Origin of the sequence: Sphingomonas sp., assembly GCF_035998645.1 — a bacterium.
Taxonomy (GTDB): domain Bacteria; phylum Pseudomonadota; class Alphaproteobacteria; order Sphingomonadales; family Sphingomonadaceae; genus Sphingomonas.
In genome coordinates this window covers 736,608-794,278 of sequence record NZ_DASYHL010000005.1, presented here as the reverse complement: position 1 = coordinate 794,278, position 57,671 = coordinate 736,608, and the positions used below count along the sequence as shown (strand labels likewise).

At 63.8% G+C, this 57,671-nt stretch carries 49 protein-coding genes, 1 tRNA gene and 1 pseudogene (2 of these 51 cut by a window edge); 31 read left to right on the top strand and 20 right to left on the bottom strand.

Going from position 1 to position 57,671, the window contains the following annotated elements:
• The 6 genes from VGN66_RS17465 to VGN66_RS17440 form a co-directional block, all read left to right on the top strand.
• A protein-coding gene (locus VGN66_RS17465) for a TonB-dependent receptor (RefSeq protein WP_327520051.1) crosses the window boundary here: on the top strand, positions 1–2,483 show its 3' portion. It extends 505 nt beyond the left edge of the window; 2,483 of the gene's 2,988 nt are visible here — the last part of the coding sequence; its start codon lies off the left edge, out of view; it ends in the stop codon at positions 2,481–2,483.
• 13 nt (positions 2,484–2,496) lie between these two features.
• Positions 2,497–5,694, top strand: coding sequence for an amidohydrolase family protein (locus VGN66_RS17460; RefSeq protein WP_327520050.1), 3,198 nt, complete (start codon positions 2,497–2,499; stop codon positions 5,692–5,694).
• Positions 5,695–5,721: 27 nt separating this feature from the next.
• Positions 5,722–7,251: an amidase gene (locus tag VGN66_RS17455; protein ID WP_327520049.1), complete on the top strand. Its 1,530-nt coding sequence runs from the start codon at positions 5,722–5,724 to the stop codon at positions 7,249–7,251.
• 435 nt (positions 7,252–7,686) lie between these two features.
• Complete coding sequence (locus VGN66_RS17450) at positions 7,687–7,959, top strand: hypothetical protein (protein WP_327520048.1); 273 nt, start codon at positions 7,687–7,689, stop codon at positions 7,957–7,959.
• 3 nt (positions 7,960–7,962) lie between these two features.
• Positions 7,963–8,733, top strand: coding sequence for a histidine phosphatase family protein (locus VGN66_RS17445; RefSeq protein WP_327520047.1), 771 nt, complete (start codon positions 7,963–7,965; stop codon positions 8,731–8,733).
• Positions 8,730–9,593, top strand: coding sequence for an NAD(P)H-hydrate dehydratase (locus tag VGN66_RS17440; RefSeq protein ID WP_327520046.1), 864 nt, complete (start codon positions 8,730–8,732; stop codon positions 9,591–9,593). Before VGN66_RS17445 ends, VGN66_RS17440 begins: the two co-directional genes overlap by 4 nt.
• A gap of 22 nt (positions 9,594–9,615) precedes the next feature.
• Here VGN66_RS17440 and VGN66_RS17435 read toward each other — a convergent pair whose 3' ends face one another.
• The 5 genes from VGN66_RS17435 to VGN66_RS17415 form a co-directional block, all read right to left on the bottom strand.
• Positions 9,616–10,302: an MgtC/SapB family protein gene (locus tag VGN66_RS17435; RefSeq protein WP_327520045.1), complete on the bottom strand. Its 687-nt coding sequence runs from the start codon at positions 10,300–10,302 to the stop codon at positions 9,616–9,618.
• A 151-nt stretch (positions 10,303–10,453) separates the two neighbouring features.
• Positions 10,454–11,644, bottom strand: coding sequence for a chromate efflux transporter (gene chrA, locus VGN66_RS17430; RefSeq protein WP_327520044.1), 1,191 nt, complete (start codon positions 11,642–11,644; stop codon positions 10,454–10,456).
• Between the two features lie 353 nt (positions 11,645–11,997).
• The gene (locus tag VGN66_RS17425; protein ID WP_327520043.1) at positions 11,998–13,542 is read right to left on the bottom strand and encodes a radical SAM protein; all 1,545 of its coding nucleotides are present in this window, start codon (positions 13,540–13,542) and stop codon (positions 11,998–12,000) included.
• A gap of 9 nt (positions 13,543–13,551) precedes the next feature.
• The gene (locus VGN66_RS17420; RefSeq protein ID WP_327520042.1) at positions 13,552–15,216 is read right to left on the bottom strand and encodes a fatty acyl-AMP ligase; all 1,665 of its coding nucleotides are present in this window, start codon (positions 15,214–15,216) and stop codon (positions 13,552–13,554) included.
• A complete protein-coding gene (locus VGN66_RS17415; RefSeq protein ID WP_327520041.1) occupies positions 15,213–15,455 on the bottom strand; it encodes an acyl carrier protein in 243 nt (80 codons plus the stop codon). The genes VGN66_RS17420 and VGN66_RS17415 overlap by 4 nt, the downstream gene beginning before the upstream one ends.
• A gap of 432 nt (positions 15,456–15,887) precedes the next feature.
• Here VGN66_RS17415 and VGN66_RS17410 point away from each other — a divergent pair, with 432 nt between their 5' ends.
• Together VGN66_RS17410 and VGN66_RS17405 are read left to right on the top strand one after the other, a co-directional pair.
• A complete protein-coding gene (locus tag VGN66_RS17410; RefSeq protein WP_327520040.1) occupies positions 15,888–16,799 on the top strand; it encodes a hypothetical protein in 912 nt (303 codons plus the stop codon).
• 361 nt (positions 16,800–17,160) lie between these two features.
• Positions 17,161–19,005, top strand: a complete 1,845-nt coding sequence (locus VGN66_RS17405; protein WP_327520039.1) for an asparagine synthetase B family protein — start codon at positions 17,161–17,163, stop codon at positions 19,003–19,005.
• 29 nt (positions 19,006–19,034) lie between these two features.
• On the opposite strand, the gene VGN66_RS17400 is transcribed toward VGN66_RS17405, so the two are convergent.
• The 3 genes from VGN66_RS17400 to VGN66_RS17390 form a co-directional block, all read right to left on the bottom strand.
• On the bottom strand, positions 19,035–19,937 hold the full coding sequence (locus VGN66_RS17400) for a hypothetical protein (RefSeq protein WP_327520038.1): 903 nt from the start codon (positions 19,935–19,937) through the stop codon (positions 19,035–19,037).
• Between the two features lie 42 nt (positions 19,938–19,979).
• Positions 19,980–20,300 carry a PqqD family peptide modification chaperone gene (locus VGN66_RS17395; protein ID WP_327520037.1) on the bottom strand — a complete coding sequence of 107 codons (321 nt, stop codon included), beginning with the start codon at positions 20,298–20,300 and terminating at the stop codon, positions 19,980–19,982.
• A gap of 329 nt (positions 20,301–20,629) precedes the next feature.
• Positions 20,630–23,476 (bottom strand): MHYT domain-containing protein, encoded by a 2,847-nt coding sequence (locus VGN66_RS17390; RefSeq protein WP_327520036.1) that lies wholly within the window; start codon positions 23,474–23,476, stop codon positions 20,630–20,632.
• A gap of 452 nt (positions 23,477–23,928) precedes the next feature.
• Here VGN66_RS17390 and VGN66_RS17385 point away from each other — a divergent pair, with 452 nt between their 5' ends.
• From VGN66_RS17385 to VGN66_RS17360, 6 genes are all read left to right on the top strand, one after another.
• Positions 23,929–25,092, top strand: a complete 1,164-nt coding sequence (locus tag VGN66_RS17385) for a PHB depolymerase family esterase (protein ID WP_327520035.1) — start codon at positions 23,929–23,931, stop codon at positions 25,090–25,092.
• Between the two features lie 352 nt (positions 25,093–25,444).
• Positions 25,445–28,573: a TRCF domain-containing protein gene (locus VGN66_RS17380; protein WP_414713228.1), complete on the top strand. Its 3,129-nt coding sequence runs from the start codon at positions 25,445–25,447 to the stop codon at positions 28,571–28,573.
• Positions 28,574–29,013: 440 nt separating this feature from the next.
• Positions 29,014–31,197 (top strand): hypothetical protein, encoded by a 2,184-nt coding sequence (locus VGN66_RS17375; protein ID WP_327520033.1) that lies wholly within the window; start codon positions 29,014–29,016, stop codon positions 31,195–31,197.
• Positions 31,198–31,351: 154 nt separating this feature from the next.
• Positions 31,352–32,098: an SDR family oxidoreductase gene (locus VGN66_RS17370; protein ID WP_327520032.1), complete on the top strand. Its 747-nt coding sequence runs from the start codon at positions 31,352–31,354 to the stop codon at positions 32,096–32,098.
• Between the two features lie 130 nt (positions 32,099–32,228).
• Positions 32,229–32,387 (top strand): hypothetical protein, encoded by a 159-nt coding sequence (locus VGN66_RS17365; protein ID WP_327520031.1) that lies wholly within the window; start codon positions 32,229–32,231, stop codon positions 32,385–32,387.
• A 133-nt stretch (positions 32,388–32,520) separates the two neighbouring features.
• Positions 32,521–33,315 carry a Crp/Fnr family transcriptional regulator gene (locus VGN66_RS17360; protein ID WP_327520030.1) on the top strand — a complete coding sequence of 265 codons (795 nt, stop codon included), beginning with the start codon at positions 32,521–32,523 and terminating at the stop codon, positions 33,313–33,315.
• Here the strand turns inward: VGN66_RS17360 and VGN66_RS17355 are convergent.
• The 5 genes from VGN66_RS17355 to VGN66_RS17335 form a co-directional block, all read right to left on the bottom strand.
• Entirely contained in the window at positions 33,306–33,944 is a 639-nt protein-coding gene (locus VGN66_RS17355) for an isochorismatase family cysteine hydrolase (protein ID WP_327520029.1), read from the bottom strand. The genes VGN66_RS17360 and VGN66_RS17355 overlap by 10 nt on opposite strands.
• Positions 33,941–35,056 (bottom strand): glycosidase, encoded by a 1,116-nt coding sequence (locus VGN66_RS17350; RefSeq protein ID WP_327520028.1) that lies wholly within the window; start codon positions 35,054–35,056, stop codon positions 33,941–33,943. Before VGN66_RS17350 ends, VGN66_RS17355 begins: the two co-directional genes overlap by 4 nt.
• Positions 35,053–35,832, bottom strand: a complete 780-nt coding sequence (locus tag VGN66_RS17345) for an SDR family oxidoreductase (RefSeq protein ID WP_327520027.1) — start codon at positions 35,830–35,832, stop codon at positions 35,053–35,055. The genes VGN66_RS17350 and VGN66_RS17345 overlap by 4 nt, the downstream gene beginning before the upstream one ends.
• Positions 35,833–36,107: 275 nt before the next feature.
• The gene (locus tag VGN66_RS17340; protein ID WP_327520026.1) at positions 36,108–36,257 is read right to left on the bottom strand and encodes a hypothetical protein; all 150 of its coding nucleotides are present in this window, start codon (positions 36,255–36,257) and stop codon (positions 36,108–36,110) included.
• Positions 36,254–36,442 (bottom strand): DUF3606 domain-containing protein, encoded by a 189-nt coding sequence (locus tag VGN66_RS17335; protein WP_327520025.1) that lies wholly within the window; start codon positions 36,440–36,442, stop codon positions 36,254–36,256. Before VGN66_RS17335 ends, VGN66_RS17340 begins: the two co-directional genes overlap by 4 nt.
• Before the next feature lie 339 nt (positions 36,443–36,781).
• On the opposite strand from VGN66_RS17335, the gene VGN66_RS17330 reads away from it, so the two are divergent.
• Positions 36,782–36,970, top strand: coding sequence for a hypothetical protein (locus VGN66_RS17330; RefSeq protein WP_327520024.1), 189 nt, complete (start codon positions 36,782–36,784; stop codon positions 36,968–36,970).
• A gap of 531 nt (positions 36,971–37,501) precedes the next feature.
• Here the strand turns inward: VGN66_RS17330 and VGN66_RS17325 are convergent.
• Positions 37,502–37,798 carry a plasmid stabilization protein gene (locus tag VGN66_RS17325; RefSeq protein ID WP_327520296.1) on the bottom strand — a complete coding sequence of 99 codons (297 nt, stop codon included), beginning with the start codon at positions 37,796–37,798 and terminating at the stop codon, positions 37,502–37,504.
• 379 nt (positions 37,799–38,177) lie between these two features.
• Between VGN66_RS17325 and VGN66_RS17320 the strand changes: the two genes are divergently transcribed.
• The 15 genes and pseudogenes from VGN66_RS17320 (at position 38,178) to VGN66_RS17255 (ending at position 51,708) form a co-directional block, all read left to right on the top strand.
• Positions 38,178–38,378, top strand: a complete 201-nt coding sequence (locus tag VGN66_RS17320) for a hypothetical protein (RefSeq protein WP_327520023.1) — start codon at positions 38,178–38,180, stop codon at positions 38,376–38,378.
• A 166-nt stretch (positions 38,379–38,544) separates the two neighbouring features.
• Positions 38,545–40,566: a conjugal transfer protein TraG gene (locus tag VGN66_RS17315; protein ID WP_327520022.1), complete on the top strand. Its 2,022-nt coding sequence runs from the start codon at positions 38,545–38,547 to the stop codon at positions 40,564–40,566.
• 2 nt (positions 40,567–40,568) lie between these two features.
• On the top strand, positions 40,569–40,970 hold the full coding sequence (locus VGN66_RS17310; protein ID WP_327520021.1) for a CopG family transcriptional regulator: 402 nt from the start codon (positions 40,569–40,571) through the stop codon (positions 40,968–40,970).
• Positions 40,967–41,953 carry a P-type conjugative transfer ATPase TrbB gene (trbB, locus tag VGN66_RS17305; protein WP_327520020.1) on the top strand — a complete coding sequence of 329 codons (987 nt, stop codon included), beginning with the start codon at positions 40,967–40,969 and terminating at the stop codon, positions 41,951–41,953. The genes VGN66_RS17310 and trbB overlap by 4 nt, the downstream gene beginning before the upstream one ends.
• A gap of 3 nt (positions 41,954–41,956) precedes the next feature.
• Positions 41,957–42,292 (top strand): TrbC/VirB2 family protein, encoded by a 336-nt coding sequence (locus tag VGN66_RS17300; RefSeq protein ID WP_327520019.1) that lies wholly within the window; start codon positions 41,957–41,959, stop codon positions 42,290–42,292.
• Positions 42,289–42,561, top strand: a complete 273-nt coding sequence (locus VGN66_RS17295) for a VirB3 family type IV secretion system protein (protein WP_327520018.1) — start codon at positions 42,289–42,291, stop codon at positions 42,559–42,561. Before VGN66_RS17300 ends, VGN66_RS17295 begins: the two co-directional genes overlap by 4 nt.
• The gene (trbE, locus tag VGN66_RS17290; RefSeq protein ID WP_327520017.1) at positions 42,555–44,993 is read left to right on the top strand and encodes a conjugal transfer protein TrbE; all 2,439 of its coding nucleotides are present in this window, start codon (positions 42,555–42,557) and stop codon (positions 44,991–44,993) included. The genes VGN66_RS17295 and trbE overlap by 7 nt, the downstream gene beginning before the upstream one ends.
• 4 nt (positions 44,994–44,997) lie before the next feature.
• The gene (gene trbJ / locus VGN66_RS17285) at positions 44,998–45,750 is read left to right on the top strand and encodes a P-type conjugative transfer protein TrbJ (RefSeq protein ID WP_327520016.1); all 753 of its coding nucleotides are present in this window, start codon (positions 44,998–45,000) and stop codon (positions 45,748–45,750) included.
• A 115-nt stretch (positions 45,751–45,865) separates the two neighbouring features.
• The gene (gene trbL / locus VGN66_RS17280) at positions 45,866–47,170 is read left to right on the top strand and encodes a P-type conjugative transfer protein TrbL (protein WP_327520015.1); all 1,305 of its coding nucleotides are present in this window, start codon (positions 45,866–45,868) and stop codon (positions 47,168–47,170) included.
• Positions 47,170–47,988: a conjugal transfer protein TrbF gene (gene trbF, locus VGN66_RS17275; RefSeq protein WP_327520014.1), complete on the top strand. Its 819-nt coding sequence runs from the start codon at positions 47,170–47,172 to the stop codon at positions 47,986–47,988. Before trbL ends, trbF begins: the two co-directional genes overlap by 1 nt.
• Positions 47,985–48,947 carry a P-type conjugative transfer protein TrbG gene (gene trbG / locus VGN66_RS17270; RefSeq protein ID WP_327520013.1) on the top strand — a complete coding sequence of 321 codons (963 nt, stop codon included), beginning with the start codon at positions 47,985–47,987 and terminating at the stop codon, positions 48,945–48,947. Before trbF ends, trbG begins: the two co-directional genes overlap by 4 nt.
• Positions 48,944–50,161 carry a TrbI/VirB10 family protein gene (locus VGN66_RS17265; protein ID WP_327520012.1) on the top strand — a complete coding sequence of 406 codons (1,218 nt, stop codon included), beginning with the start codon at positions 48,944–48,946 and terminating at the stop codon, positions 50,159–50,161. The genes trbG and VGN66_RS17265 overlap by 4 nt, the downstream gene beginning before the upstream one ends.
• A gap of 2 nt (positions 50,162–50,163) precedes the next feature.
• Complete coding sequence (locus VGN66_RS17260; RefSeq protein ID WP_414713220.1) at positions 50,164–50,394, top strand: DUF2274 domain-containing protein; 231 nt, start codon at positions 50,164–50,166, stop codon at positions 50,392–50,394.
• 7 nt (positions 50,395–50,401) lie between these two features.
• Positions 50,402–50,542 (top strand): annotated as a pseudogene (locus VGN66_RS18745) (helix-turn-helix domain-containing protein); the annotation flags it as partial.
• 68 nt (positions 50,543–50,610) lie between these two features.
• Entirely contained in the window at positions 50,611–51,708 is a 1,098-nt protein-coding gene (locus VGN66_RS17255; RefSeq protein ID WP_327520010.1) for a site-specific integrase, read from the top strand.
• Positions 51,709–51,719: 11 nt separating this feature from the next.
• On the opposite strand, the gene VGN66_RS17250 is transcribed toward VGN66_RS17255, so the two are convergent.
• The 6 genes from VGN66_RS17250 to VGN66_RS17225 form a co-directional block, all read right to left on the bottom strand.
• Positions 51,720–51,795 (bottom strand) — tRNA-Lys (locus VGN66_RS17250).
• Positions 51,796–51,903: 108 nt separating this feature from the next.
• The gene (rodA, locus tag VGN66_RS17245) at positions 51,904–53,031 is read right to left on the bottom strand and encodes a rod shape-determining protein RodA (protein ID WP_327520009.1); all 1,128 of its coding nucleotides are present in this window, start codon (positions 53,029–53,031) and stop codon (positions 51,904–51,906) included.
• On the bottom strand, positions 53,028–55,064 hold the full coding sequence (mrdA, locus tag VGN66_RS17240; protein WP_327520008.1) for a penicillin-binding protein 2: 2,037 nt from the start codon (positions 55,062–55,064) through the stop codon (positions 53,028–53,030). Before mrdA ends, rodA begins: the two co-directional genes overlap by 4 nt.
• The gene (mreD, locus tag VGN66_RS17235) at positions 55,061–55,573 is read right to left on the bottom strand and encodes a rod shape-determining protein MreD (RefSeq protein WP_224920837.1); all 513 of its coding nucleotides are present in this window, start codon (positions 55,571–55,573) and stop codon (positions 55,061–55,063) included. The genes mrdA and mreD overlap by 4 nt, the downstream gene beginning before the upstream one ends.
• Complete coding sequence (mreC, locus tag VGN66_RS17230; protein WP_327520007.1) at positions 55,570–56,451, bottom strand: rod shape-determining protein MreC; 882 nt, start codon at positions 56,449–56,451, stop codon at positions 55,570–55,572. Before mreC ends, mreD begins: the two co-directional genes overlap by 4 nt.
• 13 nt (positions 56,452–56,464) lie before the next feature.
• The gene (locus VGN66_RS17225; protein ID WP_327520006.1) at positions 56,465–57,508 is read right to left on the bottom strand and encodes a rod shape-determining protein; all 1,044 of its coding nucleotides are present in this window, start codon (positions 57,506–57,508) and stop codon (positions 56,465–56,467) included.
• Positions 57,509–57,652: 144 nt separating this feature from the next.
• Between VGN66_RS17225 and mutL the strand changes: the two genes are divergently transcribed.
• Positions 57,653–57,671, top strand: the 5' portion of a protein-coding gene (mutL, locus tag VGN66_RS17220) for a DNA mismatch repair endonuclease MutL (protein WP_327520005.1). The gene runs 1,784 nt beyond the window's last position; the window shows 19 of its 1,803 coding nt (coding positions 1–19); the start codon lies at positions 57,653–57,655; the stop codon falls past the right edge of the window.

The window sequence follows — 57,671 nt, the reverse complement described above, 5'->3', positions numbered from 1 at the left end:
TCGCAAGCCGCGCCAATGTCGGTGCAGCGCTTGCGGACTTGCCCCAGTTCAAGGCGGGGCAGTCGCCCCAGACCTCCGGCACCAACGCCCAGGCCGGGCGCATGCCGGTGGACTTGCGCGGCTTGGGCGCGGCGCGCACGCTGGTCCTGCTCGACGGGCGCCGGTTCGCGAGCGATAACGATCTCAGCACCATTCCCTCGGTGCTGGTGAAGGATGTCGACATCGTCACCGGCGGCGCATCGGCCGCCTGGGGTTCGGGCGCGGTCGCCGGCGTGGTCAATGTCCTGCTCGACCATGACTTCAAGGGTGTGAAGCTGGGCGCGGAAGCCGGCATCTCCACCTATGGCGATGCGGGACAGCGTCGGCTGGAAGCCGCGTTCGGGACCGAATTCGACGGCGGTCGCGGTCACTTCATGGTCGGTGGCGAATATCTCGAAAACGACGGGCTGATGACCAAGACGGCGCGCGAGAATACCGGCCGCTGGGTGCTGCTGACCCAAAATGGCGTTTCCACGCTGACGCCCAATGTCGGCTACGCCAACGCCTTCATCGGCGGGATCATCACGTCGGGCGTGCTCAAGGACAGGGGGTTCAATCCCGACGGCAGCCTGCGCACACCCTCGCTCGGTACCGCCATCGGCGCCAACATGATCGGCGGTGAATCGCCCTCGGACGACGATTACAGCCCGCTCGCCACGCCGCAGAAGCGGATCGCCGCGCTCGCCAATGTCTCTTACGAGGTTTTCGACAATGCAAAGCTGACGGTCGAGGGGCGCTATTCGCGCTATTGGGGCAATTACACGTGGTTTGGTGACCATAACCGCGGCAACATCACGATCCAGCGGGACAACGCATTCCTGCGTCCAGAAATTCGCGCGCAACTCGATGCGGCCGGCCAGACGAGCTTCACGATGGGCCGGTATAATTCTGACCTGTCGTACACCTCGATCGACGTCGCACGTGAGGCGTATCAGGGCACGGTCGCGCTCGATGGCAGCTTCGGCGGTGGCACATGGCGCTATGGCGCTTATTACAGCTATGGCGAATACCGCAACGACATCGACACGCCCGGTTTTCGCAAGACGGTTGAATTTGCCAATGCGGTCGACTCGGTGATCGGGCCGGGCGGAACGCCCGTCTGCCGGATCGCGCTGACCAATCCCGCCATCAGTTGCGTGCCGCTGAACCTGTTCGGCGAAGGCGCACCCTCGGCGGCGGCCATCGCCTATGTCACGGGTACGCCGAGCCTGCGTTCCACCACGCGGTTGCACACATTCGGCGCCGATTTGCGCGGCGAGCCGGTCGAGCTGCCCGCGGGGCCGGTGTCGATCGCCGTGGGCGTGGAGGGCCGCTGGGAATCGATCGAGTCGGTCGCCGGTGTACTGGACCGTCAGCGCGTATTCGCGACATTCCAGTTCGGTGACCTTTCCGGAAAGGACTCGGTCAAGGAAGCGTTCGGCGAGGTCGTGATCCCGATCCTCAAGGGCGTGCCCTTGCTCAACAAGCTCGAGTTCAACGGCGCCGCGCGCTATTCCGACTATCGCAACAGCGGCGGCATCTGGGCGTGGAAGCTGGGTGCCACGAACGAGTTCCTGCCCGGCGTGGTCGGCCGCGTGACGCGCTCGCGCGATATTCGGGCGCCCGGTCTGAGCGACCTCTACACCACCCGGACGCAAAGCTATGTCGGCGTGGTCGATGTCAATCCGGTGACCGGCGTCAGCCAGAGCGTGACCGCGCAGGTCATTGGTGGCGGAAACGCTAATCTGCTGCCTGAGGCGGCTGATACCTGGACGGCGGGCATTACCACCTCGCCGCTGCGCGGCTTGACCGCGTCGCTCGATTACTTCGACATCACGATCAATGGCGTGATCGCATCGGTGGGGGCGCAGGACGTGATCAATCGTTGCCGTGCCGGAAACGAGGATCTGTGCGGGCGCATCAGTCGCGATGCCGGCGGGAATCTGATCGAGGTGCGGGCGGTCCCGGCCAATCTTCAGCAATACCAGACAAACGGCGTCGACGGCGAGATCGCCTACACCACCACGCTCGGCGGCGACCCGTCCAAAAGGCTCAGCTTCCGGCTCGTCGGCACGTGGGTCAACAGCCTCACGATCGACGACGGCATCACCACGGTCGAATATGTGAAGAACACCAGCTACGCGTTCGTGACCGGCATGCCCGACTGGCGGATCAACGGTAGCATCGGCTATTCCCACAATGGCTTCAACGCGGTGGTGCGCGGCCGCTATATTGCTCCGGGCTATTACAACCGGAACCAGAACATCACGAACAACCGGGTTCCAGCCTATGCCTATGTCGATCTGCAGTTGAGCCAGACGATCGCGGCTGGCGGGCGTGAGCTGGACATCTACGCCAACGTGTCGAACCTGCTCGACAAGGATCCGCCGATCGCCTCGCTGTTCTCGCCCTTCTACGATACGATCGGCCGGTTCGTGACGGTCGGCGCGCGTATCCGGCTGTAAGGGGACCATAGCGATGAAGCGCCGTTCGTGCATTCACGCGGCCATCGCCGGGATGGCGGCGGCCGCCGCCCCGGGCATCGCCCAGGGTCAGCCGGTCGAGCGGCTGCAGTTCGAAGCACGCGAGGCGACATGGATGGCGCCCGATGTGTCGCCCGACGGGAACACGATCCTGTTCGACCTGCTCGGCGACATCTATGCGCTCGACGCCGCCGGCGGTGCGGCGCGGCCGCTGCTGACAGGCGATGCGCTCGAGACCCAGCCGGTGTTCTCACCCGATGGCCGGCAGATCGCCTATATTTCCGACAAATCGGGGGCGGCCAATCTGTGGGTGGCGAATGCCGACGGGAGCAATGCGCGCAGATTGTCGAGCGACACCGATCCGGCGATCTATTCCTCGCCGGGCTGGTCGCCGGACGGGCGCTTCATCTATGTCTCGCGCACGGTCCACAATATCCTGGCGTTCGAACTCTTTGCCTATAGCGCGCAGGGCGGATCGGGAATCAAGGTCACGCAAGCGCGACCGACTGGAACCGAGGGCCATGCGGACCGCATCAATACGTTGGGCGCGGTGGCGTCGCCCGAGGGAGCCTATCTCTATTACGCGCGCAAGACCGGCGGGTTGTGGTCGGACAAAGTGCTGCCGCATTGGGAGATCGTGCGGCGCACGCTCGCCACCGGCGTCGAGGACCGCATCATCACCTCGCCTGGCGCGGCGATGCGGCCTGCCTTGTCGCATGACGGCAAGCAGATCGTTTATGCCAGTCGCTCGGGCGCGCAGACCGGGTTGCGCATTCGCGACCTCGCGACCGGAGCGGATCGCTGGCTGAGCTTTCCGGTCGATCCGGACAGCCAGATGGGCGGTTATTATAACGACCTCGTGCCGCGCGTCGTATTTCTGCCGGGCGACAAGGAAGTTCTGACAGCGATCGACGGCAGATTGACGCGCATCCGGGTCGCCGATGGGGTGCGAACAGCAGTGCCGTTCACGGCGCCTGTCGATCTCGCGGTGCGCGCGAATACGCGGGTCGAGGTGCCGGACGAGACCGGGCCGGTGCGGGTGCGGGTGATCCAGGCCCCGCGTCTGTCGCCGGACGGCCGGTTGATCGCGTTTGGCGCGCTCGGCACGCTCTACATACAAGATCGCGCAGGCGGGATGCCGCGCGCGGTTGCGGGCGTCGAGGGTATGGCCTTCCAGCCAGCCTGGTCGCCCGACGGCCGGACTTTGGTGTATGTAACCTGGAGCGGCGAGGGCGCTGGCGGCGGTGCGCTATGGGCAATTCCCGCATCAGGGGGCAGGCCGCGGCGGCTGTTGCAGGCTCCGGCCTATTACAGCGAGCCGAGCGTATCGCCCGATGGGAGGTCGGTCGCGGTGCTGCGCGCAACCAGTATCGAGCGGCTGCAATCCGCGTCCGACCTTCAGGCCAGTCGGCCAACCGACATCGTGCTGCTCCCGATGGCGGGCGGCGAGGGGAGGGTGGTCGCCAGCAAATCGGGCATCAAGGCGCTGTCGTTCGATGCGAAGGGCGACTGGCTGCGCTACATGAGCGGGCCGTCGGTCGAGGCGGTGGCGGTGCAAAGCGGCGCGCTGCGACGCGTGTTCGACCTGCGCGTGCCCAACTCCAATCGCTATTTCAATGATAACCAGACCCCGCCCGAAGATATCCGACTAAGCCCGGACGGGACGCGGATGCTGGTCAAGGCGGCGTCGCAAGCCTGGCTGCTGGAGGTGCCGCCATCCATTTCGGCTGATCCGCAGGCGCTGGAGCTGTCGCGGCCAGCCGTGTTCGGCGTGCGGTTGACCGATATCGGCGCCGACTATCTCGATTGGTCCCGCGATGGGCAGACCGTGATGTGGTCGCTCGGCGCGAGCGTTCGGACGATCGATCTCGCGCAGGCGACGCGCCTCTCCAAAGGGGTTGCCGAGGCGCAGGCAGCGAACATCGAGGCGGTGGTCGAACTGCCGCGCGATACGCCCAAGGGGACGATCGTGTTGCGCGGCGGCACGGCGATTACGATGCGCGGCGACGAGGTGATCGCCGGCGCCGACGTGGTGATCACCGACAATCGCATTGCTGCGATCGGGAGGACCGGCACCGTCACCGTGCCTGCGGGCGCCACGATCCTCGACGTGACCGGTAAATACCTGACGCCCGGCTTCGTCGATACGCATGCGCATTGGTTCGAACTGCCGCGCCAGGTGCTCGAAGTGAACCATTGGAGTCTGCTCGCCAATCTCGCTTATGGCGTGACCAGCGGGCTGGACGTGCAGCCGTTCACGGTCGATGTGTTCGGCTATCAGGACATGATCGACGCCGGGATCATGGTGGGACCGCGCGCCTTCTCGACCGGCCCGGGCATCTTCGTGAACAGCGAGATCAACTCGGCAGCTGAGGCCCAAGCCGTGTTGACGCGCTATCGCGACTATTATCGCACGCGCAATCTGAAGGCGTATCTCGTCGGCAATCGGGCGCAGCGCAAGCTGGTGGTCGAGGCATCGGGCAAGATGGGCATGATGGCGACGACCGAGGGCGCCAGCGACTTCAACCTCAATCTGACCCACGCGATCGATGGCATGGCAGGCAATGAGCATAATCTGCCGCTCACGCCGCTGCGCGAGGATGTCGTGAAGCTCTATGCGTCCTCGCGCATCGGATATTCGCCGACCTTCGGCGTGCTCTATGGCGGATTTGCGCCCTATGACGACCAGGTGATCGCGAGCGCGATCGACCAGGATGCCAAGCTTGCGCGTTTCGTTCCGCCAGGCATCATCGAGGGCAAGATGCGCAACCGCGTGTGGACGCCGCCCATCGATCGGTCCTTCGCATCGTTTGCCGCTGACGCGTTGCGCATCCGCAAGGCCGGCGGGCTGATCGGAATCGGCAGCCACGCGGTCATCCAGGGCCTTGGCTATCACTACGAGATGCGCTCCTATGCGCAGGGCGGCGCGACCCCGCATGAAGTGCTCCGCGCCGCGACGCTCGAGAGCGCCGAGGTGATCGGTCGCAAGGCGCAGATCGGCAGCCTCGAGCCCGGCAAATATGCCGACATCCTGATCCTGAGCGCCAATCCGCTGGAGTCGATCGAGAATGCGGCGGCGATCGACAAAGTGGTCAAGAACGGTCGCCTCTATGACGCAGCAACGCTCACCGAAGTGTGGCCGCGAAAGAAGGCGATTCCCGATCGCTGGTTCACCAAGGCACGGCGCAACTGAACGCGCGAGGATAGACGAGAGATGAAGATGACCCGGCGTACGCTTTTATCCGCCGCTCCGGCAGCAACAATTGCCAGCCAGCTATCGGCCCGCCACGCCGGTGCAGCCGGAACCCGGAGCGACATCCTTGGCATGACCGCCGTCGATCTGGCGGCTGCGATCCGGCGGCGCGACGTGTCGAGTCGCGAGGTGATGACCGCGCATCTGGCTCGTGTCGACGCGCTCAACCCCCGCTTCAACGCCATTGTCTCGCGCGTCGATCGCGACCAATTGCTGCGTGAGGCAGCAGCGCAGGACGAGGAGGCCGCGAAGGGCGCGTTTCGCGGTCCACTGCATGGCTTTCCGCATGCCGTGAAGGACACGGCGCCAGCGAAAGGGATCGCGCACACGCAGGGCTCGCCTCTGCTGCGCGACAATATCGCAGCCGCGGACTCGCTGGTGGTCGGACGGATGCGCGCGGCAGGAGCGATCTTCACGGGCAAGACCAACGTGCCGGAATTTGCACTTGGCTCGCACAGCTTCAACCCGGTGTTCGGCGTGACACGGAACGCCTACGATCCGAGCAGGTCAGCGGGGGGCAGTTCAGGCGGCGCCGCGGTCGCGCTGGCGCTGTGCATGGTCCCGCTCGCCGACGGCAGTGATTTCGGCGGATCGCTGCGCAATCCGGCGGCGTGGAACAACGTCTTCGGCTTCCGTCCATCATTTGGGCGCGTGCCGTCGGCGCCTTCAAGCGACGTGTTTGGCCAGACCTTTGCGACTTCGGGGCCGATGGCACGGACGGTGCGCGACACTGCGCTGTTGTTGTCGGTTCAAGCCGGAGCGGATCCGCGCGCGCCCTTCTCCCTCAGGGACGATCCGGCGATCTTCGCGACATCGCTCGAGCGCGAATGGAAGGGCAAGCGGATCGGTTGGCTCGGCGACCTGCAGGGTGCCTTGCCGATGGAGGCGGGAGTGCTTGAAACGTGCGAGAAGGCGCTCGCGGCGTTCCGGGCAATCGGGATGCGGGTCGACGCGGCGAAGCTGGACGAACCCGCTGATGCGATGTGGCGGACCGCAGTGACATTGCGCTACGGCTCAGTCGGGCCGGATCTGATTTCCTTTGCCGAACGGCCCGAGCAGCGCGCGCAAATGAAACCGGAAGCGCTTTGGGAGGTCGAAGGATATCGCAAGCTGACCGCGATCCAGATCACGCAGGCGCAGATAGGGCGCACGCGCATCTTTGAGGCGTTCCGAAAGGCGTTTGCGACGTTCGATTTCCTCATCCTTCCCACCGCGCAGGTGTTTCCGTTCAAGGCCGACCAGCGCTGGCCGACTGAGATCGCCGGACGGAAAATGGACAGCTATCATCGCTGGATGGAAGTCACGTTGCCTGTAACGATGGCCGGATTGCCCGCGCTGTCGGTGCCGGCGGGTTTTGGGGGGCGCGACCAGTTACCGATCGGGATGCAGATCATTGGACCGGCACAGGCTGATCTGGCCGTTCTGCAGATCGGCCATGCCTATGAGCTTGCCTCACCCTGGATCAAGCGCGCCTTGCCGATGGAACCCGGGACATAATATGCTTTGCGATCAACGCCCTTAACCTTTGCAGGTGCGTCGCCTCAGGTCAGCATGGCCCGTTGATCCAAATCCCGCTTTTTTGCTCAAAACGCGCTTTGCGGTAGACGTATCTTGAACTGTCGCTCTGGTTTTGGGCGCGACCGGTGCAACGATCCAAATTGGTGGCCTTGGTACGGCATTTCGGCGTGCCTGACGACACCTCGGGACAGGAAATTAGTCGCTCAGAAAGAGGCTCGGTCTAGGCCCCGCACAAGGCTGGTACGACCCGTGCTAGCGGCTGGTGCGCACGAATTTGACAGTCGCCTCACGACCAACCGACGCAGAAGCACCAACGATTGAAGTCGCACCGTTCAGGCTCGGGAAGTCTTTGGTCGCATCGATTGCGAATCTCGCGCGTTGTTCCAACCGCAATAGACGCAGTGGAGAGCGACCATGGACGACACCCATACTAAAACTCAGTCCAGTCCCAATCAATCGACCGAACCCGGCGAGAAGGGCCTCGCGCCGAACAGCGAGACGCAGACGCAGCCCAGCCCCAATATCTCGACTGAGAACCAAAAGGAGGGAGATGCGCGTAGCCCAAGCGACACGCTCGATCGGGGCCAGCAGACCGAAGGCGGCCAGCCACCCGAAGATGTCGAGGATCGTCCAATAGTCGGATCGGTCACGCCTGACGATTACCCCAAAGATCAACCGGACCATTAAGCGATGAGCGCCAGCCGGTGGCCGTCGCGGTTGTGGCTGATCCGTCATGGGCAGAGTGCGGGCAATGTCGCGCGCGACGCTGCGACTGCGGATGGGCTGCATCGCATTCCCCTCGACGTTCGAGATGTCGATGTGCCGCTTTCATCGCTCGGGGAAGATCAGTCGCGCGCGCTGGGTGCGTGGTTCGCACGTGGCCAAGGCGGTGGCGTGCCCGACGTCATTCTATCCAGCCCCTATTTGCGCGCGCTCGATACAGCGCGGCTTTTCCGGGACGCGGGTGGTGCCGCGTCCGATGAAGCAATCTGCTCCGATGAACGCCTGCGCGAAAAGGAGTTCGGTATTCTCGACGGGTTGACCGTGGCGGGCATTCACGCCGAAGCTCCACAACAGGCTGAGTTTCGCCGGCTGCTGGGGAAATTCTATCATCGGCCACCAGGCGGCGAAAGCTGGTGCGATGTCATTTTCCGCCTGCGCGCGCTGTTGGATACCGTTTCGCTTCACCACGGTGGGCGTAACGTGATGATCGTAGGCCACCAAGTCGTTGTTCTATGCCTGCGCTATATCCTCGAGAACTTGAGCGAAGCGGATATTCTGGCGATCGACCAGGCTGGCGATGTCGCGAACTGCTCGGTAACCGAATATGCCTATGATCCGACCAGCGGAAAAGACGGCGGATTGACGTTGGTGCGATACAATGTGACCGCACCAGTCGAGGATTCTGCCGCTGCGCGGGTGACCCGAGCACCTGACGCGATGGTCGGCGCCCGGGGATGATCGCGCTCGATACCGCATGGGGCACGGCCCATCCGCTACCACCGCCGCAAGAGGGCACCGACAAGAATGAACGTGGTCGCGTACTGACGGTTGGTGGTTCGACCACCGTGCCAGGTGCGTTGTTGCTCACCGGTGAAGCGGCCCTTCGGGCAGGCGCCGGCAAGATCCAACTGGCGACGGTGTCCACCGCCGCTCTAGGATTGGGTCTGCGCTTTCCCGAGGCTGCGGTGTATGCGCTCGCGATCAACGCCGACGGCGAGTTGGCGGCAGGAAACGCGCGAGAGATCGTTCACTGGATGACGTTGAACGACGCGCTGGTGCTTGGGCCCGGCACCAGCCAGAAAGCTGATGGCGCTGACCTTATTGCCGAGATCGCACGATCAGGCGCCAAGATGCCGCTATTGCTCGATGCTGCGATGCTGCATTTCCTTCCCCGGGTGGTCGAAGAGATCGTGGCCTATAGCGGTCCAAAGATACTGACCCCGCATCCGGGCGAGATGGCCACATTGATGAATTGCGCGCCGGAGGATATTTGCTGCGAACTGACAGAGGCAGCCGCAGCGCGGTTCAACGCCACTGTGGTACTAAAATCGTCATGCACCTGGATCGCGACACCGGGGCAGCCCAGCGTGCTGTACGATCAAGGCAGTCCGGGCCTCGCCACTGCGGGCTCGGGCGATGTTCTAGCCGGCATCATTGGTGGTCTGCTCGCGCGACAGGTGCCAGCGCACGAAGCCGCGGCGTGGGGCGTATGGGTTCATGGCGAAGCCGGACGCAAACTCGCCGAGGAAGTTGGCGTGCTCGGTTTCCTCGCGCGCGAAATTCTTCCACTTGTGCCTTCGTTGCTGCGATACGAGTAGCGCCGCGCGCCAGCCCTGACCTTCACTCGTTATCAGGCAAATAGTCGAACCCGGTCACGTCAGGATGTTGGCGCACCAGGCTTGAGAAGTTTTCAATCTGGTGATCGCGGGTGGTGCTCAAGGTTGCTCCGAATTCAAGCGTCTCCCCGTCCATCCGCAGGTTAGTGGTCGCCAACTGGAAGCCAGCTTCCTGCAATTGTGCCTGGAAGTAGTCATCGGACAACATTGCGTCGCGTCGGTACCGGATCTTAATCCGGACATAGCGCCTTTGCGGCAGGAATTTCTCTGACACCGTAACGGCAGACAGGACGACTAGGGTCGCAACCGTTCCGGCAGCGGCTAGGCTGTAGAAGCCGACCCCGAAGAGCATACCCAATGTCGCGGTGGTCCACAGCGAAGCCGCAGTAGTCAGCCCTCTGACGTTTAGCCCCTCCCGGAAGATGACCCCGCCGCATAGAAAGCCGATGCCCGTCAGGACACCATGCGCCATGCGGACGGGGTCAATGCGGATGACGTCTGAGGGGGTGTCGCTCAGCCACTGTACCTGATGGACTGCTGCCAGCATCAGCAATGCCGAGGACAGACTGACCAATATGTGGGTACGAAAACCCGCCGGGCTGGCGCGATACTCGCGCTCCGCACCAATAATCGCGCCAGCAATAATCGCGCCAGCAATGGGCATTGCCAAGTCCAAATCTAGCAGGTTCATCCATGCCCTCCGTCCACACGATCAGCGTCGCGGCATATCACAATCATCAGCCCCAACATGGCGACAAGGCATGAGGCAATCGGCCAGCCTGCAGTCGGCGCAATACCAAGGTGACCGTGCTTTCCAGCCTGTCGATGTTCATTCTGCTCACTCACGGCATAAGCAGCAGGCCGATCAACGCTCCCGATACGACGGTCGCTGGCGCGACCCAACTGCCCTTGGCACGCCACACAACGAGTAGTGCGCCACCGAACAGGATCGCCGACAAAGCGGGATTGGTGATGCGGCCAGCGGTCGCCATACCAAGTTCGATGCAGGTGGCGGCGATCACGCCGACGACTGCGGCAGCGACGCCTGCGAGCAGTTTGTGCAGCGCCGGATTTTCGACCAGCGCTTCCAGGCGCTCGAACAGAATCAGCGAGAATGCAAAGGCGGGCAGGAACATCCCCGCGGTGATCGCCAGCGCCCCGCCTAGGCCGCCGGCCACATAGCCGGCAAAGGTCGCGAAGATCACGAGTGGGGCGGGCATCACGCCCGCCAGCGCAACCCCGTCGAGGAAGGTCGCGTCGCTGATCCAGCCGCGTCCTACGGTATCCGTCCGGACATAGGGAATTGCGGTATAAGCTCCGCCAAAGGTCAGCAGCCCGCCTTTGAGACCTGCGATAAGCAGGGCTGTGAGCGTTACCGGGTCCCGCGGCAGATCGGCGGGACCGACAGCGGACAGGTCGAGGTATCGAGTGCCAATCGCGGTCAGGATCGCAACGACGACCACGCCCCAGGCGGCCACCGGACGGTGCGACAGCGCGTAGGTCAACCCGGCGGCCACCAGCGGAATCCAGAAGGGAACTCCGATAAGAGTCGCGAGCAGGCTAGCGAGCGTGATCGCGCCAAGCAGCCAGGTTTCGAGGATGTGCCCCCCAATCCTGACGACCGCGCGTAAAATGACTGCGAGCACCACGACCTGAACGCCTAACAATGCGCCCGACAGGCCGGCATTGCCGGCAATCCAATTCACATAGAGCCAGCCAGCCGCCAGCATCAGCAAGAGGCCGGGCAGCATGAAACCCAGCCCCGCGAGCAGGCCGCCGATGCGTCCGCGTGCGATCATGCCGAGATGGACGCACAGCTCATGCGCCTCGGGGCCGGGGAGCACCTGCAGCACAGCGAGAAGCCGGTTGAACCGCGCGGAGCCGATCCAGCGTTCCTGTTCGACCAGCGCCTGTCGCAGCATCGCAATTTGCGCGACCGGACCGCCAAAGGCGAGCGCACCGAACCTCAGAAACTTGAAGAACAGTGCGGAGAGACTGAGTTGCGGCGGGCCAACGCCATCTGATCCGGTCACGCGCGGTCGCTCCGCGCAGAATTGGTCGTCTGTGCACGCCCGTTACCGCTTGCATCACGGCACCATGGATAAAGCGTGTCACCCATCAGCATGCCTGCCTGACGCTGTTGGAGATCGTCCCTGGAGAGCCAGAACAGTCGCAGCGAGGGCGCGAGGAGACCAGCGGCATCGGCCGGGATATCGGTTCGTGCCAGATCGGCGGCGTGAACGATCTTCGCCAGTTAGAGAAGCGCTTCGAGAGCCCTCAGGCCGAACGTATCGACTACAGCGTCGAAGGCGCACTTGATTCGCGAAACGAAACTGGCTCACACCGCGACGCTGGAGACCGATCTGAACGCCCACATCAGACAAGCTCATGCGTCAACCGGTGCGGGGAGTATGGCAGGTGTCGCGAGCTGGCCGCGATCCATGTCCAGATAGAATCGCGACTGAGCGTAGTGGCTCAGAAAGTATAGAATACTTGGGAGGGCTCCGGGCTTCTGCGCTCCGGCTTTCAGCACGGTTCGAGCCATCAGTTCTTCTGCTTCGCCAAGGGACGAAATATATCGCAGTATCTTGGGAAGCATGTGGCTTCGTGGGTCTCGCGCGCGTGCAGTGCGACGTGGCACGGACAAGTGACTAGCTGGGAACTTCGCCAAAAAGTTCATGATTCGCTGCTCGAAGGCTTTTGGTTCGAAGCAGTATCGCGCGAGTTCGACAGTGCGGGCGACGAGATCCTCCCGCGGCATGAGCGCCGGAACGATATTGGTCGCAAACGGACCCTGAATCGCACTTGTCCAGATCGGCCCGTCGATTCGCCCCTCGCGTTCAAGGCGGCGATAGAGATCGGTCCCCTGCGGCGCGGTCAGCACGCCGACCGCGACTTCCGGCAAAGGCGAATCCTGCAGGAATTGCCGCATCTCCTCGAACGTATCGACACTATCATGGTCGAAACCGAGGATAATGCCGGCGTGCACCCCGATGCCATGTCCGACGATCGCGTCGATTGCCTGGTGCATCGGTTGGATGAGGTTCTGGCGCTTTCCCGCTTCGCGCAAGCTCGCTTCGTTGATCGTCTCAACACCCATGAAGAACATCTTGAAACCCGCTTCGCGGCATAGATCGAGCATCTCGGTGTCGCGCGCGATATCCAGCGACGCCTGCGTGATGAACGACACACGCTCGTCGCCGCGCGCGGCGTTCCACGCGGCCAGTTCCAGCAAGACAGCCCGCGCCCAGCTACGATGAACGGTGAAATTATCATCGACGATGAAGATGCTGCGAAAGCCGACCGCATGGAGCTGATCGAGTTCGCGAAGAATCTGATCAATGTCCTTATGACGCTGCTTGCGGCCCTGATACTGAATTACGTCACAAAATTCGCAGTTGAACGGGCATCCGCGCGTGGTCTGCAACGCTCCGGACTGCGCGCGATCAACCGGATACAAGTCCCAGCGCGGAAGCGGCGACTTGCGAATATCCGCAAATCCCCCGCTATATTGATCTCGCCAGCGTCCCGCAGCGAGGTCGGCAAACAGTTCGTCGGCGATCTCCTCGAGCTCGCCGGTGACCAGAATGTCTGCATGGGGGCGCATGTCCTGAGGGCTGAGTGAGGCGAAGGGGCCGCCAATCAGGACCGTTCGACCGCGCGCCCTGAACCCTTTCGCCAGCGCGATCATGCGCCCCCGCTGCGACACCTTGCCCGTGATCGCGACGAAATCGACCTCCGCGTCCAGATCGACCGGCGAGATCGCCTCGTCCGTCAGGCGAATCTCCCAGCCCTCGGGGACAAAACCAGCCAGCGTCGCCGTGGTCAGGTCGGCCACGGACACATAGCCGCCGTCCGCCTCGTCCAGGACCTCGAACCCGTAATAGCTGGCATGCTCGGCTGCAGGATTGATGATGTAAATTGACGGCATGGTCTCAACTCACGCTTGCACTGACTTCTCGCCGTCCGTGTGCAGACGGGTTTGGTAGCTCAGTAGGGGTTCGAGGTGTCCAGCCAGGTACTCGGCGCGCGATGCGGTTCTGCGCACCTTGCCACTGGTGGTGCGCGAAATGGACCCCGGCGGAAGAAGTACCAGGTCACTGAGCCGCAATCCGTGTGTTTGGGCGACTGCGATCATCCCCGCTCGGATCATCTCGGACATGGCGTCGCGCGAAGTCCCACGTTCGACCTCGAACAACGCGATCACGGCCTCTTCGCCGTCGCGCTCGATCGAAAAGGCGGCGCCCATCGCGCCGTATCCGCGACTGCTCATCCGGATCACGACTTCGATATCGTCGGGGTGAATGTTCTCGCCGTGATGGACGATGACATCCTTCAGTCTGCCGGTGACGAAGAGTTCGCCCTCGAGTAGAAAACCGAGATCGCCGGTGCGTAGATAGGTGGCGCTGGCGTCTCCCTGGATTTGAGCGGCGAAGACGTCGCGGTCGTCGTCGATCGACTCGTATCCCTCGGCAACATGCTCTCCCTTGACCCAGATTTCGCCCTCGATGCCATCTGCGACGGGCCGCGCGCTGAAGGGATCGACGATCTCGACACGCGCACCGGGTGTGCCGCAACTGGTGACTTCGGGTGCCGCACCATCTCGAACACGCGCCAGAAGTCCGGACCTTGCGGGGCCGCCGCTCACATAGACCGTTGCTTCGGCAAGGCCGTAGCAGGGGAACAGCGATAGGGGGTCGAACCCGTTCGTGGCGAAGCGCTTCGCAAAGGCGCGCAGCGTTTCGGGCCGGACTTTCTCCGCGCCGCAAAAGGCGACCCGCCAGTTTGAAAGCTCGCATGATCGTGCCACCCGGTCTGCACGTCGGGTCACCAGGTCATAGGCGAAGTTGGGTGCACCGCTCACGGTCACCGCGTGCTCGCCAACCGCTTGGATCCAGGATTCCGGGCGTCGAACGAAGGAGAGTGGCGACATCATGAACAGCGTCGCGCCACTTGAGATTGCAAGGAGCAACTGTCCGACCAGGCCCATGTCGTGATGCATGGGAAGCCAGGTCAGGACGCGGCTGTTCTCATCGACCTGCATCGCTGTTCGCAGCATGGCGAGGTTGGAAACGAGGTTGGTGTGAGTGACCCGCACGCCTTTCGGCGCTGCCGTCGACCCAGAGGTGTATTGAAGCAAGGCGAGTGTCCCAGGATCGTGACGGCCCCGCACCGATGTCGGCGCGTGCTCGCCCGGGTCCCGATCGGCACAAAGTTCAAACCAATCTAGCTCAGGAAGCGCTCCAGCGAGCGCAGGCGAACCGGGCAGGCGCAATGCGTGGGCGACTTCGGCCGTCTTCACGATTGCGCGAAGGCGCTCGAGGGCGCGCGGGCGCGATGAGGTCGGCACAGGAACCGGGACCGCGTATGCGCCCATCGCCCCAAGTAGCGCAGCAGCAAATTCAGGCGAGGATTCTGCGGGAAGCAGGATGCGTTGGCCGCGCAGCCCCGAGCAGTCAAGCAATGCGGCAATGCGCTGCGCTTCGATCCACAACGCACCATAGCTAAGGGTGGTCGAGACTGCACCGCGCGAGTCGAGCATCGCGACCGCCAAGGCGTTCGGCTTATGCTCCGCCCATCGCTGAAGATCCGCAAGGATCGTCATGCAGCGCGTTGCCCGCCTTTCATATCCGCGATCCACGCCGCCAGACCTGCGGCGCTGGTAACCTCTTCCAAGAGGTCGAGCGGGATTTCGATCCGGAATTCATCCTCCAGCATCAGGCCGAAGGTCACAGCCATGTTCGAATCGCCACCCAGATCATAAAAGTCTGCGTACAATTCGATGCCCTGATCCTGAAACAACTCGTGGAACAGGGCGAGGACGCGCTGTTCGATATCGGTCATCGGATGTGTAACCTCTCAACGATGCTGACCAGCAGCTTGTAATACCGAAATTTTGAGCTAGCTCGAGCATATAGCCTGGCCACATAAGCGTCCATCATGGTTCACCGGATTCGGGATTTTCTCGATCGAGTGCTGCTCGGGCTGGTCGCCCGAGCCCTCGGTCGGCACCATCGCAGCGCGTTCGGCGCTGTCATTTCGTGCGCGCGATCGGATCATAGCTTGGCGCTTTTTTCCCTAATCTACCGCGCACAGCTGCACTGGTCCCGCGGCGATGCGGCGGCCGCCGACCGACTATGGCGGCGGCTTGAATGCGCGATGCCCGAGTCCAGCCTGTGGCCGCTTGCCCGTGCAAATGCCGCGCGCCTCTCGGGGGACCTCGTTGCACAGGGAGACATCCTAGCGACCGCGCATGCACGCGGGGTGCGGGATCCAATGATCGAAGCATCGATCGAACCATCACGCGAGGGGGGCAAGGTCGCTGCCGACCCGCGGGCAGTGATCGACGACACCTCCACGCCCCCAGCGACACTGTTTCAGGCCAGCATTCATCTTTCGGCTGATGGACAGCTAGCGGATGCGCGTTCGGGGCTCGATCGCCTGTTAGCCGACCGTCGCCTTGGATGGGAAGCGCGGGTGCAACTGGTCGCGCTGGATCTGGTAGAGAGATTCGGAACGGTTTCGACCCTTCCGGGCTGGTTCTCGCCGAAGCGGGGATCAGCCTTGATTCGCACTGACTCCGACGCGCTGCTTGTCGTATTCCTGCAACCTGGCGGTACGTTCGGTGTTTCGGCAAACGCGATCCACGCGCTACTGGGCGCTACGCCTCCAAACATTCTCTATCTCTACGATAGCAGGGCCCTGTTTCATCTTGCCGGCACGGATCGGTTCGGAGCCGGGTATCACGAGATGATCGATGGCATCCGGCTCTGTGCAACGCAGATCGGAACGAAACGGATCATGACTTTCGGGCGATGCGCCCCGGGCTTCACCGCGATCAAGGCGGGCCTCGATCTAGGCGCCGAGCGTGTACTTGCGATTTCGCCGGTCACGACAATGGTGACCAGCGAGATGAGCGAGGATGCCCGCGCGCCGGTTCTCCAGCGCAGACTGGCAGAAGCGCTTCCCGAACATGAGCGGGATGTGCTGCCACGATTGACGCGGGAAGACCGCACCAGCTTTGATATTTTCTATAACCGGGCTCATCGCCGCGACAGCGACTATGCGCAGCGGATCGCGACTGCGCCGTGTGTCAGCCTATATCCCTTGGACGAGCCAAACCGGCGCGACCCTATTGAGAGGCTGCTAGAGCCCCCGCTAGGCCGGGTCTCCGATCGGCTATCCTAGGCTGTAACAGTCGCGATTGAATGGCGTGGCCGACCTCAGCTGCAATCAACCTGGCCGTCATTCGAGCCCGGAACGCTCGTGAAATTTGCTGTCTCGCGCACATCCAGCTCCCGCAGCACGGGGGTAGTCCATGCCTCTTTTTCCGAAGCGGTATCGCGAACCTGGCTGCTCTGGGACATGTTTATCATCCTGCTGATTCTATCCGCCATTGGCGGCTGCTTGTCAGCTATGGACACAAAGTAATTGCAATCTCAATAGTAAAAGGGCTGAGCCATGCCTTGCAACGATCACGTCGAAAGAGCGAGGTTTGGTTTATGACGCAATCGGTGGAGCGTCGGATGCCCCACAAGGCTGGATCGCGATGACCTCGATCGCGGCGGTTGCGGGTCAGGGATCGTTGAGCAATTTGTGTCGGCGGATGCTGGCGGGGCTACGCATCTATGGCGCGGATGGCGAATCGCGTGCCGACCTGGACGCCGCGGCAATGGGCGTTGTCTATGCGCACCGCACGCCGGAAGACCGGTTCGATCGTCAGCCGATTGGCTTGGCCGGAGGGCGATACACGCTGGTCGCAGATTGCCGGATCGACAATCGTTCGGACCTGATCGCGGCTCTCTCCCTTGGCAGTGCGGCATCGCGACTGAGCGACGCCGGGATCGTCGCACATGCCTTTGAGGCATGGGGCGTTGCGAGTTTCGACCGTCTGCGCGGCGATTTTGCGATCGCAATCTGGGATCGAACTGATCGCCGGTTTATCGTCGCACGCGATCCGGCCGGTTGTGCGCCCCTCTTTTTTCACGCGCGCGATGGCGTCGTTGCGCTCGCATCCATGCCGCGCGCGCTCCACGCGATTGAGACTGTTCCGCGCCGGGCGGACACCGTGTTCATCACCAATGCAATCCGCCAGGGCGGCATGTTCGATGCCGCGAGTTTCTGGGACGGCATCGGTAGGGTGCTTCCCGGTCATCTCGGCTATCTCGATTCTAATGGCCTGAAGCAGGAGCGCTACTGGTTCCCGCCTGAACTGCGAAAGCGCGGCGGAAGCTTCGACGACTATGCGGAAGGCCTGAGGGAACAGGTCGAACGGGCGATTTCGCGACGACTGCGCGGAGAATTGGACGTTGCCACGCATTTGAGCGGGGGGCTCGATAGCGGCGCTGTCACTGGCGCCGCAGCGAGCGTTCTTCGTGATCGCGGGCGCGTCATTGCATTTACCGCCGGACCGCGAGAAGGGTTCGCCGCGCACAACGAAACCCGCATCGAGGATGAAACGCCGCTCGCGGCGGCGACCGCCCGACTTCATTCCAATGTCGAACATGTAGTTGTACGCCCAGGCCCTGACTGGGCGACCTCGGCGATCGAAACTGTCTTTGAATATTGGCAGGCCCCGACAACCAATATCTGCAACCTGGGCTGGAGCGAGCAGATCAACGAAGCTGCTCAGGCCCGCGGGTTGCGCGTATTGATGCCCGCGACGCTTGGAAATCTCGCATTGAGCTATGGCGGCGAACATATCTTCTCGGACCCGATGGCACAGGACGACTGGGGTCAACTCGCGAAGAACATTCTGGGGGAACTTCACGCGCCGATCGGCGTCGCGCGCGCCTTTGCGCGCATGGCCCGCGACTCTCTCAAGCGTCGCTTCAGGCCGGGGCAGGCGGGGAAGAGCTGGGCCTATTTCCCCGGAGATGAGCCATTTGCCGACATCGTCCTTGAACCGACCTATCGCGATATTCTCATGCGATCGGTCGCACGTGCCGACCGCGGCAGTATGCATAAGGGAACATGGGGCAGATGGGGGATCGACATCCGTGACCCCAGCACCGATCGCGACCTGATGGACTACGTCGCCTCGGTCCCGCTCGCAATGTTCCGCAAGAGCGGCGTCGAACGTGCGTTGATTAAGGCTGCAGCCGTTGGCTGGATCGCGCCCGAGGCGTTGACCGAGCGTCGCAAGGGACTCCAATCGGCCGACTGGTTCGAGCAGGTCGCGGCGCATCGAGACTGGCTGCACGATCAGCTTGATGCGATTGCCGATCATGAGGAGGCGGCAAGGATGGTGGGCATCGACCGGCTACGTCGGATTCTCAACGAGAACCCGAGCGATTGGCGAGACCCTGAGGTTTTCGCGCACTATCGCCACGCGCTGCTGCGCGGAATTTCCGCCGGTCACTTTATTCGTCGGGCGAGCGGAGCGAACCGGTGAGGTCAGCGCTGCGGCCTTTGTCCGCAGGGTTACCGAAGCGCGGCGAGTTGCGCGACGATCTGATCAGCCATTTCACCGATTCGGTCGCTGTCCCAGGGGCGCTGAAGCTCTAAGATCGGAACATGCTGTGCGAGCTTCAGGCACGTCTCAAAATGGACGGATGGATCGCCGATCATCGGCAGGAAACTCGCGCGATAGGTATTGGCGGCGAGCGCCTCGATCGCGCTGAACCCGTGCAGCGCGCGCGCGCGGACCTCAGTCCCGTTTGAACCCAGCACGAAGATCGCCTCTAGAGGCAAGGCCCGTTCAGGCTGGGCCGCGCGGGTCGGCACGACGTACTTGTCCATACCGCTCCGCACGCGCGTCAAGGTAAGAGCATCGCGGCCGGAGCGTTCGACTGCATCGCTCCACAAGCGCACGCGTGGAATCCCCGGCTGGGCGACGAACACCCCGTCGATGCTGCTGTTGATCACGCAGATGTCGTCGCTCAGAACCGCGTGCCCTCGGTCCAGAAATGCAGCGGCCAGCGTCGATTTTCCTGCCCGTGACGGCCCGGCGAACGCAACCGCCTGACCATCGAATACGATCGCGTTGGCGTGCAGCGGGAACATCCTGCGCTGGCAGAATAGCGCCCCCATCGCTGTGCCCATGAGAAACAGGCGGATTGTGACCTCGTCTGCAGCGGGATCGGGATCGACACGGATATCGGAGCCGCCGGACACATGAAATCGAGCTACCGAGGTGACCGAAACGGTTGCTCCCGTCTCGGTGACCGATAATCCATACGGATCTTTCGTGGTGGCAACACGAGGCACGTGTCCCCAACGGACGGTGAAGTCGGGCTGCGTATCCGGGTGTGAGGGGCGGAGTTCAGGAAGCTCAATCTCAGAGCTGAGCGTGAGACCGAACACGCGATAGACATAGGTTGTCATGCGCGGCGGCGGCCCCCGGTTATTCGGACACCCGGGCTCGAGCTAAGCATCGATCATCCGGATCATTTTTCGAACGGAAAGCTGCTCGATGAGGTTCGCAACCTCACGGATGCAACGTTCGGTGTCGACTTCGTAAAGTTCTTCAAGCCGTCTTACTAAGTCAGGGATTGTCACCGGCGAAGCCAGATACTCCCATATCCGGGCCCCGACAGGGTCAAGCCCGTAATATACGCCCGTCTCTGCGTCGAGCATTAGCGTTTCGCCATCCATTGAGGCGGTGATTAGGCCTTCAGTTCGAATCCAAATTTCCGATAAACGTTCGGGATCATCAAGCGCGCGTACTTCCGCTACGGGCATCGCCATAGGTTCTCACTCCAGGGGGAATCAACGACGAACTGGTACCATAAGAGATGTTGGTAACCGATTGTCGGCGATTGAGATCAAAGCGTACAAGGCTTACGCTTCCGTAGCCAGTTCAGGTAGTGAACTTGCCACTGGCACTCTGTAGAGACAGGCCCCCGCGTTGGGTAGGGCGCACCTCTGCCGAACAGCTCAATTGCGAAGACAAAGCTCGAGACGGTGGATGATCGGGTACCCCCACTGGCGCGACATCATCACTCACGCCCGCCCGTCACCCTGTTCAGTTCGAACCGTGATTGTGATCCCCGAACCCCTCCGCCGGAGTCTGTCTATCAAGTATTACCGGGGATCTCGGCATTCAGTTTATCCAGGGCGAGGGCAAGATCGGCTTTCGCGAATGGCTTGGCAAGCAGCAGGAGCGAAGGGTCAATTCCATCTCCTTCGGTATACCCCGAAATGACCAGTATTCTTGTCGAAGGACTGACTTCTCGCGTAGCGAGCGCGAGCTGGCAGCCACTCATCTCAGGCATCAGGTGGTCGGTAATCAGGAAGTCGGGCGAGAAGCCGTTCCGGATCATCTCCCACGCCTCGACTCCGGACACCGCGATCGTCAATTCGAAGTTGAGATCTTCCAGCATTTGAGCGGTCGACTCCCTGACTTCATCCTCGTCATCGACCAGCAGGACGCGGCCGCCACGTAGGATGTTCGCAACGCGTGGCTCTTGCCGCGGTGCTGTTGCAGTCGCTTCACTTTGAGGCAGCCAGAGGCAAATCTCGGTGCCCGCTCCAGGTCGGCTGTCAATCGACAGCGCTCCACCGAGTTGAGCAGCAAGCCCGTGCGCCATCGACAGACCGAGCCCGGTCCCTTTTCCGATCCCCTTCGTCGAGAAGAAGGGTTCAATCGCGCGCTGGCGAGTTTCCTCGTCCATGCCGATGCCGGTGTCGCGCACGCACAGGAACACAAACGCGTCATGCGGAAGCGTGCCAGGACGATCAGATCGATCAATGGCCCGTCCAACTGAAATCCGCAGCGTCCCTCCCTCGGGCATCGCATCGCGCGCGTTGACGCTCAGATTGAGCAGCGCCATTTCGATCTGGTTCGCATCTGCCCGCGCGGACGGAACATCAGATGGTGCTTCAAGATCGACTTTCACCCTCGGACCGACCGTTGTTTTCACAAGGTCGAGCATGTCGCTCGCGAGATCGGACAGATTGACCGCTTCGGGACGGAGCGGTTGCCGTCGGGCGAAGGAAAGCAGGCGATGGACGAGCGTCTTCGCGCGGTCGGCGGACTGAAGCGCGCCAGCGATGAGCCGCTGATCTCGCGCGTCGCCCAGGCCCTTGTGGTGCAGCCGATCCAGCGCTCCCAGGATCGGGGTGAGGAGGTTGTTGAAATCATGCGCCACCCCGCCGGTCAATTGACCCATCGCCTCTAGTTTCTGCGACTGGCGCAACGCTTCTTCGGCAGTGACCTGCGCCGTCACATTTCGGCTCGAACCGATAATCTTCGTAACGCGGCCATCAGGTCCCGTCAGCGGCACCAGTGTTGTATCCCAGTGTTGCTGTCCACCGATCAACTCGAAAAAGTCGCGGCGGTGATCGACTTCACCCGTTTCGACGACGCGCCGATAGCTTTCGAGCACCCGTTGGACGGCGCCGGGCGGCAGGATTGTTTCGACAGATCGTCCCTGAACGTCCTCAAGCGCAAAGCCGACATCGCGCGCGTGCGCGGGGTTGATCTGCTCAACGACAAACCTCCGGTCATTCGTGACTGCGATGACAAACAAGGAGTCGGGTGTATTCTCGAAATAGGCCCGGTAGAGCGCATCGACTTCGCGTCGTGCGCCTTCGGCGCGCTGCAACTCCAGCGTACGCGCCTCGACCCGTACTTCCAGCTCCGCGTTAAGCTGGCGAAGCTGATCTTCCACCGCGATCCGCTCGGTGACGAGCCGGATCCGCTCGGCGATTTCTTCCATGAAGCTGATGTCGTCTGCTCGCCACGCCCGCGGCTCGCGACCATTGAGGTACACGATCGTTCGCAATCGACCGTCGCGAACGAACGGGACAACCAGGATCGATCGTGTATCGACGTTGCGCGCGGTCTCAAGCGTGCGCGCCTCATCGCTGATGGCCGTCGCGAAGAGGTCGTCGATGACCACCGTCTCCCCAGCGCTGAGCGCGGCAACAATCTTGACCCCGAAGGCTGCCGCAGGAAAACGACCGTTCAACGGCGGCACGCTGCCGTCCGTCCAGCAGATCCGGTATTCAAATTCATCGGCGACGGGGTCCAGTTCGCCCAACCCCGCTCGGGAGACCCCGAAGTGCGTGCACAACAATTCGGCAACCTCGGTCAGCGCATCTTCGGCCCGTGAGCCGCGCAAGATATCGGCGACTTTCAAACGCAGCGTGCTGCGCGCCTCGCGCCGCGCTGCGCGAACGAACATCCGGTCGAGCTGCGCAGCTCCCAGAGACAAAATCAGGATCAGCACAGTGATGATCGTGACGGAGATCGCGAGGCTGGTTTGGCTGAAACTCGCCGCACCTTTCAAGGCATCGACCGGGACATTCATCGTGAATATTGCAGCGGCCATACCGGCATAGTGCATGCCGGCGATTGCCGCTCCCATGATCACCGCTGCGAGCAGTTGCCAGCGCGTCTGCCGATCACGCGAAACCAGCCAGATGGCGCTCGTCGCGGCCACGACCGCAATGATCACCGATACGACCACCCAACGCCAGTCATAGCTCAGAGAAGCCGGCATTCGCATCGCGGCCATGCCAAGATAGTGCATCGCGACCACACCTGTCGCGATCAACAGGCCCGCGATGGCTATTCGCGGCCAGGAAGCGCGCTGCCAGTTGAAACTGGCTAGTCCAGCCCCCGTGAACCCGACCGCGAGGGCCAGCGAAACGAGGGTCATTGTCGGATCGTACGCCATTGGCATGCGCGGCATGCTGAAGGAGAGCATGGCGACGAAATGCATCGACCAGATTCCACCGCCGAGCGCGATCGCGGCTGCGGCGAGCCAGGCGAGCCGTGCCCGTCCCTGAGAGGCGTGGATACGGCGGGCAAGCGTCAGCGCGGTATAGGAAGCGAAGATCGCGACCGCTACCGAGAGAACGACCAGATAGTGATCGTGCGTGCCGGATATGGTCATCGCGTGACTCAAGCGCATCATGTTACTTCGCGAGCAGTGCCAACCATCGTCGGTATGTGGTCGACTTGGGCGCTCAGGTAAACAGCCAATGGAACAAGTAGGCAGCGCAAGTCTCTGACAGAAAATGCTGTTTCGGTCGGCCAACGGCGCTCGATGGACTAGCGCAACACGGTCAGTCCAGGTCTGAAGCGAAGAGACGTGGCGCGCGGCCGCGAGACAGGCTCTAACCAGCGCGACGGTGAGAGGCCGATGACCCGCCAGCGTCACGAAGGCAGGGGCGTCGCAAGCCTGTCGCTGGTAAGGCGAGGTCGCGGGGGGAGGGCCTTTGACTCGCGTCCCTATATGAGTCGGGCGTCTGCATCCTCGACGTCACATGTCGGCGGAAGATAATTGGTGCAACGCAGCAACTAAGCGCCGGCGCTTCTCGTTGTTGTGCACGCGGCTACATTCGTCCCCGGCCGCTGGAGTCCCCGATGCGCGCCATCTCCGATACCATTGCCCGGCTCGCCGCCGTTCGCGCCCAACCGGTGGGTTCCACGGGCGTGCCCGGCGGGCGGTTGACCGAGCTCAGGGACTTTGGCTCGAACCCGGGTAACCTTGCCGCCTGGTACCATGTGCCAGATCACCTTGCTCCTTGCGCTCCGCTGGTCGTCGTGCTGCACGGGTGCACACAAAATGCCACCAGCTATGACCTCGGGTCCGGCTGGTCGGACCTCGCCGACCAACATGGCTTCGCCGTGCTTTTTCCCGAGCAGCGTCGCGCCAACAACCCGAATTTGTGTTTCAATTGGTTCGAGCCGGCAGACAGCCGTCGCGGAGCGGGCGAACCGCTCTCGATCGTCGAGATGATGGAACACATGATCCTGCATCATGGTCTGGACCGCTCGCGGAGCTTCGTGACCGGCTTGTCGGCCGGTGGCGCGATGACGTCCGTCATGCTCGCCACTTATCCCGACCTCTTTGCCGGAGGCGCGATCATCGCCGGACTGCCATTCGGCTCGGCTTCGAACATTCCGCAGGCACTGGAGCGAATGCGCGGGCAAGGCAGCCCGGGCGACAACGCGCTGGCCGCCGCGATCCGTGACGCCTCATCGCACCGCGGTCCATGGCCAACCGTCTCGATATGGCATGGCAGCGCTGATCATGTCGTTGCGCCTTCCAATGCCGATGCGATCCTGACCCAGTGGCGGGCGGTGCACGGCGTCTTGAGTACACCGGACGTCGCCGAGCGCGTGGCCGGACACGCGCGCCGCACATGGCAGGAGGGCGGCCGCGTCGTGATCGAAGATTATCGCATAACGGGCATGGGCCATGGCACCCCGGTTGCTGCGGCGGGAAACGAGGCTTGCGGTAAGGTGGGTCCGCATATGCTCGAGGCTGGCATTTCCTCGACACGGCGCATCGCGCACTTCTGGGGGCTGTCCGACTTGAGCGCCGATGGTTCTGAAGAGGCAGAGGGCACCGGGACGAACCGCCCGGGTCCGCCTTCGGGGACGATATCTGCTTCGCTCCCACTCTCGCACCGCTTCTCCGCCGCTGCGACAGGAGAGAGGCTTGCCTCGAAAGGCGCATCTTCGCCCTCAGATGTCGGAAAGATTATCGAGGACGCGCTTCGGGCTGCCGGCCTGATGCGCTAAAGCGCCCGCAACACCTGCAGCGCTCTAGCCCGGCCCAGGCGAAATTGGTCAGCATCTTTCACGGCCGGCGGTTCCAGCTGCGCCGTTCAGGGTGTCTCCACGATTGGTGCACCGGCACGCGGTTGCTAATCTCCGGCCGCCCGCGGACCATTTATCGCGCTCACTCAGAGAGTTGTCTTGAATTTAGCGCCGTTCCTCGGCTTCGGGAACCAAGCGTTCGCGCCGCTGTTGTGGGCCGGTGCCAGCGAAGCGGTTGCCGGCGATCTGCCGTGTCCGCGGCGCAAGGGGGGCTATGCGCGTTGATGTTGCAGAGATAGGTGCGCCGATGGCGAGCGCCGCACAGCGCGCGTTGATGCCGGTCGGTGCGGTTGCGGCGTCGATGGCGGAGGCGCTCGCGGCCGGCAATGTCATATTCGTTGCTTCCGACGAACAGCGTGCCGAGGCTGTTGCAATGGCACTGCAACGCGCCGCCCCCGACTCTGACGTCGTGCATTACCCCTCCAGCGACGCACTGCCAGGCGAGTCTGCGCCCGCCTCGCCCGCCAACATTGGCCGCCGCGTCGCAGCGTTGCGGCGGATCCGCCAACTCACCTTCGATGGTGAAAGGACCATCGCGTTGATCACGACGGCGGAAGCCGCAGCCAGTGCGGTTGCGCCGCCCGCCGGCTTCGATGCAATTCCCCCCGCACTAACGATCGGCGACATGATCGACGCGGACTCCTTCACTGCGACGCTCGAGGAAATTGGCTATTTCGCCGACGACCGCGTCGATGAGCCAGGCGAGATGGCGGTACGCGGGCAAGTGATCGACCTGTTCCCGGCCGACGCGACGCTTCCGGCCCGCATCGAAATCGACGATGGTCGAATCGTCGCGATCCGCGCGTACGACCCGGCCACGCAGCTCGGCAGCGACACGCTTGATACGCTCGAGATCGGCCGGGTCACTGAACCGCCGCCGAGCGAGGGCCGGGCGTCGGTCTTCGACCATCTGCCCGGGGCAGCGATCGCCGCCGATCCCGACGCGGAAAAGCGCCGCGATCGATTCATTGCGCTGGCGCGCGATCCGGCGGGTACTGGACGCGCCTGTTCGGTCATCGATCGCGTGGCGTGGGACAGCGCGGTTGCCGGGCACTCGATCATCGACCTCGATGCTCTAGCCGTTGCCGAGGCTCCCAGATTCGTGGAAGGCAAGATGCCCCTGCGCGCCTTCGCGCGCGCGGCCGACGCCATGTTCGCGACCGGCGGGCGCGTCATAGTGCTGGGCGCGGAACGCGATCTCCGCTTCCTCAGTCCCCGACTTGCCAGGGCGCTGGGTCACGAGGTCGAGTCGTTGGCGCGGTGGACCGATCTGGCGGCGGTAGCGCCCGGCACATGCGGCCTTCTGGCAATGCCGATCGACCGAGGCTGGACCGCTACCGGTTTGCTGGCTGTATCCGCCACCGATCTCTTGGGAAGCCGGGCGCTCGTCTGGGAGGCTTCCTCGAACGGCCTGGATGCGTTGCGCGGCCAGAGCGGCGAAATCCGTCTGGGCGACGTCGTCGTGCATGAGGAATTCGGGATCGGCAAGGTGAGCGGGCTCGAACCGATCCAGGTCGATGGCGAAGATCTGGGGGATGCAGTCGTGCTCGAATATGCGGGTGGAAGCAGGCGACTCATGCCGGTCGACGACGCCGACCGGTTATGGCGCTACGGGGCCGATGCGGAGGCCGTCACGCTCGACAAGCTCGACGGGTCGAGCTGGGCGAAAAGACGCGGTGCAATCGATCTCGCCATTGCTGAGAGTGCGCGTGACCTGACCGCCCTCGCGTCACAGCGCAGCGGGCGCGCTGCGCCCGCGTTGGCACCGGACGCGGCGGGCTATGAGCGGTTTGCCTCCGGCTTCCCCTTTACAGAGACCCCCGACCAGGCGCGCGCGATCGCGGCGGTCCGCGCCGATCTCGCATCGGGCAGACCGATGGACCGACTTGTCGTCGGCGATGTGGGGTATGGGAAGACCGAGGTGGCGATGCGCGCTGTCGCGCTCGCTGCACTGGCAGGAAAGCAGTCCATCCTCGCTGCACCGACGACCGTGCTGGTCCGCCAGCATCTCGAGAGCTTCAGCCGCCGCTTCGAAGGCACAGATATTGTCGTTGCCGGCCTGTCGCGCCTGTCGACCGCGACGGAAAAAAAGGCGGTAAAGGCCGGGCTGAAGAACGGCACAGTTCACGTCGTCATCGGTACCGGCGCCGTCGCCAGCGCAGACTATTTCGATCTAGCGCTAGTGGTGATTGACGAGGAGCAGCGCTTTGGCGCAGCCGACAAAGCACGGCTGCGCGGACTGTCGGCCGACTGCCACATCCTGACACTGACGGCGACGCCGATCCCGCGCACGCTCCAGACCGCTTTGGTCGGACTGCAGCAGGTGTCGGTGATCGCCACGCCCCCTGCTCGCCGCCAGCCTATTCGCACAAGCATCGGCGCGTTCGATCCCGCCACGGTGCGGACCGCGCTGATGCGCGAAAAAGGCCGCGGCGGACAAAGTTTCGTGGTGGTCTCGCGGATCGAGGACATGGCACCGATCGCGGAGAAGCTGGCGGCCCTGGTGCCCGACCTGCGCATGGTTCAGGCGCACGGCAAGATGCCTGCCGCTGAGATCGACTCCGCCCTGGTCGGGTTTGCCGGCGGCGCCGGAGATGTCCTCCTTGCCACCAATATCATCGAAGCCGGGCTGGACGTGCCGCGCGCCAACACGATGATCGTGTGGCGTGCTGATCGCTTTGGTTTGTCCCAGTTGCACCAGCTGCGCGGACGCGTCGGTCGCGGGGGGCGACGGGGGCAGATCCTGCTCCTGACTGACCCGGGTGCGGCGATCGCAGATGCAACGCTCAAGCGCCTGCGAACGCTCCAGGCGTTCGACCGGCTCGGCGCGGGCTTCGCGATCAGCGCGCGGGATCTCGATCTGCGCGGCGCGGGCGACTTGCTCGGCGACGCGCAGGCTGGCCATATGAAACTGATTGGCCTGGATCTCTATCAGCATCTGCTCGGCAGTGCGCTCCGCACGGCCCGGGGTGAGACGATCGATCATTGGACGCCTGACCTGAAGCTCGGCATCGCCGGTCGGCTCCCTGAGCCATGGATTCCGGAGGTCGATACGAGGATCGGGTTGTACGGCCGACTGGCCCGGACTGGCAACGCGGCGAGCGTGGACGCGTTCGAGTTGGAGATCGAGGATCGCTTCGGCGCGCTGCCTGAGGAAGCCGAGCGCTTGCTGAACATCGCGCGCGTCAGGATGCTGGCGCGCGATATCGGAATTGCCCGCGTCGATGCTGGTCCGGCCGCAATCGCGTTGACGCCGCGCGCGGGTGCGATACTCCCGACCGTCGAGAGTCCGATGGAGGATCGGGGCGGTCGCTTTGTGCTTGCACAGCGGACCGAGTCAGCCGGCGAGCGCCTGGAGAGGGTCCGATCTCTGCTGGAGGAAATAGCGGGCGCTCAGGGGTAAAAGGCCGCAGGCGCGCACGGACGCAGCGCGCTCTCGACCTGCGCCATGCGTCATTGCTGCTGGGGCTCGTCGGGGCGCCATCAGGCTGCGATCAGCGACAGGGGGCGAGAACCCCGCCACGGTAGATGCCAGCGCGATGCCAGACTTCGCAGGGTGATCTGTCATCGTCAGAGGTCTTGCGACGCGATTCCGTTCGTGCCGCATTCTCTGGCGAAACGGTATAGCGAGCGCAGCGCTCGCGCGCGCCGGACCCGCTTGAGGCCCGTCGCGTTTCGCCGCCTCGGCACGCCAAGCAGGGCGGCGCTGCGCCGCAGGTTCATAGCCGAATGTGCCTTTGTCGATGGAACTTGAGGGCCGTAGCCGTGTTCGCGCCATCGCGGCACGTTTTGGAGTTTGTGCGGGCGATGACCAGGACAACGGAGACAGCTCAGGTCCCCGGTGTGAGCGCCAATGTGCTGGCGCTACGCAGTGCCCTCGCTGCGAACCGTCAGAGCCTCCAGCGATTTTCGTTCGATGGCCTCACAGTCGAACTCATCGCGACGGACGGTTCGCTGTGGGCGATCGGTCGGCGCAAGGGCCGGGGCGGGCTTGCCCTGCGCGCCGCGATCCTCGCAGGGCCGTTCGATTGCGCCCCTCTTGACCCGGAGGAAGGGGAGCGCGCGCGGATTGGCGTGACAACCGACGCCGGGACGCATGTCATCAGTTTTTCAACTGGCGGCGAGGCATTGCGTTACCTGCGCGTGACGGCGCGCTTCACGCCGGCGGTTTCGCTCCTCGTTCCCTTCATTCCGCGCGACCTGTACCCACTTGATTGCAACGACGATCCGACCGGCGCGCTCGGGACGATCGAAGCAATGCAGCGTGGGCTCAATGCTGGTTTGCTCTACTTCCGCATCGACGACCCCGCGTTTGGCAATGTTCTCTACTTCCAGAACCTGACCGCGATGAATGGCTATTACCGCGCGACGCACACAACCCCGGACGGTGCAGTCGGCGGTGTCTGGCCTGAACTTGGCTATCTCCTTCCCACATCCCAGCCGACCGATGCGGACTCGGCCCATCCCCTTCCTGCTGACGAACAGTTCATTCTGTCAGATGCGATACTGGTCTTTCGACACCAGGCACCGCCGCACGAGCGCGAGTCTGCGCGCCAGTTCCTCCAAATGCTCGGGGTTGCCTACCAGCTGCTTGATCCTCCCAAGACCGAGTATCGCGACTGGATGATGCGCTCCGAACGCACGTTGCGTGACCTCGACAACGCGCCCGAGGCGACGATCCGGCACTATGGGCATCGCTACGTCCACCCATACACTGCTGCTGAATATCCTGACATCATGGTCCAGATGTCGATCGTTCAGGCAATTCATGAGTGGGGGAAATGGACTGGCAAACCGCACCCGCTAGAAGCGGAGTTCAAGGCGGGTCTTGGCAAATTCTACGACCGCAATCTCGGCACGCTGCGGCGCTATCTTCCCAATGTCGGAAGCGACAAGGACGCCGACGCGGTGGACAGCTGGTACCTCTACCACCCGCTGCTGAACCTTGGTCATCTGGCGCTCGACGGAGACACTGTGGCCCGCCACCTGTTCCTCCAGTCGCTCGATTACGCGATCAAGGCTGCCCGGCATTTCAACTATCGCTGGCCAATCCAGTACAAGGTGACCGACTTTTCGGTAATCACTGACGTGGCAGCAGACGGGCGCGGCCAGACGGATGTAGGCGGTGTCTATGCCTCGGTGATGCTGCAGGCGTTCGAGCTGACAGACGACAAGCGGTTTCTCGACGAAGCGCGCGCTGCGATCGATGCTGCAATGGGACTGCGCTTCGATGTCAACTACCAGGCCAATCTGACCGCATGGGGTGCCGCAGCGTGCATGAGGCTGTGGCGGATCACGACCCAGGAGGTCTATCTCGAGCAAAGTTATGTTTATCTTGGCAGCTTCTTCCATAACAGCGAGATCTGGGAGAGCGAGATCGGGCATGCCGCGCACTATCGTAATTTTCTGGCGGTAACCTGCCTGCAGGATGCGCCATACATGGCGATCTACGAGTGCTTCGACTCGTTCGCGGCGTTTGAGAGGTATCTCGATGACAGCGGACCTGACCTTGAGCCCGCCGCGCGAATGCTTGTCGCTGAATACTGCAAATATGCTCTTGATCGGGCCTGGTATTACTATCCAGATGCCCTTCCGCCCGAGGCAGTCTCGTCGAAGCAGCGTGAGAGTAACGGGCATGTCGATCCGAAGCTCAGCTTTCCGCTAGAGGATCTGTATGCCGACGGCCAAGTGGCCGGCCAAGTCGGGCAGGAAATTTACGGTGCGGGCGCAGCATTTATATTTGCGACACGGGCCTTCCACAAGGTTGAGGGGGCGCCATTTCGCCTCTATTGCGATAATTTCTTGCGCGCGAAGGAGCGAACCGGTGAGCGTTCGTTGACGTTGATGCTCGATGGCGGCGAGACATGTACGGCGGGGCTGAGCATCATTCGGGAAAAACGACGCAAATTGCCCAAGATTCGAGTGATCACCGCAGCGGGCGTTGCCATCGCTCCCGATCGCGATTCCCCGGATCGGATCGACTATCGCGTGCCTGCCAATGGTCGACTGGTGCTCGTCTGGGATTGAGGCGACAAGGCCTGCGTTCCGGCAATCGGGCACGCTCGAACGTACACGGCAGCTCGCACATGCTCCTGATACTGGCATCCGGTTTCTTGGAACATGAAGGATTGCCGGGCGTCTTTCTACTCAAAGTGGGAAGCCTGACACTGGGAGACTGAGCGTGGCGAACCTGACTAGCCTCGCGGGAAAGCGCGTCTTGATCACTGGGGGCGCCGGTGGCGTCGGGCGCGCGGTGGCGGCACAATTTCTCAGCCATGGCGCGCGTATCCTGATTACGGACCGGGACGGGGAAACTCTTGAGCAGGTCGCTCATGGGCTGCGCAAGGTGGAGCCAGGAGGCGAGGTGGCTTGGGCGTTGGCGGATCTTTCCGGTCCGACGGGCGCCGACGCACTGTTCGCCGAAGTGGATGAGAGTCTGGGCGGACTCGATATTCTGGTTGCCTGTGCTGGCGTGGGCGCCGGACCGCTGATGGACGTGGACGATGGCGAGTGGCGATATGCAATCGAGAGCAACTTGATGAGCTCTATTGCCTGCACCCAGCGTGCAGTCGCGCGAATGCGCAAATCAGACTCGCGGGACGGGATCGTTATTCTGGTCGGGTCGATCAGCGTCCACATCAAGGCGGTTGGCGAAAGCGTATTCAACGCGGCTAAAGGTGGTATCGCATCTTTTGCCGAAACGCTGCGTAAAGAGCTGATGGCCGACTCGATCCGGGTGACTCTGATTGAGCCGGGCGCGATTTGCACGGCCATGCAGGCCTCTTCTCCAGAGCAGCGCGCGCAAGTCGATGGATACAGGATGCTGCGTCCTGACGCAGTTGCCGACGCGATCCTGTTTGCTGCCACGCGTGGACCCGGCGTCGATGTGGCCACGCTAAGGATCGAGCCGCTTGCGCTGCAAATGTGATCCGGTGAGCACGCTGCAGGTTCGCCGCCAGCGTCGACCCGCCAAAGCTCTTTAACATGGATTGTTGAGCGGTCGTTTTGCGCGACATAAAATTGACGTTCCAGAGCTGGGGGCAGCGACGGAGGTTGGCATGCAGGACGGTGAATATTATCTGGCTCGGGCACGTCACGCCCGGGAGATGGCTGACAAAGCTGCTGAAGAGCCCATTCGAAAGACGCATCTGCAGATGGCCGCCTCGTACGAGGCGATGGCCAGGCTGCGCGTCAAAATGTCGGGGCCGCCACTGTAGGCGGGAATTCTGTCGAACGGGTTTTGGCGCGGAAAGCTCGGACAGCACCTTTGAGATCAACGTCTTATCACAGGTTGTTTTTGTCTGGAGCCAGTTCGGAGACACGGGGGTGCCACCGCAACGGACTTCCTCGATGACCCCCTTCAATTCTTCTCTGGGCCATTTTCTCGCCAAGGTTCTCAGGCGTTCGCTGCTCAGCGAGGAGGAGTGCCAGGCGATTCTTTCATTGCCAGCGCGTGTCGAGCATGTCGAAGCGCGGCGGGATTTCGTTCGGCTGGGAGATCGGAATCCGCATTCGTGCCTGATCGTTGACGGACTGGCCGGACGCTTCGGTCAGGGGCAGGAGGGCAATCGGCAGATCAGTGCGCTCCATATCCCCGGCGACATGGTGGACTTGCACTCAACTGTGTTGCCCCAGGCGCGTTCGGCGCTTCAGGCACTCACGCCCACCACGATCCTCAAGATACCGCACGCTGCTCTGCGCGAGTCTGCGGCACGCTATCCGGCCATTGCCGAAGCGTTCTGGCGCGAATGCGTCGTTGATGCCGCAGTGGTGTCTGAGTGGGTCGTCAATATCGGGGGGCGCAACGCCGGGATGCGGACGGCACACCTCATTTGCGAGATGGCCTATCGGTACCGCTTGGGCGCGATCTGCGATCAATTTGTCTTCGCGTTTCCCGCTACCCAGTTGCACCTTGCCGATGCCCTCGGTCTAACGTCGGTGCATGTCAACCGCATGCTCCGGACACTCGATGCTCAGGGCTTCGCAAAGATACGGCGCGGCATCGTCGAAGTGATGGACTGGAATGGCCTTAGCGAGTTTGCCGAGTTTGATCCTGCCTACCTCGAACTCGACATAGCGCGGCGGATAGCGCTGCCTCCGCTGTGCGTGACGGCGAAGGTGCTCGTCGAACACGATCAAGGCTGAGGCCCTGGGTCAGCCTCATGCCGAAGGCGAGAGGGCTTCCACGCTGCAAGATCGCGTTGCGCGGCCGATGACGTCTCGGCGCCCATGTAATCCCGCATGATCGTAAGCGCTGCGCGGCCCCGACCTGCAGTTTGAGCAGCGACGGCATCGTCAGGTACCCATAGACGATAGTCGCGCATATGCGCGTCCGCCGCAGTAAACAGGATGCAGATGTCCGTTGCGATGCCAGTGAGTATCAGGTTCCGCACGCCGAGCTTCGGCAGCAGGACCGGCAAATTGGTCCCGTAGAAGCCGGAAAACTGCGGTTTGATGACGAAATAGTCAAAAGGACGCGGTGCGATTTCAGCACAGACGAGCTTGCTCGCTGCACGCTCGACGAGCCGCGACTGTTGCGAGTGCCACTCGCCGAAATTGTCGTTCACATAGACGGTCGGGATCCCGGCCCGATCCGCCTGCGCGCGAAGCCTCAGGATGGCCGCAGCCGCGCGCTTGGCATGGCGCCGCAGCAGGTCCGCTTCAGGAAAGTCGAAGCAGTTGATCATGTCGATGATGAGCAGCGCGCGTCCGCAGTCACGTTGGTCGTGTTCGGGAGCGGGCAGGGGGCGCGCTGCGCCTGTCGCCCCGCTCATTGAAAGATACTCTTGGGAACATGCGTGATGCGACAGGCGAGATCGGCCTCGCCCGATGCGACGACATAATGATCCCCCGCATCGGCTATTCCCGTCGTGAAGACGATGTCGCGGACGTACATCTTGTCCTCAAGCGGATGCGTGAGCACCGGCGATGCTTCGAGCAGGGGGCTATGGTCTGACCGCAAAATCTTCGAAGGATCGTCGCGATCGAGGATTGACCAATAGGTACGATAGATTCCGACGATCTCCTTAGGCTCGACACCGTGCCACAGTGTCAGCCAGCCCGCGTCGGTCAGGATTGGAGGTGTGCCCCCGCCCATGCGCGCGGTCGCGACCGTTGCGGCATGAGGGCGAATGCCCGGGTCAAGGTGAGGTCGCCAGTGGCGTGCGTCGGGCGAGGTGGCAAGATTGATCGAGGGGCCGGCACGCCACGCGCTGCCAGGCGGATAGGCAAAGTAGAGATCGCCGAGCGGGCGGGTCTGGGCCCAGTACTGGTCGGCAATCTTTCCCTCGAAGATCAGCATGTCCTTGTTCTGGTGATCGAGCACAATGCCGTCGAACCGCCAGTCAAGGCCGTTGTCCGACACGTAAAGCGTCGTCGAATGCCGCTCGGGGCTGACTGAGCATGTGGTCATCAGCCACTGGTCACCCGGCTTGCTGATCCGCGCATCTTCGACACCATAGCATTGCCAGCCTCCCTGCGGTGCGACCGCCTTGTCGTAATGGATCGCGATCAACTTCAGGCCATCGGGCGACAACTCGACCGGCAGGAGCCAGGAAAGCGATGTCAGCGCCATGATGCGCCAGCCTCCACCGTGGAGCAGGAATTTGCGCGGGTCCGCGGTGTTGACGAGTTCAACTGGCCAGCCGTCGAGAACGTAGCGGCCGGCGTCCCAGCGGATTGCATGTACCTTGCCGTTCCGGATCGGTTCTCGCAGCGCCTCGGCCACGCGGACCATCATGAGCAGATTGCCGTTGGGCAGGCGGGTCATTCCGGGGTTGAAGGCGCCCAATACAAAGGTCTCGGCATTCAGCTGCCCGGCGAGCGGTGACCTTGACAGGTCAACGTCATCCGGCCCGAATATCAATCGATCGACGGCGAACTTCATGGATGCTCAAGCCGCGTCTCGACGCGCATCAGCGAAACCGCCGTGCGCCGCGGCTGGGTTAGCATGAAATGGGTCGATGCAGCGATATCCTCCGCGCGCAACATCTTCCCTTCGCGGATCAGTGCACGCTGCTTTTCAGGAGGAAAATCCGGATACTGGAAGTCAGCACCGGTAAAGCCCGGCTCGATCAGGCCAACCTTGATATCCCGTTCGGCCAGTTCCTCGCGAAGGGACTTGGCAAATCCCTGAATGCCCGACTTGGCAGCGACATAGATCGAGCTTCCACCGGCGCGTGACACCGCAGACATCGAACCGATCAAGATGATGTCGCTTCCTGCCGCCATGCGCTTTGCGGCCGCCTGAGCGGACGTAAGGTAAGAGGTAAAATCCACCGCAATCTGGTATTCGGTATCTTCCTCGCCGGTTTCCGTCAGAGCCTCGGCCGGAACAGCCGCGTTGATGACCGCGATATCGATGCCGCCGAGAAATGCCTCGGCCGCTCCAAAGAACTTCGTGATATCATCGCGGTTCGCAAGATCGACGTTGATGCCGTCGCCGACGCCCACTTCGCGAATACGTTTGATCGCATCGTCGAGATGCTCAGGCGTTCGACCGCACACAAATACCCGTGCGCCCTCCGACGCGAGCAGCACGGCAATTGCCCGGCCGATACCGGTGGTGCCGCCAGTGATGACGGCCCGTCTGCCCGTGAGACCGGGCTTGTGGGTATGCGCGTCGGGGACGTCTCGGATGGTCGAGTGATCGAGATCGGACACAGGTCTCTCCTTCACCGGGTCGAACAAATTGTCCGGATCAGGGTTCCTTGCGCGCGTTCGAAGCTGAGCCGGTTTTGGCTGAATTTACCCACCTTCGCGCTGCTGCTCGCGCGAATGGATTTAAACCTATCCGCGTCACTCCGGCTGTCGGGCAGCACTACGGCGGATTGGAAGCGGCGGTCTCTCAACAGCGAGCGTAAGCCATGCGGTCCCGAGAAGCGTTGCGCGGGCGCTCTCACCTCGGCCTGGGGAAAAGCGCGAGGAGTCCGAGCTTTTCATTCCTCGGGCAGTTCCGGTTGCCTTGGCGGCCCATCCTTCTCGTTCTCAACCTTCGTCTTGTTCGCGGCACCCGTCGGGTTGGTGCTCGTGTCGCCCGGTGCCAGCCGCTCCTGCTCGTCGGGCCCGTCCCCATCGCCCCCGATCATGCCGTGCGCTCCCCGCTCAGATACGCCTCGATCGCATCCGCGCCATTGCCGACGGCGCCAACCGCCTCCTCAAGCCGGTTGCGCGACACGCCGAAGCGCTCGGTCCAGTACCGCACTTCGTAATCCTCACCCATCGCCACCCGCGATGCGTCCTGCGGGCCGCGCTGTTCCTTGTCGTCGCTCATGTGCCTTCTCCTCTCGTGGCTCCAAGCGTCCGTCGGGAATTTGGTTCCCGCAGAAAAGGCATCGATCCGCGCCGTCCTGGTGCGCCGATCGCGCAGGTCTGGCGCGATTGTCTTGCAGCGTGCGTTGCACGAAGCACTAAGTATTGTGCCGCTGCTCTTTCTGCCCATGGAGCATGCCCTGACGCGTCGTGGAATACCCGGCACGAGTTGCATATCGCGCGCAGTTCTTGCGCCCACCCGTCGCTTCGTGTTCGTCTTGGTGATCAACAATTAATTCATCACGACACGTAATGACTGACACCAAAGTGTTGGCGGTTTGTTTAGCTTCCGGAGGTGCCCATGGCACAAGATAGAATCGTTGCCGTGGGCTTTCTGACCACTGTCGAGCTGGCGATGCTGGGGAAACAGTTCGAACGCCATTTTCCGGTCTGTCATGATGACGCATTCGACGGTCTGCTGGCCAGGCTGGACTTGATCGAGGCGAGTGAGGTCGATGTCGATGTTACCATTCGTCCAAAATTGCGGTAAGCATCTCAGGCGCGTGCGACCCGCGGTGCTGCGCAGGCGGCTTCAGGTTCCTGTGAAGTTCCGACCCGATGCGACTGTCGCAGAACCGGAGCGAGAAAGGTTCGAGCCGCGTCGAAGCATCGTTTTCCGCTGGCGTTTTTGAACCAGCCGATTGTATCGGACGCCGCCTCCGCTACCCGCGCTCAACAACGCCCGTTCGCAGGATTTCTCCGTTGGCGATGCGCTCATATTGCTCGGCGAGCATGAGATGCGCCCTTCGAGCTGTAATATCCTTCGCATTCTCAGCCATGTAGCGTTCCTGGCGAGCGCGGCGCGCATAATATTGAGGTCCTCCACCCGGCATAAGTCTCTCCGTTAGGTTCGCCCGCCCGATGATGGATAGAAAAGCCGGTTTCGAACACGCTCACTTCTATCCAGACGCTTCGACTGAAACGTCCCTATCCCTTTGCCAGTTCTCCATCGCGCCGATCGGGTCGCTGTGCGCGCGCTCCAGTCCCAGCGCCTCCGCGCGAATTTGTGCGGGCTGGCCCATTAGTGCGCGGCGCGCTTTCGGCGCGTTTCCCATCCCTTTTTTGCTGCCGCCGAACGATCTGCGGTGCTCCTGCTCGAACTGCTCCTGCGGCCGCCCGCGCGCGCGCTGTCGTGACTGTCTTTACTTCCCCGACCCGAACCAGACTTGTTTCCACCGCCAGAGTCCTTGTTCACCGTCGCCCAGGCACGGCCTTCGGCCTCGTCTTTGGACACCCCGCGCTTTTCATAGCCTTTTTCGATATGCTCGGCCTTGCGCTTTTGCTTGTCCGTATACGCGTCTTTGTCACCTCGCGGCATCATCCTTCTCCTGCTGGGTCCCGCGCAGCAAAAACTGACGAACAAGCTCAAGGTTTCCGGTTCAGCCCTTTGCAGCAGTAGCGGAGCGCCAGCCAATAGGTCGTCGAGGCCGAGATGGCTGAAGCTGCGTTGGTGCGAGTTGAGCAACGGATAGGTCTCAAGCAAGTCACAACGAAACAATATCGGTGCTGTCCGACGCTCAAAGCACGATTAGCCCCTGCATGGTGGCGCTAACGCTAAGGCGTTGTGCCGCCCCGGCCAGGATCTTCTTGGATCGTTCCAAACAGAAGGTGTTCTGCGTCTGGGCGCTAACATATGCTAAGGCAGGAGCGTGCGTGAATGCGTAGAAGATCCGGGGCAGAATAGCGGAGTAGGGCCATTGTCCCAATCGATCGACGAAGCCTCTTCCCAGTCCGCAGCATTCTATCTGGGTCAGGCAAGGGACCAGATCCGCCTTGCTGAACTGTCCGATCTGCCTGGCCGCGTTGCTATCCACCTAAATGCGGCCAAGCGCTGGATGCAGATGGCTCAGGTCGCGCGCCGGGTTGAACAGGCACGCCGCAGGAGCGTGGAGCGTTAATCGGCGATGTCAGAATTGGCGATTGCCGGTCTGCGTCCTTCGATCGTCTTCGATGGCACCAAGAGTGTACCCGCTGGCACCAGCGAGACTCTGACGCTGTGACCGTTTCCGGGCGATTCATGGGGCTTAGCCCGCTGCGGTGAGTGGCATGCGGGCGGAGGCCCGCATGACCCCGACCAAACTTCTTCTCGGCCAGATGCTGATCGTCGCCCTGATCGTGGTGGCGGGCGTGTGGTTGGCCACCCAATGGGCGGCCGCCGCGCTGGCCTATCAGCCCGAGCTTGGCGCGCCGTGGTTCACGCTCGGCGGCGTGCCGGTCTATGCGCCCTGGGCGCTATTCCCGTGGTGGTTCCACTTCGACGCCTATGCCCCGGCGGTGTTCGACCGAGCCGGCGCAATCGCGGCTGCGAGCGGGTTGCTGGGATGTGGCGCTGCTATCTTCGGATCGGTGTGGCGCGCGCGGCAGCAACCGCATGTCACCACCTATGGTTCGGCGCGATGGGCGGGCATGCGGGACATCCGGGCAGCGGGACTGGCTGCGGATGCTGGTGTGTTTCTTGGTCGCTGGGAGTCACGCTATCTGCGCCATGACGGCCCGGAACATGTCATGGCGTTCGCGCCGACGCGGTCGGGCAAGGGCGTCGGACTGGTTGTTCCGACGCTGCTGAGCTGGACGGGTTCCGCAGTCGTTCACGACATCAAGGGCGAGAATTGGGAGCTGACCGCCGGGTGGCGCTCGGCCTTCTCGCATTGCCTCCTGTTCAACCCCACAGATGCGCGCTCTGCGCGCTACAACCCGCTGCTCGAGGTCCGGCGCGGCGCGCACGAGGTGCGCGACGTCCAGAACATCGCGGACATTCTCGTCGATCCGGAAGGCGCGCTCGAACGGCGCAACCACTGGGAGAAGACCAGCCATGCGCTGCTGGTCGGCGCGATCCTCCACATCCTCTATGCCGAGGAAGAGAAGACGCTCGCCCGCGTTGCGACCTTCCTCTCCGATCCGCAGCGCTCCTTTGCCGAAACGCTGCAAGTCATGATGACGACCAATCATCTGGGGAGCGACGACGCGCCGCTTGTGCATCCCGTGGTCGCATCGGCAGCGCGCGAGGTGCGCAACAAGTCCGAGAATGAGCGCTCGGGCGTGCTCTCGACCGCGATGTCGTTCTTGGGTCTCTATCGCGATCCCACGGTCGCGGCAGTGACCGCGGCGTCGGACTGGCGGGTGGAGGACCTGGTCTCGGCGCGGTATCCCGTGTCGCTCTACCTGGTCGTGCCGCCTTCCGACATCAGCCGTACCAAGCCGCTGATCCGGCTCGTCCTCAATCAGATCGGACGGCGGCTGACCGAGCAGCTCCATGCCGCCGGCGCGCCGGGGCGTCACAAGCTGCTATTGATGCTCGACGAGTTCCCGGCACTCGGCCGGCTCGATTTCTTCGAAACCAGCCTAGCCTTCCTCGCCGGCTATGGCGTGCGCGCCTTTCTCATTGCGCAGAGCCTCAACCAGATCGAGAAAGCCTATGGCGAGCACAACGCGATCCTCGACAACTGCCATGTGCGCGTCGCTTTTGCGACCAATGACGAGCGCACCGCCAAGCGGATCTCCGACGCGCTCGGCACCGCGACCGAGCAGCGCTCGATGCGCAACTATGCCGGGCACCGGCTCGCGCCCTGGCTCGCCCATGTCATGGTCAGCCGCCAGGAAACCGCCCGCGCGCTGCTGACGCCGGGGGAAGTCATGCAGCTGCCCCCAAGCGACGAGCTCGTGCTGGTCGCGGGGCATCCGCCCGTGCGCGCCCAGAAGCTGCGCTATTTCGAGGACGTGTCCTTCACTGCGCGCAGGGTCGCGCCGCCGAAGCTTGGTCCCGATCACCCCCGCGACCTGCCTTCAGCGCGAGCCGATGACTGGTCGGGCCAGGTGCGATCAATCGACGATCGCCTCGCGCCGGATGCGCAGGAGGACGAGGAGGCCGATGGCGGTCTCGAGCAGGCGCGCCAGCCCGAGCAAGAGATCGCACCCGCCACGCCGGTCGATCTCGCACCCGCCGGTCCGCTCGGGCTCGGCGAGGACGAGGGCGATCCAGCCGCCGACAAGCGTGCGATGGACCGCTCGGCCGGCGACGCCGCGCGCCGTGTCTACGCGATCGAGGCAGGATCCTCGCGCGCCGGCAATCTCGGGCTGGAGTTCTGACCATGGTCGAGCGCGTCCGCCACCAGCTGTTCCTGCCCAAACCGCTCAGCGACCGGCTCGAAGCGCTGGCCGCCAAGCCCGGTGCGACCAAGTCGGCGATCCTCGCCGATGCGGTCACCGCCTGGCTCAACCGTCGTGGCGCGTCCGAACTCGAGGATCGCTTCGCCCTGCGGCTCGACCGGATGAGCAATGCGCTCGCGCGGATCGAGCGCGATGGCCATGTCACGCTCGAGACGCTGGCGCTGTTCATCCGCTTCGAGCTCTCGATCCAGACACCGCTTGCCGAGAATGATGCGGTTGGTCGCGCGCTTGCCCGCGAGCGCTTCGAGGCATTTGTCACGCAGGTCGGCCGCGCCGTGGCGTCGGGGCGGCGGACCTTGCTGCCAGGGGAGGGCGCGCGATGAGCGCCGCGCTATCCGCCGAGCGTCGGCGCGCGATGCTGCGCACCGCCATGGGACCGGCCATCGCCGACGCGCTGGCTGACCCGCTCGTCGTTGAGATCATGGTCAATCCCGATGGCGCGCTGCGGCTCGACCGGCTCGGCGAAGGCCGGGTCGATACCGGTATCGTCATCGATGCGACGCAGACCGAGCGCATCATCCGCCTCGTTGCGAGCCATGCCCGTACCGAGGTCCATGCCGCGCAGCCGATCGTTTCAGCCGAGCTGCCGCCCCATCGCGAGGGCGGGGCAGGGGAGCGCTTCGAGGGCGTGTTGCCGCCGGTCGCGACGGCACCCTGTTTCTCGATCCGCAAGCCTGCGCAGCGGCTGCACACGCTCGACGATTATGTCGCTGACGCGATTATGACGGTCGAGACTGCGGACGCGTTGCGCGCTGCGGTCGCACAGCGCTTCAACATTCTCGTCGCTGGTGGGACGAGTTCGGGCAAGACGACCCTCGCCAACGCGCTGCTCGCCGAGATGGCGTGGGTCGACGCCCGCGTTATCCTGATCGAGGATACGCGCGAGCTGCAGAGCCCGGCGCCCGACACGGTCGCCCTGCGCACCCGTCCTGGGGTGGTGTCGATGGCGGACCTGGTGCGCTCGACGCTGCGGCTGCGCCCCGACCGGATCATCGTCGGTGAGGTGCGTGGCCCTGAGGCACTCGACATGCTCAAGGCCTGGAACACCGGGCATCCCGGCGGGATCGCCACGGTCCATGCGAACTCTGCAAACGCCGCGCTCTATCGCATCGAACAGCTCGTCCAGGAGGCCGTCGTCACGGTCCCGCGGCAGCTGATCGCCGAGGCGATCGACCTCGTCGTGTTCATTGCCGGGCGCGGCACCGATCGCCGTGTCGAGGCGATAGCCCGCGTCATCGGCATCGATCCCGACATCGGCGCCTACGCGCTCGCCCCCTTTCATTTGCCCCCAACTGCAGGAGCCTGATCCATGACCATCGTCCACTATACGCCCGGCAAAGCGCGCCTCGTGACCGGAGCAGCCGCCGGTCTCGCGCTATGTGCCGCCAGCCAGGTTCTTGCCGCAGGCTCCGGCATGCCGTGGGAGGAGCCGCTCCAGCAGGTGCTGGAGTCGGTCCAGGGCCCGGTCGCCAAGATCGTGGCGGTGATCATCATCATCGTGACCGGTCTGACGCTGGCGTTCGGCGAGACTGCGGGCGGCTTTCGCCGCCTGATCCAGATCGTCTTTGGCCTGTCGATCGCCTTTGCCGCGTCGAGCTTCTTCCTGTCCTTCTTCTCGTTCGGCGGCGGAGCGCTGATCGCATGAACGGGGACCGCCAACCGATCGAGGGCTTCGAGGCGCCGCTGCATCGCGCACTCGCCGAGCCGATCCTGCTGGGTGGCGCGCCGCGGACGATCGCGATCGTCAACGGCACGCTCGCCGCTGCGCTGGGCCTTGGCCTGCAGCAATGGGTCGCGGGCGTCGTGATCTGGGCGCTTGGTCACACGGTCGCGGTATTTGCCGCGCGGCGTGATCCCGATTTCGCTCCGGTGCTTGCCCGGCACCTGCGGCAGCGGGGGTATCTCGCATGCTAGCCCTGCGCGAATATCGCAACCGTGCCGACCGGCTCGCCGATCACCTGCCCTGGGCGGCGTTGGTTGCGCCGGGCGTCGTCCTCAACAAGGACGGCAGCTTCCAGCGCACGCTGCGCTTTCGTGGCCCTGACCTTGAGTCGGCGACGCAGGCCGAGCTGGTTTCGGCCTGCGCGCGCGCCAACAATGTCCTCAAGCGGTTCGGGTCAGGCTGGGCGCTGCATATCGAAGCCGAGCGGCGCGAGGCGCTGGGCTATCCCGCCAGTCTGTTTCCTGACGCTGCTTCCTGGCTGGTCGAGGAAGAGCGGCGCGCCGCGTTCGAGGCGGCCGGCGCGCATTTCGAGAGCCTTTACTATCTGACGCTGACCTTCCTGCCGGCCCCCGACCAGACCGACGCGGCAGGCCGAGCGCTCGTCGAACGCGAGGACAATCACAAGGGCCGCGACTGGCGTCAGGCGCTCGCCGCATTCGTGGCCGAGACCGATCGCGCGCTCGATCTCTTCTCGGGCTTCATGCCGGAGATTGCCGCGCTCGATGATGAAGCGACGCTGACCTTCCTGCACGGCAGGATTTCCGCGCGGCGGCATGCCGTGGGCGTTCCCGAGACGCCGATGTATCTCGATGCGCTGCTGGTCGATACAGAGCTCACCGGAGGGCTCGAGCCGATGCTCGGGCAGATGCATCTGCGCACGCTCACGATCCTCGGCTTCCCCGGCCTCAGCCGCCCCGGCATCCTCGACGCGCTCAACCATCTCGATTTTGGCTATCGCTGGGTCACGCGGTTCATCGCGCTCGACAAGACCGACGCGACGAGGGCACTGACCCGGCTGCGCCGCCAATGGTTCAACAAGCGCAAGTCGGTGACCGCGCTGCTGCGCGAGGTGCTCTATAATCAGCCGGTTCAGCTGCTCGACAGCGACGCCGACAACAAGATGGCCGACGCCGATCTCGCACTTCAGGCGCTGGGTGGCGATCATGTCGCCTTCGGCCATCTCACCACGACCATCACCGTCCAGGACAGCGATCGCGCGCGGGTCGAGGATCAGGTCCGCCAGGTCGAGCGGGTGGTCAATGGTCTTGGCTTCACCTGTATCCGCGAGAGCATCAATGCGGTCGAAGCCTGGCTCTCGAGCCTGCCCGGGCATGTCTATGCCAATGTGCGCCAGCCGCTCGTCCATACGCTCAACCTCGCGCATCTGATGCCGCTCTCGAGCGTATGGGCGGGGCCGGCCCGCAACCGGCACCTCGATGGTCCGCCGCTGCTCTATGCGCAGACCTCCGGGTCGACGCCGTTCCGGCTATCGACCCATGCTGACGACGTCGGGCACATGATGATCGTCGGACCGACCGGGGCCGGCAAGTCGGTGCTGCTCGCGCTGATCGCGATGCAGTTCCGCCGCTATGCCGCAAGCCGGGTCTATATCTTCGACATGGGCCGCTCGGCGCGCGTCGCGACGCTCGCAATGGGCGGGGCGCACCATGGCCTCGGGCTTGGCGGAGAGGCAGGCGAGACCATCGCGTTCCAGCCGCTCGCAGCGATCGACCGCGAACCCGAGCGTGCCTGGGCTGCCGAATGGATCGCCGCGCTGCTCACGCACGAGAAGGTCAGCGTCGACCCGCCGGTCAAGGACGCGATCTGGTCGGCGCTCGGCAGCCTCGCCACTGCTCCGCTCGAGGAGCGCACGCTGACCGGCCTGTCGTTGCTGCTCCAGTCGACCGCGCTGCGCGCGGCGCTCGCACCCTATACGCTCGAGGGGCCGTTCGGTCGGCTGCTTGACGCTGCCGAAGACGATCTGCGCGTGGCGCAGGTCCAGTGCTTCGAGACTGAGGCGCTGATGGGGGCGGGGAGCGCGGTCGCGCCGGTGCTCACCTATCTGTTTCACAGGCTCGAGGAGCGGTTCACCGGCGACCCGTCGTTGCTGATCCTCGATGAAGCCTGGAAGTTCCTCGATCATCCGCTGTTTGCCGCGCGCATCCGTGAGTGGCTCAAGACGCTGCGCAAGAAGAATGTCGCAGTGATCTTCGCGAGCCAGAGCCTTGCCGACATCGCGCAGAGCGGGATTGCGCCCGCGATCATCGAGAGCTGCCCGCAGCGCATCCTGTTGCCCAATCCTGCGGCGATGGAGCGGCAGGGCCGCGCTGCGTACGAGCGCTTTGGTCTCAATGCCGCGCAGATCGAGCTTGTCGCGCGTGCGACGCCCAAGCGTCATTATTACCTCCAGTCCGCACGCGGCAACCGGTTGTTCGAGCTTGGCCTCGGACCGATCGCGCTCGCGCTGTGCGGCTCCTCCGATCCTGCGACACAGGCGCGCGTCGACGCGCTGCTTGCCGAGCATGGCAGCGGCGACTTCGCGGCGCGGTTTCTCGCCGATGCCGGCCTCGACTGGGCCGCCGGACTGCTCCGCCAATTCCCCGACCCCCAAGCAAAGGAGTAACCCCATGGTGCGTAGCTTCACCCGCAAAACCCTGATCGCCGGTCTGCTCGGCGCCGGCGCGATTGGCGCTCTGGCGACGGGCCTGATGGTTACCGCGCCTGCGGCCCATGCTCAGATCACGGTCTTTGATCCGAGCAATTACAGCCAGAATCTTCTGACTGCGGCGCGCACCCTCCAGCAGATCAACAACCAGATCCAGTCGCTCCAGAACGAGGCGGCGATGATCCTCAATCAGGCGAAGAACCTTGCCCGGGTCGAGTTTCCCGAGCTCGATGCGTTGCGCCAGACGATCCGGCAGATCGACACGCTGATGGGGCAGGCGCAAGGCGTCAACTTCCGCGTCGACGGGCTCGATCAGCAGTTCCGTCAGCTCTTCCCCAACGATCTCGCAAGCGCGCTGCGCACCGACCAGCAGGTGATCGCGGCACGTGGTCGGCTCGACACGGCGATGTCCTCCTTCCGGCATACGATGGGCGTGCAGGCGAAGGTCGTTGAGACGGTCGCAGCGGACGCGCGCACCCTTGAGGCACTCGCCGCGCGCAGCCAGGGCGCCCAAGGCGCGCTCGCCGCGCAACAGACGACGAACCAGCTGCTCGCGCTCACCGCCAAGCAGCAATTCCAGATCCAGAGCCTGATGGCCGCGCAATATCGCGCGGAGACGATGGAAGCTGCGCGGCGTGTGCAGGCGGAGGCGGACGCGCGGGCTGCGACCCGCAAGTTCCTCGGCACCGGCAACGCCTACACGCCCGAGCGCTGATCAGACCGTCCGCGGCGGCGGCGCCCCCTCGCCGCTGCGGGCGCAGTCCGCAGGGTCCCGGTTTCCTCCCAGCCCGCCGGGGCCCTGCGGCAATCGCAACACAGGAGCGTCCCACGTGAACGACCTCAACGTCATCGACCGCTTCATGGCCGAGTTCATCCGCTACATCGATAGCGGCTTTGGCTTGCTCGGGCCTGACGTGGGCTTCCTGACCAGTGTGCTGATCGGGATCGATATCACGCTTGCCGGGCTCTTCTGGGCGATGGGCGGCGAGGACGATGTCATCGGCCGGTTTCTCAAGAAGATCCTCTATGTCGGCGTCTTCGCGCTGATCCTCAACAGCTTCTCGACACTGGCGGACATCATCTTTCGCTCGTTCGCGCAGGCGGGTTTGACCGCCGGGGGTGGGTCGCTGAGCGCCGACGATCTGCTGCGGCCCGGCCGCCTCGCCGGGACCGGCTTCAGCGCAGCCTGGCCATTGCTCGATCAGGCCTCGCAGATGCTCGGCTTCACCACCTTCTTCGACAATTTTGTGGTGATCACCGTGCTGCTGCTCGCCTGGGCGGTCGTGATCGTCGCCTTTTTCATCCTCTCGGTGCAGATGTTCGTCTGCGTCATCGAGTTCAAGCTGACGAGTCTCGCCGGCTTCATCCTGGTCCCGTTCGCCCTGTGGGGACGCACGAGTTTTCTCGCCGAGCGGGTGCTCGGGAACGTGATCTCGTCCGGCATCAAGGTCATGGTGCTCGCCGTGATCGTCGGTATCGGCTCCAACTTCTTCGCCGCGTTCACCACCGCGCTTCAGGGGCAGGAGCCCGATATCGGGCAGGCGATGAGCCTGGTGCTCGCAAGCCTCACCCTGCTCGGCCTTGGCATCTTCGGACCCGGCATCGCCACGGGCCTCGTTTCGGGCGCCCCCCAGCTTGGCGCCGGGGCGGCGGTCGCGACCTCTGCTCTCGCCGCGGGCGGCGTCGCCGTTGCTGCCGGAGCGGGGGTTGCCGCAGCCGGCGGACTTGCCGCTGCCGGTCTTGGCGCAATCCGGGCGGGCACCTCGATGGGGTCGGCGGCCTCGACTGCTTACAAGCTCGGCAAGGAGACCTCCGGCTCTTCTTCGAGGGCCGCTGGCCTTGGCGGCGTCGCCACGGCCGCCCGGGGCGCCGTCTCGCAGCGCCTCGGCAATGCGTTCGGGCTGCGCGAAGCGGCTGCCGGTGGCCAGCGCGCAGCCTGGGATGCCGGGAATACGGCCAAGGCACCCGCCGCGCCGCAGGCGGGCGGCAATGCGCCCGATGCGATGCCCGGATGGGCAAGAAACCTCCAGGCAAGCCAATCCCGCCGCCATCACCGCCAGATGGCGCTCCACACCCTGCAGGGCGGCGACCGCGGTGGTCAGGGTGCCAGCCCCGATATCAAGGAGAAGGACTGATGCGCTTCAAACGCACTCTGCAACGCTATGGGCGAACACCCGAGCCCGAGACACCCTATCAGCGCGCCGGGCAGCTCTGGGACGAGCGGATCGGCTCGGCCCGCGTCCAGGCGCGCAACTGGCGGCTGATGGCGTTCGGCGGTTTGTTCCTGACCACCGGCCTGTCGGCAGCCCTCATCTGGCAATCGCTGCAGAGCCGCGTTGTCCCTTACGTGGTCGAGGTCAACAAGCTCGGCGAGGCGCGGGCGCTCTCTCCCGCAGCCACCGACTATCGCGCGACCGACCCGCAGATCGCATGGTTTCTCGGGCGCTTCATCACCAACATCCGCTCGCGACCGCTCGACGCTGTGCTGATGCGCGAACACTGGCTTCAGGCCTATGACTTCGCGAGCAAGCGCGGCGCGATCTTTCTGGGCGAGTATGCGCGTGCCGCTGACCCGTTCGCCGCGATCGGTGAAACGACGGTGTCGGTCCAGGTGACGAGTGTCGTGCGTGCATCGCCCACGAGCTTTCAGATCAAATGGTCCGAGCGTGCCTATGCCCGCGGCAGCCTTTCGGGAACCTCGCGCTGGACCGCAATCGTGACTGTCGTGATCCGTCCGCCACGCACGGTCGATACGCTGCGAAAGAACCCGCTCGGCCTTTACGTGGATGCAATCGACTGGAGCCGTGAGCTCGAGACCCCTGCCGATCCGCAACCGGTTCGGGCCCGGCCCGGCCCGGCGTTACCGGCGCCGCCCGCGCACCTCCCGCTCGGTTCGCCGCTCGACCCGACCCTCGGCCTGCAATCCCAGCCCCAATTGGAGACCCAGCCATGAAGCATGTCCTCGTCGCGGCAAGCGTCCTTGCCGTCATGCCCGCCCTTGCGCAATCAGCGTTGCCGTCGGCGCCATCGCCGGTCCAGTCTTCCACCACGATGCCCGGGGGGCGACCAACCGCGGGCCCTTCGGTGCCGACTGTCACGCCGCTGCCGCCGACCGGGAAAAAGCGCGTGCCGCCCTCACGCGCCGAACTGCGGGTGCGCACCGCCAATCGCGACGCGACGCGCGAGCCCGCTGCGCGTGGCTTCATTCATGCGGTGCAGGTCTATCCCTTCAACGAGGGGGTTCTCTATCGCCTGTTCGCTGCACCCGAGCGGGTGACCGACATCACGCTGCAGCCCGGCGAGACGGTCGTCTCGGTCGCGGCGGGCGATACGGCGCGCTGGACGGTTGGCGACACGACCAGCGGCAGCGGCGAGACCAAGCGCGTGCATATTCTGGTCAAACCGTTCGCCGCGGGCCTCTCCACCAATCTTGTCATCACCACCGATCGCCGCGCCTATCGTCTCCAGCTTGAGAGCACGGCATCGACTGCCATGGCCGCGCTGTCGTGGACCTATCCGCAGGACGAGCTGATCGCGATCCGTCGGCAGGAAGCGACAGCCGAGGCGGCAAAGCCCGTCGCCGCCGCGCTCGCGGTGGAGCGGCTCAACTTTGGCTATGCGATCAGCGGCGACCGGCCTGCCTGGCGGCCCAGCCGTGCGTTTGACGATGGGCGGCAGACCTTTATCGAGTTTCCGGCAGACATTGCTGTCGGCGAAGCGCCACCGCTGTTCGTGGTCGGCGCGCAGGGCGATATCGAGCTCGTCAATTATCGCGTCGCGGGCCGCTTCTATGTCGTCGACCGCCTGTTCGACAGCGCGGAATTGCGGCTTGGTGGCAAGAAACAGGCCGTGGTCCGCATCATCCGCACGGGCTCGGAGTCACCGCGCCGCCGCCAGGGGAAAGCATCATGAGCGATGCTGCCCCCACGCCCGAGCTGCCACCCAAGGCCGATCCCGAAACGCTGGTGCTGCGCGGGCATCCGCGCCGGATCGTCCGCTTTCGGCGCGGCGCGATCATCGCAATCGCTGCAGCGAGCACCAGCGCGGTTGCGGGGCTCACCTGGATGGCGCTGCAGCCTGTGAGCTTCCAGGCTTCGCTCAGCGCTGACGACAGCACGGAAATTGCCAACCGGACGCCTGATGATGCTCTGGCCGGCGCCCCGAAGAGCTACGATGATGTCCCAAAGCTCGGCCCGCCGCTGCCGGGTGACCTTGGAAGACCGATCCTGCGACGACAGGAGCAGCTTGGCGCCTCGCCCTTGCAAGGGGGTGCTGACCCGGCGTTCGACGCGGTGCAAGCTGAGCGGCAGCGTCTTGCGGCCGAACAAAGGGCAGCGCGCGAATCGGGGGTGATGCTGCAACTGGGTGGAGCCCGGGAAACTACAGCCCCGGCAGCGGCGCGGATCGAGCGCAGCGGGGCTAGTGCGGGAGCGCCGCTGGAAGGCGTCGCGCCCGATCGTGGAAGCGATCCCTATGGCCAGCAGCGCAAGACTGCGCTGGTCGGTCGTTCCAGCGGCGAGGATAGTATCAATCCACACGCGTTGGCAGATCCGGTATCGCCCTGGACCCTCCACGCCGGCAGCATCATCGCTGCGAGCCTGATCACCGGTCTGAATTCCGATCTGCCGGGCCTCGTGACTGCGCAGGTGACGCAGAATGTTCATGACAGCGTCACGGGGCAAACCGTGCTGATCCCGCAAGGATCGCGCCTGATCGGACGCTATGACAGCGTCGTCGCGTTCGGCCAAAGCCGGGCGCTGGTGGTCTGGCAGCGCATCCTCCTGCCCGACGGCGCATCGATGCGTATCGACAATGTGCCGGCCACCGATACCCAGGGCTATGCTGGCCTTGCCGATCGGGTCGATCGCCACACCTGGCAGCTGTTGAAGGGCGTCGCGCTCTCGACCCTGCTCGGCGTCGGCACCGAGCTGAGCTTCACCGGCGAGAGCGACCTCGTCGAAGCGATTCGCGAATCCGCCCAGCAGAGCGGAGCGCGAGCAGGGGACCAGCTTGTCGGTCGCAACCTCGACATCCAACCGACCATCCGTGTGCGGCCCGGCTGGCCGCTTCGTGTCGTGGTGCACAAGGATATCGTGCTGCGGCCCTGGCGGATGGCGGAGCGATGAGCATGGACCTCAAGCTTGCGAGGCTGCCCGAGCGCACCCCGGTCAAGATCGCGATCAGCGTATCGCCCGATCTCGCTGCGGCGCTCGCCGACTATGCCGCGATCTACGAGAAGACCTATGGCCACAGCGAACCTGTGGCCGAACTCATCCCGGCGATGCTCTCCACGTTCCTGGAGAGTGATCGCGCCTTCGCCAAGGCAAGGAAGGGCTTGGGCACGGACAGGGCGGGATGACCGGGCGATGCGCCTGCTCACACTCAAGGAGGCTGCGGCGTTCCTCAAGGTGCATCCCAATACGATGCGCAGCTACGCCAACAGCGGCGCGGTGCCAGCAACCAAATTCGGTCGGGAATGGCGCTTTCTCGATGAAGACCTTGTTGCAGCGATTCGAGCGGGATATCCTGGTCGCGTACGGATGCAGCTGAGTGCCGACGATAAGGAGGCAGAGCGATGGCACTCTGGAACCGTACAGGCATTTACTACGTCGAGTTCACAGCACCTGACGGAACGCGCATTAGACGATCTACTGGCACGTCCGACAGGCAGAAGGCCGAGGAATATCACGACAAGCTGAAGGCCGAGCTGTGGGATCTTGCCCGCTTGAAGCGAAAGCCCCGGCGCAGCTGGGACGAAGCGGCGCTTCGGTGGCTAAAGGAGATGGCGCACAAGAAGTCCTATCGGGACGATGTGAGCCGAATCCGTTGGTTCACGAAGCATTTGCGCGGCAAGATGCTGGACCAGGTGAGCCGGGACATGATCGACGGGATCATCTCGCGCCATCTCGCCCGCCGCAAGGATCGCACGAAGGATCTCTATGTGGCGCTGATCCGCGCCATGTTCCGGAAGGCGATGCGCGAGTGGGAGTGGCTCGAGCAAATTCCAGCGTTCAGGACCTATGGGAAGAATGAGCGGCCGCGTGTGCGTTGGTTGACCCAAGCACAGGTCGATCGTCTCCTGCAGGAACTACCGCCTCACCAGCAGGACCTGATGCTGTTCGCGCTCGCGACGGGCCTGCGGCAGGGAAATATCAAGAGACTGGCCTGGGACCAGGTCGATCTCACCCGCCGCATCGTCACGATCGGGCATGGCGATACCAAGAACGACGAGGCCTTGGGCGTTCCGCTCAACGATCTCGCCGTCTCGGTGCTTGAACGGCGGATGGGAGAGCAGAGTCCCTATGTGTTCACCTACAAGGGCAAGCCTTTGGGGCAGGTGAACACGAAAACATGGCGGGATGCGCTCCAGCGCGCCGGGATCACCGACTTTCGTTGGCATGATCTTCGGCACACCTGGGCGAGCTGGCTCCGGCAAAACGATGTGCCCACCTGGGTGCTTCAGGAGCTGGGAGGCTGGAAGTCGGAGTCGATGGTGCGTCGGTACGCGCACATGTCGGTGAAGCATCTGGCGCCCTATGCCGACCAGCTGATTTTTGAGGGTAAAACACGCCACACCAATCCCCCTCGGAGATCGGCCCTGCCTACGGCACAAAAACACCCACAGCGGGAGCTTCTCGAGGCTCCAACTGCTGGAAAGCAAGGTGCTAAGTGATTGAAAAGAAATGGTGGACGCACTTGGGCTCGAACCAAGGACCCGCTGATTAAGAGTCAGCTGCTCTACCAACTGAGCTATGCGTCCATTCCGGGCGGAGGGAAGGGGCTGGGAAGCCGCTTGCCGCGTTCGGGAGTGGCGCGGATAGCGGGGGCTTTTGCGGAATGCAACAGGCTTTTTGCCAAAAAATGCGCGTTACCAACGCGCGGTGTTTGCCTGGTGCCGATTCTGGCGGTCGATCGCGAACAGGATGCCGATCGCGAACATCACCGTCATCATCGATGAGCCGCCGTGGCTGACCAGCGGGAGCGGGATTCCGGTCACTGGCGCCATGCCCATCACCATCAGCAGGTTGATCGCGACGTAGAAGAAGATCATCGCCGCGATCGCAGCTGCCGTCAGCCGTTCGAACTTGCTGCCAGCGCGGGTGGAGACACCGATCGCCCACAGGCACAAGCCGACGAATGCGGCAATCAGCGCGACGCCGCCGACAAGCCCCAGCTCTTCTGCGACCAGTGCAAAGACGAAGTCGGTATGGCCTTCGGGCAGGTAGTTCAGGTGGACCTGGGTGCCGTTGCCAAAGCCCTTGCCGAACAGCCCGCCGGATCCGATCGCGATCTTCGACTGGGTGATATGATAGCCCGCACCCAGCGGATCCTCTTCGGGATTGAGGAAGATCAGCACGCGCTTTTGTTGATATTCCTGCATGCCATAGTTGATCATCAGCGGGATCGCGACCGCCGCCGCCATGCCGCCCGCGATGAACAGGCGCAGCGGTACCCCGGCCAGGAACATCATCGCGGCGCCCCCGGCGATGATCATCATCGCGGTGCCCAGGTCCGGCTGGATCAGCACCAGGCCGGCAGGGATCATCGTAATGACGACGGCCGGCCAGATTGCGCCGAACTTGCGTGTCTCACCCGCCGGAAGCATCTCGTAGAACCGGGCGAGCGCGAGGACGAGCGCGAGTTTGGTCAGCTCGGACGGCTGGAGCCGCATGAATCCCAGGTCGAGCCAGCTCTGCGCGCCGCCCGCGACGTGGCCGATCAGCTCGGTCAGGATGATCAGGACGATGCAGACGCCGTAGACCGGAAAGGCGAGATGGCGATACCAGTCGACCGGGATACGCGACATCGCGAGGGCGATGGCGAGAAAGACGCAGAAGCGCATGCCATGGCTAAGCGCCCAGGGCGTCAGGCTACCCCCGGCCGCGGAATAGAGCATCGCCGTGCCGAACAGCCCGATTCCGGCAACCAGCAGAAGCGCGCCCCAGGGCAGGCGCAGCACAGGGGCGGGGACGAAGCCGGATCCGATCGTGCTCATTCCGGGGCCTCTGGTGTCGGGGTCGCGCTGGCGGTGGGGGCAGGGGCGGGTGCTGATGCGGCCGCGGGCGATGCTGTCGGGATTGCAGCAGGGGTTGGCGAGGCGGCCGGGTTGGGTACCGGCGCCGGCGCTTGCCCGGCACGCTGAGGAAGCCCCTGCGCGGTGCGGAAGGCGGCTTCCTTGGCCGCCATGCGCGTGCGGATGTCGCCGCCCCAGCCGGCTTCGAGCACGGCAAGCGAGTCAATCGCCTTTTGCCGATCGAACAGCCAGGTCAGCACGTCCTTTGCCACCGGAGCCGCAGCGCGCGATCCGCCCATGCCATGTTCGATCACGACCGACGCGGCGTAGCGCGGGTTGTCGATGGGGGCGAAGCAGATGAACAGGCCGTGGTCGCGATACTTCCACTCGCCACCCTGACCGCGATTGCGGTCCATGATCCGGCGAACCTGCGCGGTGCCGGTTTTTCCGGCCATGCGGATGTTGTCGAAGGGCAAGCGCGAGGCGCCGGCGGTGCCCGCTCCGTTGACCACCTCGTCCATCCCTGCGCGGACAATCGCGAGATGCTCTTCGGGAAAGTCGAGGCGCAGCGGCGGCTTCGGCGTATCGATGATGAGCGAGGGCAGCAGCGCGCGGCTGGACGCGATCCGCGCGGTCGCAACGGCAAGCTGGAATGGGCTGACCAGCACGTAACCCTGTCCGATCGATGCGTTAAGCGTATCCGCCTGGGTCCATTCCTGTTTGTAGCGGCGCATCTTCCACGCCGTATCCGGCATCGTGCCATAGCGTTGCGAGGGCAGGGGCAGGTCGAACTCCGCGCCAAAGCCCAGTTTACGGGCGGCCACAGCAATCGGATCGATTCCGATCTCTCGCCCGATCGTGTAGAAATAGGTGTTGCAGCTGCGCGCGATCGCGGTGTGCATCGTCATCGGCCCGTGCCGGCCGAGACAGCCGAAGCGGCGATTGCCGAGCTGATAGCCGCCATTGCAGTACACCACGCGCTTCGGGTCCACCCCCGCGCCCAGGATCGCGAGCGCAGTCGCTGGCTTGAACGTCGATCCGGGCGGATACAGGCCTTGCAGCGTCTTGTTCATCAGCGGGAGATGATCGTCCTCCGACAGCATCTTCCACTCGGTGCGGCTGATCCCGTCCGAAAACGCATTGGGATCGTAGGACGGCATCGACACCATCGCGAGAATGTCGCCATTGGTGATGTCGAACACCGTCACCGACCCGGATTCGTTGCCGAGGCGGCGCGCGGTAAACTCCTGAAGGCCGGCATCGATCGTCAGGCGAACATTCTGTCCCGGTTCGTCAGGCCTGGTCGCAAGTTCACGCACGAGCTTACCGCGTGCGGTCACCTCGGAGCGCTTGGCGCCGGGAGTGCCGCGCAGCCGACCCTCAAGCGTCTTTTCGAGACCGTCCTTGCCGATCTTGAAGCCCGGTGTGAGCAGCAGGGGATCCTTGGTTTCCTTGAACTGCTCCGAAGTCGCGGTACCGACGTAACCGACGAGATGACCGATTGCGGCGCCGGCGGGGTAGTTGCGGGCAAAGCCGCGGGCCGGGGCAACGCCGGGCAGGTCGGGAAGTCGGACATTGACCGCGGCGTAGCGCTCGTAATCAAGATTTTCGGCAACCTGCACGGGCCTGAACCCGGCGGCTCCCTTCAGATCCTCCTCGATCTGCGCGATGTCTTCGGGCGTGAGTGCAAGAATATCGCGCAGCGTCGCGAGCACCTGACCCTTGTTCTCGAGCCGGTCGGGGATGATGTCGACGCGGAAGTCGGTGCGATTGTTGGCGATCGGCACGCCGCGCCGGTCGACGATCCAGCCGCGGCGCGGGGGTGTCAGCGTCAGATTGACGCGGTTGCTCTCGGACAACAGCTTGTACTTGTCATTCTCATAGACCGACAGCCAGGTCATGCGCCCGGCCAGCACGAGTCCGAGCGTCGCCTGAATGCCACCGAGCAGCATGGCGCGGCGCGAGAAGCTGTAGCTCTGCTGCGCGTCGGAAATCATGCGCACCGGGCCGCTCATTGCCATTTCTTTCGGCGATCGAGGCGTGAAACGAGGCGTGCCAGGACGGGGAACAGCGCGATCGAAATCAGGATCTGGATCAGCAGCACCGTATCGACATGCGCGTCGAGCCGCGTCGCGACCAGCCGCCCGCCGATCAAGCAAAAGCCGATCGCGCCCGCAGCCAGCAGCCAGTCCTGAAGAAAGTCACGCCACACGATCCGCGTGTCTAGCACATCGATGGCGATAAACGACACGGTCCAGAAAAACATCGCGTTGCCGAGCGGCTGGCCGCTGACCATGTCATCGACAAAGCCGAGCAGCAGCGGCGCCCATGGCTTGAGCAGATCGGGCCGGTGGAGCCTCCACGCGAGCAGCATCATCAGCCCGAATGGCGGGAGCAGCGGGACGGTCGCCTTGAGCGGGATCAGGGTGATCAGCGAACCGATGACGATCGACAGCGGGGCGAGCCAGCGCGCACGCGATGACAGGGTGGGCTGGCCAAGGCCCGCGAAGGGAGTGCCGGTCACCGCGGGGCTGCTTCCCGCGCGCGCACATCGGACGCTTCGGGGAAGAAAGCGCGCTGGACCAGGGCATAGTCGAGCATGTCGGGGCTGGCGGTAGCCCTGGCCTTGGTGGTGTCGCGCCCGCGTTCGAGCGCCACTGCGACCGCGATGTTCGGCGGGAACAGGCCGCCAGTGCCCGAGGTGACGAAGGTGTCGCCGGGTTCGAACAGCACCTGCGCTTCACCGGCCGAGCGGATTTCGAGCTGGCCGTCGCCGCGCCCGGCGGCGATGGCGGGTAGGCCATCGCGGATGCGGCGGACGGGCACGACGCTTTCAGGATCGAGCACGAGCAGGATGCGCGCGGTGTTGGGGCTGACTTCGACCACGCGGCCGATCAGCCCGTCGGGACCGCGCACGGGCTGGCCTGCGCGAACGCCCTGCCAGCTGCCGGCGTTGAGCGTTGCGAAGCGCCGCGTGCTGGAACCGCTGGCATAGACGATACGGGCGGCGACCACTGGGTCGGCGACGCGGTCGCGTAGCTTGGCCAGTGCGCGCAGGCGGCGGTTGTCCCGGGTGACGACGCGGGCATGCTCGATCAGCTTCTTGTTCGCTTCGAGTTCGGCGCGCAGTCGGGCATTTTCCTCACGTACGCCAAAGAAGCTGCCGACCCAAGATGGCCCGCCGGAAATCCCGCGCCGCATCCAGTCCGCACCCGAAGCGATTGGGGTAACCAGCTCAGAAAACGCCCCGCGCACGCCCGCAAAGGCGGGCGGATTTAGGGTCGACAGCAACAGCAAAGCAACCGCGACCAGTGCACCGCCGGCCGCGACCACATAACCGATGAACAGTCCGTATTGCGCCCGTCGCGAAAAGCCGGAGCGCCGATTATGTGGCGGCGCCATAGCCCCCGCTTCCTCAGACCTGAATCAGAACACCACGAAACACAGGATCTTCTAGCGCACGTCCAGTGCCCAGCGCCACACAGGTCAGGGGGTCTTCGGCGACGGTAACGGGCAGACCCGTTTCATCGCGAAGGACTTCGTCAATCCCCTCGAGCAGCGCGCCGCCGCCGGTCAGGACGATGCCCTGATCAACGATGTCCGCCGCCAGTTCGGGCGCCGTGTTTTCGAGTGCGATGCGCACGCCTTCAACGATCGTGCCGACCGGCTCGCTCAGCGCTTCGGCGATCTGGCCCTGGTTGATCTGGATTTCCTTGGGAACGCCGTTGACCAGATCGCGGCCCTTGATGTGGATCGTCTTGCCGATGCCGTCCGCAGGCGGCTTGGCAACGCCGACTTCCTGCTTAATCCGCTCTGCTGTGGCTTCGCCGATCAGCAGGTTATGGTTGCGGCGGACATAGGAGACGATCGCTTCGTCCATCTTGTCGCCGCCGACGCGGACCGAGGTCGAATAGGCGAGGCCGCGCAACGAAAGCACGGCGACTTCGGTGGTGCCGCCGCCGATGTCGACGACCATCGACCCGATCGGTTCGGTCACCGGCATATCGGCGCCGATCGCAGCGGCCATCGGCTCTTCGATCAGGAAGACCTGCGACGCGCCGGCGTTGGACGCGGCGTCGCGGATCGCGCGGCGCTCGACGCTGGTCGAACCAGAGGGCACGCAGATCACGATCTGGGGCCAGCGCATGAACTTGCGGCCGCCATGCACCTTGCGGATGAAGTGCTTGATCATCTCTTCGGCGACATCGATGTCCGCGATGACGCCATCGCGCAGCGGGCGAATCGCCTCGATGCTGCCGGGCGTCTTGCCCATCATCAGCTTGGCGTCGTCGCCGACGGCCTTGACCCGCTTGATGCCGTTCAGTGTTTCTACCGCCACAACCGACGGTTCATTCAGCACAACGCCGCGGCCGCGCAGATAGACGACCGTGTTCGCGGTCCCCAAATCGATCGCAAGGTCGTGGGACATGAATTTGAAAAAGCGGGAAAAAAACGCCATCTATGGTTCCGTCCTTCGCGCTTGACGGGCGGCGCGATTCGCATTTGAGTTACACTTGACCCGTCCGGAGCAGGTCAGCTCCGAATTGGGAAATCTGGCGGATACAGCTCGCAGGATGGCGTCGCTTGGGCTACACCAACCTGCATGTCAATACGCCGCTTGC

Bases quoted from the DNA above. Each gene is read 5' to 3' on its own strand.
- VGN66_RS17460 (WP_327520050.1), top strand. From the start codon at position 2,497: ATGAAGCGCCGTTCGTGCATTCACGCGGCCATCGCCGGGATGGCGGCG.
- VGN66_RS17455 (WP_327520049.1), top strand. From the start codon at position 5,722: ATGACCCGGCGTACGCTTTTATCCGCCGCTCCGGCAGCAACAATTGCC.
- VGN66_RS17450 (WP_327520048.1), top strand. From the start codon at position 7,687: ATGGACGACACCCATACTAAAACTCAGTCCAGTCCCAATCAATCGACC.
- VGN66_RS17445 (WP_327520047.1), top strand. From the start codon at position 7,963: ATGAGCGCCAGCCGGTGGCCGTCGCGGTTGTGGCTGATCCGTCATGGG.
- VGN66_RS17440 (WP_327520046.1), top strand. From the start codon at position 8,730: ATGATCGCGCTCGATACCGCATGGGGCACGGCCCATCCGCTACCACCG.
- VGN66_RS17435 (WP_327520045.1), bottom strand. From the start codon at position 10,302: ATGAACCTGCTAGATTTGGACTTGGCAATGCCCATTGCTGGCGCGATT.
- VGN66_RS17425 (WP_327520043.1), bottom strand. From the start codon at position 13,542: ATGCCGTCAATTTACATCATCAATCCTGCAGCCGAGCATGCCAGCTAT.
- VGN66_RS17420 (WP_327520042.1), bottom strand. From the start codon at position 15,216: ATGACGATCCTTGCGGATCTTCAGCGATGGGCGGAGCATAAGCCGAAC.
- VGN66_RS17415 (WP_327520041.1), bottom strand. From the start codon at position 15,455: ATGACCGATATCGAACAGCGCGTCCTCGCCCTGTTCCACGAGTTGTTT.
- VGN66_RS17410 (WP_327520040.1), top strand. From the start codon at position 15,888: ATGATCGAAGCATCGATCGAACCATCACGCGAGGGGGGCAAGGTCGCT.
- VGN66_RS17405 (WP_327520039.1), top strand. From the start codon at position 17,161: ATGACCTCGATCGCGGCGGTTGCGGGTCAGGGATCGTTGAGCAATTTG.
- VGN66_RS17400 (WP_327520038.1), bottom strand. From the start codon at position 19,937: ATGACAACCTATGTCTATCGCGTGTTCGGTCTCACGCTCAGCTCTGAG.
- VGN66_RS17395 (WP_327520037.1), bottom strand. From the start codon at position 20,300: ATGGCGATGCCCGTAGCGGAAGTACGCGCGCTTGATGATCCCGAACGT.
- VGN66_RS17390 (WP_327520036.1), bottom strand. From the start codon at position 23,476: ATGATGCGCTTGAGTCACGCGATGACCATATCCGGCACGCACGATCAC.
- VGN66_RS17385 (WP_327520035.1), top strand. From the start codon at position 23,929: ATGCGCGCCATCTCCGATACCATTGCCCGGCTCGCCGCCGTTCGCGCC.
- VGN66_RS17380 (WP_414713228.1), top strand. From the start codon at position 25,445: ATGCCGGTCGGTGCGGTTGCGGCGTCGATGGCGGAGGCGCTCGCGGCC.
- VGN66_RS17365 (WP_327520031.1), top strand. From the start codon at position 32,229: ATGCAGGACGGTGAATATTATCTGGCTCGGGCACGTCACGCCCGGGAG.
- VGN66_RS17360 (WP_327520030.1), top strand. From the start codon at position 32,521: ATGACCCCCTTCAATTCTTCTCTGGGCCATTTTCTCGCCAAGGTTCTC.
- VGN66_RS17355 (WP_327520029.1), bottom strand. From the start codon at position 33,944: ATGAGCGGGGCGACAGGCGCAGCGCGCCCCCTGCCCGCTCCCGAACAC.
- VGN66_RS17350 (WP_327520028.1), bottom strand. From the start codon at position 35,056: ATGAAGTTCGCCGTCGATCGATTGATATTCGGGCCGGATGACGTTGAC.
- VGN66_RS17340 (WP_327520026.1), bottom strand. From the start codon at position 36,257: ATGATCGGGGGCGATGGGGACGGGCCCGACGAGCAGGAGCGGCTGGCA.
- VGN66_RS17335 (WP_327520025.1), bottom strand. From the start codon at position 36,442: ATGAGCGACGACAAGGAACAGCGCGGCCCGCAGGACGCATCGCGGGTG.
- VGN66_RS17330 (WP_327520024.1), top strand. From the start codon at position 36,782: ATGGCACAAGATAGAATCGTTGCCGTGGGCTTTCTGACCACTGTCGAG.
- VGN66_RS17325 (WP_327520296.1), bottom strand. From the start codon at position 37,798: ATGCCGCGAGGTGACAAAGACGCGTATACGGACAAGCAAAAGCGCAAG.
- VGN66_RS17315 (WP_327520022.1), top strand. From the start codon at position 38,545: ATGACCCCGACCAAACTTCTTCTCGGCCAGATGCTGATCGTCGCCCTG.
- VGN66_RS17310 (WP_327520021.1), top strand. From the start codon at position 40,569: ATGGTCGAGCGCGTCCGCCACCAGCTGTTCCTGCCCAAACCGCTCAGC.
- trbB (WP_327520020.1), top strand. From the start codon at position 40,967: ATGAGCGCCGCGCTATCCGCCGAGCGTCGGCGCGCGATGCTGCGCACC.
- VGN66_RS17300 (WP_327520019.1), top strand. From the start codon at position 41,957: ATGACCATCGTCCACTATACGCCCGGCAAAGCGCGCCTCGTGACCGGA.
- VGN66_RS17295 (WP_327520018.1), top strand. From the start codon at position 42,289: ATGAACGGGGACCGCCAACCGATCGAGGGCTTCGAGGCGCCGCTGCAT.
- trbE (WP_327520017.1), top strand. From the start codon at position 42,555: ATGCTAGCCCTGCGCGAATATCGCAACCGTGCCGACCGGCTCGCCGAT.
- trbJ (WP_327520016.1), top strand. From the start codon at position 44,998: ATGGTGCGTAGCTTCACCCGCAAAACCCTGATCGCCGGTCTGCTCGGC.
- trbF (WP_327520014.1), top strand. From the start codon at position 47,170: ATGCGCTTCAAACGCACTCTGCAACGCTATGGGCGAACACCCGAGCCC.
- trbG (WP_327520013.1), top strand. From the start codon at position 47,985: ATGAAGCATGTCCTCGTCGCGGCAAGCGTCCTTGCCGTCATGCCCGCC.
- VGN66_RS17265 (WP_327520012.1), top strand. From the start codon at position 48,944: ATGAGCGATGCTGCCCCCACGCCCGAGCTGCCACCCAAGGCCGATCCC.
- VGN66_RS17260 (WP_414713220.1), top strand. From the start codon at position 50,164: ATGGACCTCAAGCTTGCGAGGCTGCCCGAGCGCACCCCGGTCAAGATC.
- VGN66_RS17255 (WP_327520010.1), top strand. From the start codon at position 50,611: ATGGCACTCTGGAACCGTACAGGCATTTACTACGTCGAGTTCACAGCA.
- rodA (WP_327520009.1), bottom strand. From the start codon at position 53,031: ATGAGCACGATCGGATCCGGCTTCGTCCCCGCCCCTGTGCTGCGCCTG.
- mrdA (WP_327520008.1), bottom strand. From the start codon at position 55,064: ATGAGCGGCCCGGTGCGCATGATTTCCGACGCGCAGCAGAGCTACAGC.
- mreC (WP_327520007.1), bottom strand. From the start codon at position 56,451: ATGGCGCCGCCACATAATCGGCGCTCCGGCTTTTCGCGACGGGCGCAA.
- VGN66_RS17225 (WP_327520006.1), bottom strand. From the start codon at position 57,508: ATGGCGTTTTTTTCCCGCTTTTTCAAATTCATGTCCCACGACCTTGCG.